The organism is Prochlorococcus marinus str. MIT 9302 (assembly GCF_000759975.1).
In the GTDB taxonomy this organism is placed as follows: Bacteria; Cyanobacteriota; Cyanobacteriia; order PCC-6307; family Cyanobiaceae; genus Prochlorococcus_A; species Prochlorococcus_A marinus_M.
Genome location: NZ_JNAM01000006.1, coordinates 1 through 55183 on the forward strand (window position 1 = coordinate 1; position 55183 = coordinate 55183).

General features: G+C 32.5%; 70 protein-coding genes and 4 tRNA genes (1 of these 74 cut by a window edge). 16 read left to right on the forward strand and 58 right to left on the reverse strand.

Going from position 1 to position 55183, the window contains the following annotated elements; genetic code table 11:
• The 3 genes from EU96_RS0109050 to alr all read right to left on the reverse strand — a co-directional run.
• Nucleotides 1-278, reverse strand: a 278-nt coding sequence (locus tag EU96_RS0109050) for a hypothetical protein (RefSeq protein WP_032526243.1), incomplete at its 3' end; no start/stop codon positions are given.
• Nucleotides 279-595: 317 nt separating this feature from the next.
• Nucleotides 596-684, reverse strand: a tRNA-Ser gene (locus tag EU96_RS06305).
• 61 nt (nt 685-745) lie between these two features.
• On the reverse strand, nt 746-1945 hold the full coding sequence (alr, locus tag EU96_RS06300; protein ID WP_032526245.1) for an alanine racemase: 1200 nt from the start codon (nt 1943-1945) through the stop codon (nt 746-748).
• Between the two features lie 17 nt (nt 1946-1962).
• Between alr and EU96_RS06295 the strand changes: the two genes are divergently transcribed.
• Nucleotides 1963-2520 (forward strand): HNH endonuclease, encoded by a 558-nt coding sequence (locus EU96_RS06295; RefSeq protein WP_032526461.1) that lies wholly within the window; start codon nt 1963-1965, stop codon nt 2518-2520.
• Nucleotides 2521-2533: 13 nt separating this feature from the next.
• Here the strand turns inward: EU96_RS06295 and prfA are convergent, their stop codons facing one another.
• The 30 genes from prfA to rplC all read right to left on the reverse strand — a co-directional run bounded on the left by prfA (nt 2534) and on the right by rplC (nt 18660).
• Nucleotides 2534-3628, reverse strand: a complete 1095-nt coding sequence (prfA, locus tag EU96_RS06290; protein ID WP_032526246.1) for a peptide chain release factor 1 — start codon at nt 3626-3628, stop codon at nt 2534-2536.
• Nucleotides 3629-3658: 30 nt separating this feature from the next.
• Nucleotides 3659-3919: a 50S ribosomal protein L31 gene (gene rpmE / locus EU96_RS06285; RefSeq protein ID WP_032526247.1), complete on the reverse strand. Its 261-nt coding sequence runs from the start codon at nt 3917-3919 to the stop codon at nt 3659-3661.
• 12 nt (nt 3920-3931) lie between these two features.
• Nucleotides 3932-4342 carry a 30S ribosomal protein S9 gene (gene rpsI, locus EU96_RS09930; protein WP_032526249.1) on the reverse strand — a complete coding sequence of 137 codons (411 nt, stop codon included), beginning with the start codon at nt 4340-4342 and terminating at the stop codon, nt 3932-3934.
• A 9-nt stretch (nt 4343-4351) separates the two neighbouring features.
• Entirely contained in the window at nt 4352-4783 is a 432-nt protein-coding gene (gene rplM / locus EU96_RS09935) for a 50S ribosomal protein L13 (protein WP_032526250.1), read from the reverse strand.
• A 115-nt stretch (nt 4784-4898) separates the two neighbouring features.
• Nucleotides 4899-5705: a tRNA pseudouridine(38-40) synthase TruA gene (gene truA / locus EU96_RS06270; RefSeq protein WP_032526252.1), complete on the reverse strand. Its 807-nt coding sequence runs from the start codon at nt 5703-5705 to the stop codon at nt 4899-4901.
• 39 nt (nt 5706-5744) lie between these two features.
• Entirely contained in the window at nt 5745-6095 is a 351-nt protein-coding gene (gene rplQ, locus EU96_RS06265; protein WP_032526253.1) for a 50S ribosomal protein L17, read from the reverse strand.
• Between the two features lie 14 nt (nt 6096-6109).
• Nucleotides 6110-7048 (reverse strand): DNA-directed RNA polymerase subunit alpha, encoded by a 939-nt coding sequence (locus tag EU96_RS06260; protein WP_032526254.1) that lies wholly within the window; start codon nt 7046-7048, stop codon nt 6110-6112.
• A 54-nt stretch (nt 7049-7102) separates the two neighbouring features.
• Nucleotides 7103-7495 carry a 30S ribosomal protein S11 gene (gene rpsK / locus EU96_RS06255; RefSeq protein WP_032526256.1) on the reverse strand — a complete coding sequence of 131 codons (393 nt, stop codon included), beginning with the start codon at nt 7493-7495 and terminating at the stop codon, nt 7103-7105.
• A gap of 44 nt (nt 7496-7539) precedes the next feature.
• Nucleotides 7540-7905 (reverse strand): 30S ribosomal protein S13, encoded by a 366-nt coding sequence (rpsM, locus tag EU96_RS06250; RefSeq protein ID WP_032526257.1) that lies wholly within the window; start codon nt 7903-7905, stop codon nt 7540-7542.
• 41 nt (nt 7906-7946) lie between these two features.
• Nucleotides 7947-8063, reverse strand: a complete 117-nt coding sequence (rpmJ, locus tag EU96_RS09755) for a 50S ribosomal protein L36 (protein ID WP_011377173.1) — start codon at nt 8061-8063, stop codon at nt 7947-7949.
• A gap of 45 nt (nt 8064-8108) precedes the next feature.
• The gene (locus tag EU96_RS06245; protein ID WP_032526258.1) at nt 8109-8657 is read right to left on the reverse strand and encodes an adenylate kinase; all 549 of its coding nucleotides are present in this window, start codon (nt 8655-8657) and stop codon (nt 8109-8111) included.
• Nucleotides 8657-9976: a preprotein translocase subunit SecY gene (gene secY, locus EU96_RS06240; RefSeq protein ID WP_032526259.1), complete on the reverse strand. Its 1320-nt coding sequence runs from the start codon at nt 9974-9976 to the stop codon at nt 8657-8659. Before secY ends, EU96_RS06245 begins: the two co-directional genes overlap by 1 nt.
• Before the next feature lie 30 nt (nt 9977-10006).
• Entirely contained in the window at nt 10007-10465 is a 459-nt protein-coding gene (gene rplO / locus EU96_RS06235) for a 50S ribosomal protein L15 (RefSeq protein WP_032526260.1), read from the reverse strand.
• A 5-nt stretch (nt 10466-10470) separates the two neighbouring features.
• Nucleotides 10471-11094 carry a 30S ribosomal protein S5 gene (gene rpsE, locus EU96_RS06230; protein WP_032526262.1) on the reverse strand — a complete coding sequence of 208 codons (624 nt, stop codon included), beginning with the start codon at nt 11092-11094 and terminating at the stop codon, nt 10471-10473.
• A gap of 15 nt (nt 11095-11109) precedes the next feature.
• A complete protein-coding gene (gene rplR, locus EU96_RS06225; RefSeq protein WP_032526263.1) occupies nt 11110-11478 on the reverse strand; it encodes a 50S ribosomal protein L18 in 369 nt (122 codons plus the stop codon).
• Nucleotides 11479-11492: 14 nt separating this feature from the next.
• On the reverse strand, nt 11493-12032 hold the full coding sequence (gene rplF, locus EU96_RS06220) for a 50S ribosomal protein L6 (protein ID WP_032526264.1): 540 nt from the start codon (nt 12030-12032) through the stop codon (nt 11493-11495).
• A 12-nt stretch (nt 12033-12044) separates the two neighbouring features.
• Nucleotides 12045-12446 (reverse strand): 30S ribosomal protein S8, encoded by a 402-nt coding sequence (rpsH, locus tag EU96_RS09940; RefSeq protein WP_032526265.1) that lies wholly within the window; start codon nt 12444-12446, stop codon nt 12045-12047.
• A gap of 9 nt (nt 12447-12455) precedes the next feature.
• On the reverse strand, nt 12456-12995 hold the full coding sequence (gene rplE / locus EU96_RS09945) for a 50S ribosomal protein L5 (protein ID WP_032526266.1): 540 nt from the start codon (nt 12993-12995) through the stop codon (nt 12456-12458).
• A gap of 74 nt (nt 12996-13069) precedes the next feature.
• Nucleotides 13070-13426, reverse strand: coding sequence for a 50S ribosomal protein L24 (rplX, locus tag EU96_RS06205; RefSeq protein ID WP_011819161.1), 357 nt, complete (start codon nt 13424-13426; stop codon nt 13070-13072).
• Nucleotides 13427-13792: a 50S ribosomal protein L14 gene (gene rplN / locus EU96_RS06200; protein ID WP_002807235.1), complete on the reverse strand. Its 366-nt coding sequence runs from the start codon at nt 13790-13792 to the stop codon at nt 13427-13429.
• The gene (gene rpsQ, locus EU96_RS09950; RefSeq protein WP_032526268.1) at nt 13789-14055 is read right to left on the reverse strand and encodes a 30S ribosomal protein S17; all 267 of its coding nucleotides are present in this window, start codon (nt 14053-14055) and stop codon (nt 13789-13791) included. The genes rplN and rpsQ overlap by 4 nt, the downstream gene beginning before the upstream one ends.
• Nucleotides 14056-14064: 9 nt before the next feature.
• Nucleotides 14065-14283, reverse strand: coding sequence for a 50S ribosomal protein L29 (gene rpmC, locus EU96_RS09955; RefSeq protein WP_032526269.1), 219 nt, complete (start codon nt 14281-14283; stop codon nt 14065-14067).
• Nucleotides 14280-14762 (reverse strand): 50S ribosomal protein L16, encoded by a 483-nt coding sequence (rplP, locus tag EU96_RS06185; protein ID WP_032526270.1) that lies wholly within the window; start codon nt 14760-14762, stop codon nt 14280-14282. The genes rpmC and rplP overlap by 4 nt, the downstream gene beginning before the upstream one ends.
• Before the next feature lie 11 nt (nt 14763-14773).
• Nucleotides 14774-15505: a 30S ribosomal protein S3 gene (gene rpsC, locus EU96_RS06180; RefSeq protein ID WP_032526271.1), complete on the reverse strand. Its 732-nt coding sequence runs from the start codon at nt 15503-15505 to the stop codon at nt 14774-14776.
• Entirely contained in the window at nt 15505-15891 is a 387-nt protein-coding gene (gene rplV / locus EU96_RS06175) for a 50S ribosomal protein L22 (RefSeq protein ID WP_032526273.1), read from the reverse strand. Before rplV ends, rpsC begins: the two co-directional genes overlap by 1 nt.
• Nucleotides 15888-16166, reverse strand: coding sequence for a 30S ribosomal protein S19 (gene rpsS / locus EU96_RS06170; RefSeq protein WP_025915156.1), 279 nt, complete (start codon nt 16164-16166; stop codon nt 15888-15890). Before rpsS ends, rplV begins: the two co-directional genes overlap by 4 nt.
• Before the next feature lie 37 nt (nt 16167-16203).
• A complete protein-coding gene (gene rplB / locus EU96_RS06165; protein ID WP_002807290.1) occupies nt 16204-17067 on the reverse strand; it encodes a 50S ribosomal protein L2 in 864 nt (287 codons plus the stop codon).
• An 11-nt stretch (nt 17068-17078) separates the two neighbouring features.
• Nucleotides 17079-17381, reverse strand: a complete 303-nt coding sequence (locus tag EU96_RS06160) for a 50S ribosomal protein L23 (protein WP_011377190.1) — start codon at nt 17379-17381, stop codon at nt 17079-17081.
• A complete protein-coding gene (gene rplD / locus EU96_RS06155) occupies nt 17378-18010 on the reverse strand; it encodes a 50S ribosomal protein L4 (protein ID WP_032526275.1) in 633 nt (210 codons plus the stop codon). The genes EU96_RS06160 and rplD overlap by 4 nt, the downstream gene beginning before the upstream one ends.
• Nucleotides 18007-18660, reverse strand: coding sequence for a 50S ribosomal protein L3 (rplC, locus tag EU96_RS06150; protein WP_032526276.1), 654 nt, complete (start codon nt 18658-18660; stop codon nt 18007-18009). Before rplC ends, rplD begins: the two co-directional genes overlap by 4 nt.
• A gap of 280 nt (nt 18661-18940) precedes the next feature.
• Between rplC and ndhN the strand changes: the two genes are divergently transcribed.
• From ndhN to recA, 5 genes are all read left to right on the forward strand, one after another.
• Nucleotides 18941-19417, forward strand: a complete 477-nt coding sequence (gene ndhN, locus EU96_RS06145; protein WP_032526277.1) for an NAD(P)H-quinone oxidoreductase subunit N — start codon at nt 18941-18943, stop codon at nt 19415-19417.
• 5 nt (nt 19418-19422) lie between these two features.
• Complete coding sequence (locus EU96_RS06140) at nt 19423-20421, forward strand: Light dependent period protein LdpA domain-containing protein (protein WP_032526279.1); 999 nt, start codon at nt 19423-19425, stop codon at nt 20419-20421.
• Nucleotides 20422-20524: 103 nt separating this feature from the next.
• A tRNA-Gln gene (locus EU96_RS06135) sits at nt 20525-20596 on the forward strand.
• 16 nt (nt 20597-20612) lie between these two features.
• Nucleotides 20613-21389, forward strand: a complete 777-nt coding sequence (locus EU96_RS06130) for an HAD family hydrolase (RefSeq protein ID WP_032526280.1) — start codon at nt 20613-20615, stop codon at nt 21387-21389.
• 112 nt (nt 21390-21501) lie between these two features.
• Entirely contained in the window at nt 21502-22599 is a 1098-nt protein-coding gene (gene recA, locus EU96_RS06125) for a recombinase RecA (protein WP_025915163.1), read from the forward strand.
• Between the two features lie 2 nt (nt 22600-22601).
• Here recA and EU96_RS06120 read toward each other — a convergent pair whose 3' ends face one another.
• Entirely contained in the window at nt 22602-22847 is a 246-nt protein-coding gene (locus EU96_RS06120) for a DUF2839 domain-containing protein (protein WP_032526281.1), read from the reverse strand.
• A gap of 29 nt (nt 22848-22876) precedes the next feature.
• Complete coding sequence (locus EU96_RS06115; protein WP_032526282.1) at nt 22877-24325, reverse strand: DNA helicase; 1449 nt, start codon at nt 24323-24325, stop codon at nt 22877-22879.
• A 96-nt stretch (nt 24326-24421) separates the two neighbouring features.
• On the opposite strand from EU96_RS06115, the gene EU96_RS06110 reads away from it, so the two are divergent.
• Nucleotides 24422-25261, forward strand: coding sequence for a prephenate/arogenate dehydrogenase (locus tag EU96_RS06110; RefSeq protein ID WP_032526283.1), 840 nt, complete (start codon nt 24422-24424; stop codon nt 25259-25261).
• Here the strand turns inward: EU96_RS06110 and crtD are convergent.
• On the reverse strand, nt 25251-26756 hold the full coding sequence (gene crtD, locus EU96_RS06105; RefSeq protein ID WP_032526284.1) for a C-3',4' desaturase CrtD: 1506 nt from the start codon (nt 26754-26756) through the stop codon (nt 25251-25253). The genes EU96_RS06110 and crtD overlap by 11 nt on opposite strands.
• A 5-nt stretch (nt 26757-26761) precedes the next feature.
• On the opposite strand from crtD, the gene EU96_RS06100 reads away from it, so the two are divergent.
• A complete protein-coding gene (locus tag EU96_RS06100) occupies nt 26762-27640 on the forward strand; it encodes a fructosamine kinase family protein (RefSeq protein ID WP_032526285.1) in 879 nt (292 codons plus the stop codon).
• 6 nt (nt 27641-27646) lie between these two features.
• On the opposite strand, the gene EU96_RS06095 is transcribed toward EU96_RS06100, so the two are convergent.
• Complete coding sequence (locus tag EU96_RS06095; RefSeq protein ID WP_032526286.1) at nt 27647-28012, reverse strand: CAAD domain-containing protein; 366 nt, start codon at nt 28010-28012, stop codon at nt 27647-27649.
• A 284-nt stretch (nt 28013-28296) separates the two neighbouring features.
• Here EU96_RS06095 and EU96_RS06090 point away from each other — a divergent pair, with 284 nt between their 5' ends.
• Nucleotides 28297-29448, forward strand: a complete 1152-nt coding sequence (locus tag EU96_RS06090) for a ThiF family adenylyltransferase (protein WP_032526287.1) — start codon at nt 28297-28299, stop codon at nt 29446-29448.
• Between the two features lie 15 nt (nt 29449-29463).
• Here the strand turns inward: EU96_RS06090 and EU96_RS06085 are convergent, their stop codons facing one another.
• The gene (locus tag EU96_RS06085; RefSeq protein ID WP_032526288.1) at nt 29464-30624 is read right to left on the reverse strand and encodes a cob(I)yrinic acid a,c-diamide adenosyltransferase; all 1161 of its coding nucleotides are present in this window, start codon (nt 30622-30624) and stop codon (nt 29464-29466) included.
• Nucleotides 30625-30732: 108 nt separating this feature from the next.
• On the opposite strand from EU96_RS06085, the gene larE reads away from it, so the two are divergent.
• Complete coding sequence (larE, locus tag EU96_RS06080; RefSeq protein WP_032526291.1) at nt 30733-31560, forward strand: ATP-dependent sacrificial sulfur transferase LarE; 828 nt, start codon at nt 30733-30735, stop codon at nt 31558-31560.
• On the opposite strand, the gene speD is transcribed toward larE, so the two are convergent.
• Both speD and recF read right to left on the reverse strand, forming a co-directional pair.
• Nucleotides 31557-31991: an adenosylmethionine decarboxylase gene (gene speD, locus EU96_RS06075; RefSeq protein WP_032526293.1), complete on the reverse strand. Its 435-nt coding sequence runs from the start codon at nt 31989-31991 to the stop codon at nt 31557-31559. The two genes, larE and speD, sit on opposite strands and share 4 nt — an antisense overlap.
• A gap of 51 nt (nt 31992-32042) precedes the next feature.
• Nucleotides 32043-33185 (reverse strand): DNA replication/repair protein RecF, encoded by a 1143-nt coding sequence (gene recF / locus EU96_RS06070; protein ID WP_342666112.1) that lies wholly within the window; start codon nt 33183-33185, stop codon nt 32043-32045.
• A 26-nt stretch (nt 33186-33211) separates the two neighbouring features.
• Between recF and EU96_RS06065 the strand changes: the two genes are divergently transcribed.
• Nucleotides 33212-33285: transfer RNA gene (locus tag EU96_RS06065), tRNA-Arg, on the forward strand.
• Between the two features lie 11 nt (nt 33286-33296).
• Here the strand turns inward: EU96_RS06065 and EU96_RS06060 are convergent.
• From EU96_RS06060 to EU96_RS06025, 8 genes are all read right to left on the reverse strand, one after another.
• Nucleotides 33297-33743, reverse strand: coding sequence for a hypothetical protein (locus EU96_RS06060; protein ID WP_032526295.1), 447 nt, complete (start codon nt 33741-33743; stop codon nt 33297-33299).
• Between the two features lie 3 nt (nt 33744-33746).
• Complete coding sequence (gene ppc / locus EU96_RS06055) at nt 33747-36716, reverse strand: phosphoenolpyruvate carboxylase (RefSeq protein WP_032526296.1); 2970 nt, start codon at nt 36714-36716, stop codon at nt 33747-33749.
• Between the two features lie 53 nt (nt 36717-36769).
• Nucleotides 36770-37888 carry a glutamate--cysteine ligase gene (gene gshA, locus EU96_RS06050; protein WP_032526297.1) on the reverse strand — a complete coding sequence of 373 codons (1119 nt, stop codon included), beginning with the start codon at nt 37886-37888 and terminating at the stop codon, nt 36770-36772.
• The gene (locus EU96_RS06045) at nt 37889-39409 is read right to left on the reverse strand and encodes an anthranilate synthase component I family protein (protein ID WP_032526298.1); all 1521 of its coding nucleotides are present in this window, start codon (nt 39407-39409) and stop codon (nt 37889-37891) included.
• A gap of 59 nt (nt 39410-39468) precedes the next feature.
• Nucleotides 39469-39891, reverse strand: a complete 423-nt coding sequence (locus EU96_RS06040) for a photosystem I reaction center subunit II PsaD (protein WP_032526300.1) — start codon at nt 39889-39891, stop codon at nt 39469-39471.
• A 111-nt stretch (nt 39892-40002) separates the two neighbouring features.
• Nucleotides 40003-41367: a sensor histidine kinase gene (locus tag EU96_RS06035; RefSeq protein WP_032526302.1), complete on the reverse strand. Its 1365-nt coding sequence runs from the start codon at nt 41365-41367 to the stop codon at nt 40003-40005.
• A complete protein-coding gene (gene rodA / locus EU96_RS06030; RefSeq protein ID WP_032526303.1) occupies nt 41367-42635 on the reverse strand; it encodes a rod shape-determining protein RodA in 1269 nt (422 codons plus the stop codon). Before rodA ends, EU96_RS06035 begins: the two co-directional genes overlap by 1 nt.
• A 3-nt stretch (nt 42636-42638) precedes the next feature.
• Nucleotides 42639-43709: an Mrp/NBP35 family ATP-binding protein gene (locus EU96_RS06025; protein WP_032526304.1), complete on the reverse strand. Its 1071-nt coding sequence runs from the start codon at nt 43707-43709 to the stop codon at nt 42639-42641.
• A 157-nt stretch (nt 43710-43866) separates the two neighbouring features.
• Between EU96_RS06025 and hemF the strand changes: the two genes are divergently transcribed.
• Complete coding sequence (gene hemF, locus EU96_RS06020; protein WP_032526305.1) at nt 43867-44895, forward strand: oxygen-dependent coproporphyrinogen oxidase; 1029 nt, start codon at nt 43867-43869, stop codon at nt 44893-44895.
• 28 nt (nt 44896-44923) lie between these two features.
• On the opposite strand, the gene EU96_RS06015 is transcribed toward hemF, so the two are convergent.
• Nucleotides 44924-45481 carry a cofactor assembly of complex C subunit B gene (locus EU96_RS06015; RefSeq protein WP_032526306.1) on the reverse strand — a complete coding sequence of 186 codons (558 nt, stop codon included), beginning with the start codon at nt 45479-45481 and terminating at the stop codon, nt 44924-44926.
• Between the two features lie 165 nt (nt 45482-45646).
• On the opposite strand from EU96_RS06015, the gene EU96_RS06010 reads away from it, so the two are divergent.
• Nucleotides 45647-46282 carry a ribonuclease D gene (locus tag EU96_RS06010; protein ID WP_032526308.1) on the forward strand — a complete coding sequence of 212 codons (636 nt, stop codon included), beginning with the start codon at nt 45647-45649 and terminating at the stop codon, nt 46280-46282.
• Between the two features lie 3 nt (nt 46283-46285).
• On the opposite strand, the gene EU96_RS06005 is transcribed toward EU96_RS06010, so the two are convergent.
• Complete coding sequence (locus EU96_RS06005) at nt 46286-46552, reverse strand: hypothetical protein (RefSeq protein ID WP_032526309.1); 267 nt, start codon at nt 46550-46552, stop codon at nt 46286-46288.
• Nucleotides 46553-46581: 29 nt separating this feature from the next.
• A complete protein-coding gene (locus EU96_RS09770) occupies nt 46582-47811 on the reverse strand; it encodes a lipid-A-disaccharide synthase-related protein (protein ID WP_241434561.1) in 1230 nt (409 codons plus the stop codon).
• A 42-nt stretch (nt 47812-47853) separates the two neighbouring features.
• Here EU96_RS09770 and EU96_RS06000 point away from each other — a divergent pair.
• A tRNA-Cys gene (locus EU96_RS06000) sits at nt 47854-47924 on the forward strand.
• 340 nt (nt 47925-48264) lie between these two features.
• On the forward strand, nt 48265-48828 hold the full coding sequence (locus tag EU96_RS05995) for a hypothetical protein (protein WP_032526313.1): 564 nt from the start codon (nt 48265-48267) through the stop codon (nt 48826-48828).
• Between the two features lie 412 nt (nt 48829-49240).
• Here the strand turns inward: EU96_RS05995 and EU96_RS10205 are convergent, their stop codons facing one another.
• The 3 genes from EU96_RS10205 to purM form a co-directional block, all read right to left on the reverse strand.
• On the reverse strand, nt 49241-49408 hold the full coding sequence (locus EU96_RS10205; protein WP_193741308.1) for a hypothetical protein: 168 nt from the start codon (nt 49406-49408) through the stop codon (nt 49241-49243).
• Nucleotides 49395-50039, reverse strand: coding sequence for a hypothetical protein (locus tag EU96_RS05990; RefSeq protein ID WP_032526314.1), 645 nt, complete (start codon nt 50037-50039; stop codon nt 49395-49397). Before EU96_RS05990 ends, EU96_RS10205 begins: the two co-directional genes overlap by 14 nt.
• A gap of 134 nt (nt 50040-50173) precedes the next feature.
• On the reverse strand, nt 50174-51217 hold the full coding sequence (gene purM, locus EU96_RS05985; RefSeq protein ID WP_032526315.1) for a phosphoribosylformylglycinamidine cyclo-ligase: 1044 nt from the start codon (nt 51215-51217) through the stop codon (nt 50174-50176).
• A gap of 97 nt (nt 51218-51314) precedes the next feature.
• Here purM and EU96_RS05980 point away from each other — a divergent pair, with 97 nt between their 5' ends.
• Entirely contained in the window at nt 51315-52847 is a 1533-nt protein-coding gene (locus tag EU96_RS05980; RefSeq protein ID WP_032526316.1) for a bifunctional pantoate--beta-alanine ligase/(d)CMP kinase, read from the forward strand.
• A 2-nt stretch (nt 52848-52849) separates the two neighbouring features.
• Here EU96_RS05980 and EU96_RS05975 read toward each other — a convergent pair whose 3' ends face one another.
• The 4 genes in view from EU96_RS05975 to EU96_RS05960 are tightly spaced (at most 32 nt apart) and all read right to left on the reverse strand, a layout consistent with a single transcriptional unit that may run on beyond the window.
• The gene (locus EU96_RS05975; RefSeq protein WP_032526317.1) at nt 52850-53323 is read right to left on the reverse strand and encodes a low molecular weight protein-tyrosine-phosphatase; all 474 of its coding nucleotides are present in this window, start codon (nt 53321-53323) and stop codon (nt 52850-52852) included.
• Between the two features lie 32 nt (nt 53324-53355).
• A complete protein-coding gene (locus tag EU96_RS05970) occupies nt 53356-54117 on the reverse strand; it encodes a phycoerythrobilin:ferredoxin oxidoreductase (RefSeq protein WP_032526318.1) in 762 nt (253 codons plus the stop codon).
• Nucleotides 54118-54828, reverse strand: coding sequence for a 15,16-dihydrobiliverdin:ferredoxin oxidoreductase (locus EU96_RS05965; RefSeq protein WP_032526319.1), 711 nt, complete (start codon nt 54826-54828; stop codon nt 54118-54120).
• A gap of 5 nt (nt 54829-54833) precedes the next feature.
• Nucleotides 54834-55183: the 3' end of a heme oxygenase (biliverdin-producing) gene (locus EU96_RS05960; RefSeq protein ID WP_032526321.1), read on the reverse strand. Its footprint extends 361 nt past the window's final position; only the last 350 of its 711 coding nucleotides appear in the window; its start codon lies beyond the right edge, outside the window; it ends in the stop codon at nt 54834-54836.

Below are 55183 nucleotides of genomic sequence, written 5' to 3' on the forward strand. Positions count from 1 at the left end.
TTGAGTTCCTTTTGATATGCCTCTTTGCTTGAGAGTATGAAATCATTAATCGAGAATTTATTAAATAACGACTTTCCTATTTGTGAACCCACACCTTTGTTATTGAGTTCCTTTTGATATGCCTCTTTGCTTGAGAGTATGAAATCATTAATCGAGAATTTATTAAATAACGACTTTCCTATTTGTGAACCCACACCTTTGTTATTGAGTTCCTTTTGATATGCCTCTTTGCTTGAGAGTATGATATCTTTAATCGAGAATTGATTTAACAATGACATTCTTATTTGTGAAAATTGATTTGTAGATGATCACTTAAGTTCTCAATTCTTTTATAACGCATAGCAATTTGCACTTCAACTGTGTGAGATCTTTTTTGGAAATTTACATATCAAACTTTCTTAATTAAATCTGGACACCCTACTACTGCTTCTATAGTAGGGTTTTTTGTGCAAATTTTTTTCCTACAACATTTCCGACAAAAAAATTTGGGTTTGGATTAAAAATCTAACCATAACAAATAACTCATAAGTTTCTCTAATTCTTTTAACTGCAATTATTTTGACCCTTTCTGACGTTATCTGACAATAATAAAATACGGAGAGGGAGGGATTCGAACCCTCGACAAAAGTTACCTCCTGTAACTCCTTAGCAGGGAGCCGCTTTCAACCACTCAGCCACCTCTCCAGTTCTTATACATTATCAATTTTTTTGCAAACATTCAAAATTTTTTATTTAATCGAAATGTCTAATCAACTTGAACTCTCGGTAATCTATTTTTAAAAGAACAAAGAATTTCCCAAGGAATAGTATTAGATTCTCTTGCCCAATCAAGAGGAGAAATTGTTTTATCTCCATCAGATCCAAGTAATATCATCGTACTACCAATCTGAATTTCATTTGAATCTGTTATGTCCACCATCATTTGGTCCATAGTTATAGATCCAACTTGGGGATAAAATTTATTATTATGAATAACATTTATCTTGCCTGAAAGATTTCTTGGGACGCCATCTGCATAACCAATGCTTAATACAGCTAACTTAGTTTTTCTACTACTTAAAAATTTTCCTCCATAACTTACACTCACACCTTGATCGATAATTCTTATAAAAGCTACTTTGGCCTTCAAAAATAAAGCTGGTTTAAGCGACAAATTTTTATCTATTTTTGCTAGAGGACTATATCCATACATTGATAGCCCAACACGTACCATATGAAAATGGAAATTTTGATTGAGAAGCATGCCTGCAGAATTAGCTAAATGAATCTTAATATTTTGATTTCTATTAACCTTAATTTGTTCTAATAATTCCTGAAACTTTTGCCTCTGTAATTGTGTAGTGCTTTTAGGATCTAACGAATTGAATTCATCTGCAGATGCTAAATGACTGTATATTCCTTCTATAGAAATATTTTCAAAAGATTTGATTTTTTCAAATTGATGCAAAAATTTATTACATTCAAATCCTAATCTTGACATTCCAGTATCAACTTTAAGATGTAAAGAAAATTTCAATCCAAAGTGCTTACCAATATTATTGCAAATTAAACATTCTCTGATACTACTAATAGTTGGCATAAGATCATTTTTAAAAGATATTATTAAATCCCTTCTTGTATAAAGATTTCCGAGGATAAGAATTGGTTTTTTAACTCCAGAAGAACGAAGCTTAATCCCCTCTTTTAATGTGGCAACGCCTAATTGTGAAGCTCCACCTTTGATAGCATATTCAGATACTACTTTTGCATCATGTCCATATCCATCAGCTTTAACAACTGCCATAAATTGACAATTTTTACTTAATTTTGATTTTAAATGCCTTACATTTGTTTCTAATTCTTTACCTCTAACTTCAATCCATGCTCTTTGTTTTGGATCTATATCTTTTTCTAAAGTTGGATATTTGTCAAAATTAAATACCTTATTTGTTTGAGGAATTTGCATTAATTTTGCGCAATTATATGCGTATATTGAAATATACAGTTAGCATGACATGTAAATTGTATTTTGGCATGGGCCAGACTCTAGTTTTAAATGCATCTTATGAACCTTTAAACATCACTTCTTGGCGAAGAGCCGTTATTTTGATGATAAAAGGTAAGGCAGAAAGCTTGGAGGAAGATAAATCTTATTCAATACATTTAGGCAGAAAATTACCTACAGTTATAAGACTTCGTTACTACGTTAAGGTACCCTTTAGGGAGGTTTCGTTGACAAGAAAAAATATTCTTCTAAGAGATAATAATGCTTGTCAATACTGTAATTATAGGGGTGGTGATTTATCAATAGATCATGTTTTACCGAGAAGCAGGGGAGGAACTGATAATTGGGAGAACGTTACTACAGCATGTCTTACATGTAATGTACAAAAAGGTAACCGTACCCCAGAAGAGGCAAACATGCCTTTAAAACGGAAGCCCTACCGTCCACTAAGTAATCTCAATTTTGAGGCTACAAGACAAATCGACTCTGGCAGGCATAAAGAATGGGGTAAATATGTAATAGGGTTAGCAATCTAATAAATATAAAAACTTAATTTACTTCGTTATTAAAATCTTCCATCATTCTCTTCTGTTCTTGCGCAATGCATGCATCAATGACTTCATCCAATTGACCCGCGAGAATTGGTTCTAGTGAGAAATTAGAGCCTAATCTATGGTCAGTTGTCCTATTATCTTTAAAATTATAAGTTCTAATTTTTTCACTCCTATCGCCTGTTCCAACCTGCGAAAGCCTTTGTGATCTCTCTTTGGCATTAGCTTCTTTTAATTGAATTTCATATAATTTAGCTCTTAAAATTTCCATTGCCCGTTCACGATTTTGCAACTGTGATCTTTCTTGAGTACAAAAAACTCTTATCCCTGTGGGCTTATGGAGAAGATCAATAGCAGTCTCTACCTTGTTAACATTTTGTCCCCCTGCACCCCCTGATCTTGCTGTGCCAACCTCTAAATCGGTTGGATCAATCTTCACCTCAACAGGATCAGCCTCAGGCATAACGGCAACTGTAGCTGTAGAAGTGTGAACTCTACCTTGAGATTCAGTAGCTGGAACTCTTTGAACTCTATGAACACCAGCCTCAAATTTAAGTTGACTATATACAGAATCTCCCTTAACAGAGATAACCAACTCTTTGAATCCTCCCATATCCGACTCAGAGGCAGTAACAGGTTTTACAGACCATCCAATTTTTTGCCCATATCTTTCATACATTCTTGCCAAATCACCCGCCCATATACAAGCCTCATTGCCTCCAGCACCTGCTCTGATTTCTAACATTACACTTCTTTCATCTCTTGGATCTTTCGGTAACAAGGCGATTGTAGTTTTTTGAATAAGTTTATCCTTAAATTCCTCTAGATTAGTTATCTCTTCAGTAATTAAAGTCTCCATCTCTTTGTCATTTCTATTCTCTTTAAGTAGATTTTTTGAATCTTCAATTTCCCTATCAGTCTCAAGTAACTTTTTAAAATCAATTACTAAAGGTTCCAATTTTGACCTTTCTCTTGCTATTGATTCCAATTTTTTAGGATCATTTGCTATGTCAGGATCTGCGAGCTGCACTTCTAAATTTTCAAAACTTTCTGAAGCAGTTTTCAACCTTGCAATTAATGTTGAGTATTCCAATTGAAATTATGCTTAAAAATTATGAAAATTCTATTTCTTAGAATCTTTTTCTTCTTTTTGCTTTTTTGATGTCGCTGAATTAGCTGAACCCATTCCATATTTTTTCATAAACCTATCAACTCTTCCTTCTGTATCAAGAATTTTTTGAGTTCCTGTAAAGAAGGGATGATTACCACTCCATACATCTACATGTAGTTCAGGCTGAGTTGAGCCAGTGGTCATTACAACTTCTCCATTACAAATAACTTTTGCATCTGGATACCATTTTGGGTGGATTTCTGATTTTGGCATAATTAAATTCCTTTAACGTTTGGAGAATTGTGGTGCTTTTCTTGCTTTTTTAAGACCATATTTTCTTCTTTCCTTTGCTCTAGGATCTCTGCTGAGATGGCCTTCAGTTTTTAGTGGTTTCCTGTTGTCAGGAGATAATTCGCAAAGAGCTCTTGCTGCACCTTGCTTAATAGCATCTGCCTGACCTGTCAATCCACCACCAAAAACATTTACCAAAATATCATAAGAGTTTTCTAGGCCTAATGTTTGCAAGGGAGCTTTTACCGAATTTAAATGCAGTGGATTAAAGTTTAAGTAATCATCTCCTGAACGGCCATTAATTTTAATTTGTCCATTTCCAGGAATCAAACGAACTCTAGCAACTGAAGTTTTTCTTCTTCCAGTTCCCCAATAAACAGCTTTGTTTTTTATTTGACTATTCATTTTTATAACTTAATTATTCAATAATACAGGATTCTGTGCAGCATGAGGATGATCAGCACCTTTATAAACTTTTAATTTTTTAAATTGCTGTCTTCCCAAAGAGTTATGGGGCAGCATACCCTTAACAGCTTGCTCGATGATTCTTTCAGGAATTCTTTCTTGAAGAGACTCAAATTTTTCAATTTTCATTCCTCCTGGTCTGCCAGAATGTCTTCTATATAACTTTTGTGATGCTTTTTTACCAGTTACCTCAACTTTTTCGGCATTTACAACAATGACAAAATCACCTGTGTCTAAATGAGGAGTAAATGTTGGTTTATTTTTTCCTCTTAAAACAGTTGCAATTTCTGTAGCAAGTCTACCAAGTGTCTTATCTTTTGCGTCAACTAAAAACCAAGTTCTTTCAATAGTTTCTAATGACGGAGTAATCGTTTTATTCATTTACCAAATTTATGCAAATAAATTTAAATTTAGTTCTAAATTCTACCTTATTGGAGGAGTATTAAACAATTATTTTGGATTATTTACACAAATAACTTCCTTTAAACAAATATACTTAAGAAAAACCTTTAATTAAAAATACTGGGAAAAAATCTTTTTTATTGATTTTTTTAAAAACATTTTCTTCATAAACAGCATTCACCAAACATAACCCCTTAGCTGGAGCAGATTCTTTAACCTCATTTTTCTTTTTATTTACCCATCTATCCGTAAAAATTTCTGGCGATATTTTTTTCTCTCCAACTAACACTAGTTGACCAACAATCAAACGAACCATTCCATAGAGAAAACCAGTAGCTTTAATATCAACTAAAATCAAATCCTCTACTCTTTGAATAGATATATTTTTTATTTTTGTAATAGAAGTTGACCTATTGCTTCCACTTTTCTGAAAAGCAAAAAAATCATGCTCTCCTTCCATTTCCTTTGATGCATTTGACATTGAAACTTCATCTAGCACTTTTTGGTACCTATGCCATGTCCAATTATTAATAAACAAGTTAGGAAACTTACTATTATTAATGACATATCGATAATGTCTATACATTGTTGAGTAGCATGCATGCCAACTACATTTAACCTCAACCGATTCCAAGATTCTAATTGTTAAGGGTAAAAGACTATTTAATACATCTGAATAACTATTGCCAGGAATAACACAATCAACATCAAAGTGAACTACTTGGCCCGATGCATGAACCCCTGCGTCTGTTCTTCCGGCAGCAAAAGTCTTTACTACATGATGTGTAATTTTAAAAAGTGCTCTCTCTAGAATTTCCTGAACTGTATTTGCATTTTTTTGTCTTTGCCAGCCTGAATAATTAGATCCATCATATTGAATTAGTAAAGCTACCCTTTTCAAAAGTTTTGTTTTCTATTAAAAGACTATTTATTGGCAAACTTAAACAAGTTCGATAATAGCCATCTGAGCGTTATCACCCTTTCTAGAGACGGTTCTGACTATTCGTGTATAACCACCTTTTCTTTCTCCATATCTTTCCTTTGCTTTCTCAAATAACGAATGAACTAATTTCTTATCATAGATATATCCAATAGCCCTTCTCCTAGAAGCCAAACTACCATCTTTAGCAAGAGAAATCATCCTTTCAGCTTCGTTTCTTAAAGCTTTTGCTCTAGCTTTTGTTGTTGTAACTCTACCTTCCCTAATTAATTGTGTAGTCAAACCTCTTAAAAGTGCTTTCCTCTGGTCAGCAGGTTTACTCAATAATGGAATTCTAAGTTGGTGTCTCATAATCTTAAAAATTGTTAAACGGAGGTTCTGCTTTGTGGAATAGAAATCCCTATGCGCTCAAGAGCTTCAATAACCTCATCTGCAGATTTTGAGCCAAAGTTCTTAATTTCAAGAAGATCTTCATAGCTAAAGCCCATTAAATCTGAAACTGAGTTAACTTGCGCTCTTTTTAAACAATTATAAGCTCTAACGGACAAATTTAGTTCCTCCAGAGGAATTTGAGCTTCAGGAGATGGTTCTGGTTCTTCAGGGATTTCCTCAACCATTGTGACAGTAGCAAGAGTTTGAAAAAGTTCTATTAATTGGTTTGCAGCTTCAGCAATAGCATCATCAGGACTTGTTGAGCCATCTGTTACTACTTCCATTGTTAATCTTTCTCTACCTGTACCACCCTCTGCTACAGCTGTTTCATCAATCGTAAAATTAACTCTCTTCACTGGCATAAATACAGCATCTATTTGAAGTAAATCAATAGCAGTTGTCTCTTCATTCTTACGATCAACGGGTCTATATCCCACCCCCCTTTCTACATGTATTTCCAACTCTAAGTTATGGCCCTCCTGAATAGTTGCAATAGGTTTTTCACCATCAACAATTTCAACTTGAGAGGAGAATTGAATATCATTCGCCTTGACTTCCATTGGACCACTAACTACTAACCTACCGATTTCAAGTTCTGGATTAGAACTATTAATTGATAGTTGTTTACAATTGAGAAGAATATCTAAAACGTCTTCTCTAACTCCTGGAATAGTTGCATATTCGTGGTTAATTCCTGCTATTCTGACTGCAGTTACTGCACTTCCTTCAAGTCCTCCCATCAGGACTCTTCTAAGCGAATTACCCAAAGTTGTAGCTTGTCCTCTTTCTAAAGGGCCAATTAAAAAAGTTCCTGTTTGGGAGCGATCATCTGCTATTTGATGGTTGATTCTGTCAATCTGGTATTGCAACACGGAAAAAAATGTGGTTAAAGTTTTTTTAGGGGGGGGTTCGAGAATGGTTAAGACCTAAACGCGTCTCCGTTTAGGTCTTCTACATCCATTATGAGGTAATGGAGTTACATCTCTTATTAGAGTTATTTCTAAACCGGCCACTTGTAAAGCTCTTATGGCCGTTTCCCTACCTGAACCTGGTCCTCTAACTAATACTTCTATTTGTCTCATGCCTTGATCAAGTGCTCTTCTAGCGGCAGCTTCCGCAGCAGTTTGAGCAGCAAATGGAGTACCTTTCCTGGCGCCTTTAAATCCACTGGCTCCAGCAGATGACCAAGAAATTACCTGGCCAGAAGTATCTGAAATTGAGACGATAGTATTATTAAATGTGCTTTGAATATGTACCACACCATTAGGTACATTACGTTTGGATTTTTTTGAACCTGTTTTTTTTACTGTAGCTGCCATGATTTTTTAATTTAATACTGGAATTTGTGAATAGATTTAGTTAATTATTTTTTTCTTCCAGCAACTGTTTTTCTTGAACCTCTTCTTGTTCTTGCATTAGTTCTAGTTCTTTGGCCTCTTACTGGAAGACTCATTCTATGCCTTCTTCCTCTTACACAACCGATATCTTGTAAACGTTTTAAGGCCATTCCCTCTTTTCTTCTCAAATCCCCTTCTAAGGTAAATTCCTCTGTAGCACCTCTAAGTTTTTGAATATCAGAATCTGAAAGATCTTTGACACGAATATCTGGGTTTACACCAGTATTAGCAAGAATTAGCTTTGATCTTGTTAAACCAATTCCATAGACGTATGTAAGTGCAATTTCAACTCGCTTTTCGCGAGGTATGTCAATTCCTGCAATCCTGGCCACGTGTTTTAAGTAAGTAAAAGTTTGAATTAAAGGGTTGAAATTTAACCCTGACGCTGTTTATTGCGAGGTCTTTTCTTGTTAATAACATAGATTTTACCTCTTCTCCTCACGATCTGATCGTCAGGACTAATTTTTTTGACTGAAGATCTGACCTTCATAGGGGTTTTACAAATAAAACGTTAATACTCTATTCTACATCATCATCAAGCCATTTTTTGTTTGATATCAGAGGAAATAGTTTTTAAATCTCTATCAGCATCAATATATTCTAGCAATGAAAGATCTTTAAAATATTGAATCAATGGTTCTGTAGTTTTTTTATAAATGTCAATTCTTGTTCTAATAGTCTCTTCAGTATCATCTTTTCTTCCTCTTAAAAGCAAACGCTTAATTAGAACTTCTTCAGGAATATCTAAGTAAAAAACTACATCTAAAGGTTGATTTATTTCAATTAAGACCTCATTCAATGAATTTGCTTGCGATAAATTTCTTGGGTAGCCATCTAGAATCCAACCTTTATTATCTTTATCTAAATTTTGCCTTACTATTTTTAATACAAGTTCGTCATTAACAAGTTCTCCCCGGTTAATAATATCCCTTACCTGTTTACCAAGGATAGAATTCATTTCAATTTCTTTTCTTAATAATTCGCCAGTGGAAAGGTGTAAGTAAGAATTGTTTTTACTTAATAATTCTGCCTGAGTCCCTTTACCTGCTCCAGGGGCTCCTAAAAATAGTAAATGTTTTTTCATTAATTGTTAATTAGTCCCTCATACCTTTGAGAAATAACATAAGTTTGGATTTGCTTAGCAGTATCTATAGCAACACCCACGAGGATCAGTAATGAAGTTGCTCCTAAACCTTGAAAAGTCTGGACATTTGTTGCCCTTTCTACTGCGGCTGGGATTATAGCTACTGATCCCAGAAATAATCCTCCTAATAATGTCAACCTATTTTGTATACCTGATAAGTAGTTTGCTGTATTACTTCCAGGTCTAACTCCTGGTATTGCTACTCCTCCTTTCTTAAGATTTGATGCCACATCCACTGGATTAATCGTAAGGGATGCATAAAAAAAGGAGAATCCCAAAATCAAGGCGAAGAATGTAAGAGCATATGGCCATGGATTTGAAGATCCAGGATTTAAACTACTAGCTAATTTTATTAAGACTGGATTACCAGTTACATTTGCAATAGTTATTGGTAAAAAAATTAAAGCAGATGCAAAGATAATAGGCATGACTCCTCCTGCATTTAATTTGAGAGGTAAATAACTTTGCCTTGTAGGAAGTAATGTTCCATTGCCTATTTGTCTTTTTGCACTAACAATAGGGATACGTCTCGCTCCCTCCTGTACAAAAATTATCCCAACAATTGTCAGCAAAAAGACTCCAAGTAACACTGCTATGCCTAGAACATCTCCTCTGTCTCCAGTTTGAGCTTTTTCAATAGTTGAGCTTAGAGCCTTTGGCAAAGTCGAAACAATATTCAGAAAAATTACCAATGAAGCGCCTTGTCCTATTCCTTTCTCTGTAATAATTTCACTGAACCACATCACTAACATTGAGCCTGTAACTAATGCTATGGAGGTTTGCAAGACAAATGTAGTTTCACTTATCCCCGGAATTGCATATTGTCTAAGAATTAAAGAAAAAATAATACTCTGCAAAAAACCCCAACCTAAAGAAACATATCTCGTTATTTGAGCAATTTTTCTTCTACCCGCTTCTCCTTCATTTTTTTGTAAATCTTCAAGAACAGGTAATGAAGCTGTGAGAAGCTGAATAATAATTGATGCGTTAATAAATGGAAGTATGCCTAATGCGAAAATTCCTAGGGTAGAAATTCCTCCGCCAGTGAATATATCTAAGAAACCTATTAATTGGCCTCCTTGATCTATAAAACTTTTAAAAGCAACCCTATCAATACCAGGCATGGGGATATATATACCAAGTCTTACTAAAAGAAGAAGACCTAAAGTTGTTAAAACTCTACTCCTTAGCTCTTTATTTAAAAATAATTGGGAGAGTATTTCAGAAGCGCTAGGATTTCTACTTTTGTTGACAAACATTTTGAAGCTTACCTAAATTTTTTAGTAAATTTATTTATTATTTATAAGCTCGCAAGATCCACCTGCATCCTCAATTTTTTGTTTTGCAACTTTTGTGAATGCATGAGCTTGAACTTTTAACTTTACATTAACTTTTCCGTTACCAAGAATCTTTAAAGGAAATTTTGGCTTAAAAATCAATCCTTTCTTAACTAGTGAGTCTAAATTAACAGTTTCATTATCTTTAAAATCATTTAATTTATCTAAATTTATTATAGAAAAGTTTTTTTGATTAATTATTTCAAAGTGCTTTAATTTTGGAACTCTTCTATATAAAGGCATTTGGCCACCTTCAAAACCTGGACGTGTGGGTCTTCCAGAACGTGACTTTTGCCCTCTCATTCCAAAACCGCATGAAGCACCCTGACCGGCAGCAATACCCCTACCCTTTCTTAATTTTTTCTTTCTAGAGCCAGAGTTTGATTTAAGTGTATTTAATGTTGAAGTCATAATTTTCAGGAATAGAGCTGTTCAAGTGAGATCCCTCTCTCCCTTGAAGCAGATTTGTGTGTTCTTAATTGAGAAAGGGCTACCATAGCAGCTCTTGCATTATTCAAAGGTGTTTTACTACCCAATCTTTTTGCTAAGACATTTTTTATACCCGCTAATTCTAAAACTGTTCTAATTGAACCACCAGCAATTACACCTGTACCTGGAGCGGCTGGCCTAATAAGTACATTAGCAGCACCGTCTCTACCTTTAGATAAAGTTGGTATTGAATTATTTGGAGTTAAAGGAACCCTAACAAGATTCTTTTTCCCATCTGAAACTCCCTTTCGAACCGCACCAATAACATCTCCAGCTTTTCCAACTCCAACGCCAACTTGACCTTTCTCATTACCGACAACAACGATTGCTCTAAAACTCATTTTTTTTCCACCTTTAACAGTTTTAGATACTCGTCTTATTTGAACAACTCTTTCTTGCCAATCAGAATCTCTTTCTAGATTTTTCGAATCACCTCTTCTATTTCTTTTTCGATCGTTATTACGATTATTCTTTTTTTGTTCGCCAGGCATAGCTCCAGGAACGTCACCATTTTTGGATTGAATTTCTTGTTTTGTTGGAGTGTCAGTCATAGTAAAAATTAAAAGTTAGAATTCTAGGCCAGCTTCACGAGCAGCGTCCGCAAGTGCCTTAACTCTCCCGTGATATAAATTACCTCCACGGTCAAAAATTACTTGCTTAATACCTTTTTTTATCGCTCTATTTGCTAATAATTTTCCAACAATAGAAGAAGAATTACAATCAGATGGTAATTTCTCTGATTTTTCTCTAAGTTCTTTATCAACAGTTGAAGCTGAACAAATAGTTTTTTGAGCATTATCATCTATAACCTGTGCATAAATATGGTTATTAGAGCGAAAAACAGACAATCTTGGACGCGTTGCATCTCCAATCAAGAATCTTCTTAATCTTCTATGTCTTTTTTGGGTTTGTAATTTCCTGGAAAGTTTGGTCATTTTTTTAAGTTGAATTATTTTTTGCCAGATTTACCAGCTTTTCTGAGAATTGTCTCATCATGGTATTTAATTCCTTTCCCTTTATATGGCTCTGGAGGTCTAATTGATCTGATTTTTGCTGCTTCATTACCAACAATTTCCTTATCAATTCCAGATACGGTAACGTTTGTATTACTCTCAACTTTGTATGTTATACCATCAGGGGGGATCATTTCTACAGGGTGACTATATCCTGCACTTACAATTAGATTTTTACCTTTAACTTGTGCCCTGGATCCAACGCCAACAATTTCAAGTTTCTTTGAAAAACCTTGACTAACTCCTTCAACCATATTTGCAATCAAGGCTCTACATAAACCATGTCTTTGCCTAGAATGTATTTTGGTTGTAGTAGGGGTTACCACCACAGTATTATCTTTTTTATCAAAACTAACTCCCTCAGGCATCAGACGTTTTAACTCACCCTTAGGGCCTTTAACTATCACTGTTAATCCATCAAAATCAACTGTAACTTTTTCTGGAATAAGTACTGGTGTTTTTCCGATTCTTGACATAATTAATTCTCCTTAATAAACATAGCAAAGGACTTCGCCGCCAATACCTTGCTTCCTAGCATCGCGATCACTCATGACTCCTTTAGAAGTTGAGATGATGGCGACTCCAAGACCTCCAAGAACTTTTGGTAAGCCTCTAGTATTTTTATAAATTCTCAAACCAGGTTTACTAACTCTTTGCATAGATCGAATAGTAGGGAATTTATTTTTACCACTATATTTGAGACCGAGTATTATTTGTGATTTATAACCTTCACCTTCCTCATTAATATCAGAAATGAAACCCTCTTTTTGAAGCACTTTAGCAATACTTAAGGACATTTTTGAACCTGGGATTGATGTAGTTGTATGCTTTTTCTGACTCGCATTTCTAATTCGAGTAAGCATATCTGAAATAGGATCGTGATTTGACATAGTTTTAATTTAATTCTTACTAAAAGGGATTCCTAACTCTTTCAAAAGAGCTTTACCTTCTTGATCTGATCTTGCACTAGTGACAATAGTTATATCCATACCTCTTATTGAATCTATTTTATCAAAAGAGATTTCAGGAAAAATCAATTGCTCTTTAACTCCAACGGTGTAATTCCCTCTCCCATCAAAACTTTTTGGATTAACTCCTCTGAAGTCTCTTATTCTTGGTAAAGCAAGATTTATAAATCTCTCCAAAAAGGAATACATCCTATCCCCTCTCAAAGTTACAGTACAACCAATCGGCATACCTTCACGAATTTTAAAACCCGCGATAGCTTTTTTAGCCCTAGTTACTAAGGCCTTTTGTCCTGTAATTGTTGCCATTTCGTTTAAAGAGGCTTCAAGAGCTTTTGAATTAGAAGCTGCTTCACCAAGGCCTCTATTAACGTTGACTTTGACAACTTTAGGTACTTGATGAATATTTTTAAGACCAAGATCCTTTAAAAGTTTTGGTCTAATTGATTCTTTGTAGCGATTTTTTAGAGTCATAATTTTTTGTTAATTCTGGTCTTTGTCAGAATTGATAAATTAGAAAAAGTTGAAATCTGTTTTCTGATGAAAAATTAATCAATTACTTCACCAGTTTTCTTCAATCTTCTTTTCTTAACTCCCTCTTTATCAATAAAGTATTCAATCTTACTTGTAAGATTTTTATCCTTTGAAAAAAACATTACATTTGATGCATGTAAAGATGCTTCTTCAGTAAGTATTCTTCCAGTTTCTCCTTCCTGAGTTGGTTTTACATGTTTAGTCCTAAGGTTAATTCCCTTAACCACTACTCTATTTTCAAGAGGGATAGTTTTTAAAACCTCACCAGTTTTCCCTTTGTCCTTGCCATTAATAACTTTTACCAAATCTCCAGTTTTGATTCTCATTTTTATTCTTTGGAAGTTTTTCTTTTGTTTTAATGAATCCAACATTTAAATCACCTCCGGAGCAAGAGAAACAATCTTAGTGTAATTTTTGTCCCGTAGTTCTCTTGCTACAGGACCAAAAACTCTAGTACCTTTTGGATTCTTATCTTCATTAATCAAAACGGCAGCATTATCATCAAATCTGATTGAATTACCAGTATTTCTTCTTAATGTTGCTTTCGTTCTAACGATAACGGCTTTTACAACTTCAGATTTCTTAACTCCCATATTTGGAAGAGCATCTTTAACAGTTGCTACAATGACATCCCCAACATGTGCATACCTTCTATTAGATCCTAAAACCCTAATACATTGGAGTCTTTTTGCACCACTGTTATCTGCAACTGTTAAATAAGTTTCTTGTTGAATCATTTTTTGACCTCCTCTGACTTAATTGTTTTGTTGAGGATCTCTTCTATTGCCCATCTTTTATGAGCACTAAGTGGTCTAGTTTCTCTAATCTTAACTCGATCACCTAAAACACATGTATTTTCAGGATCATGCGCCTTGTATCTCGTAGTTTTACTTACAATTTTTTTATAAGTGGGATGTGGATATCTGTTAATAACAGCAACAACAACTGTTTTATCCATCTTGTCGCTGACAACAGTACCAATTCTTTCTTTAAGTGCCATAACTAATAATTAATCTGAAGTTGTTTGAGAAGCAGATTGACTCTTACTAATAGTAAGTAATTGCGCAACTTGTTTCTTTATTGTTTTAAATTTATGCGTTTCATTGAGCTGTCTAGTAGCTTGCTTGAATCTCAAATCAAAAAGATCTTTTCGCAGTTGCTCAATTTTTTCAGTAATTTGAGCAGAATTTAATTTTTGAAATTCTTTAAGAGACTCTGAGTTTTTCATTGTTTAACCTCCTCTTGAGATTGTTTATTATTTTTTTTCTTTTCTTGTGAGGGAGCTTCTAGATTTTTATCAATCGAAATGAATTTTGTTTTTACAGGAAGTTTGTATTGAGCTAGACGCATAGCTTCTTTTGCAGTTTCCTCAGTGATATCCTCACCGCCCATTTCAAAAAGTATTCTTCCAGGTTTTACAACCGCAACCCAAAACTCTGGATTACCTTTACCAGAACCCATTCGAGTTTCGGCAGGTCTCATGGTTACAGGTTTATCAGGAAAAATTCTTATCCAGATTTGGCCTCCACGTTTGATATATCTTGTCATAGCTCTTCTACTTGCCTCAATCTGGCGTGCAGTGACCCATCCACAGTCTTGAGCTTGGAGAGCAAATTGACCGAAAGCAATGGTATTACCTTTAGAGGCCACCCCCCTCATTCTGCCTCTATGTTGTTTACGAAATTTTGTGCGTTTTGGACTAAGCATTTTTATACCTCCTATGAATTCTCATTTGAACGGTCCTCAAATTGTTGAGGTCTTCTACTAGCTTTCCTCTTAGGGTTTGCACCCACGGGGATTGTTTGTTCTTCTTTAGGAAGAACTTCTCCTTTGAAAACCCACACTTTAATACCTAAAACACCGTAAGTAGTATTAGCTTCACGGATTGCATAGTCAATTTCAGCTCTCAAAGTATGTAAAGGAACTCTACCTTCTCTGGTCCATTCTGTTCTAGCAATTTCAGCACCGTTCAACCTTCCCCCAACTTGTATTTTAAGACCTAGGACTCCAGCCCTTTGAGCCCTCTGCAATGCCATTCTTATAGTTCTTCTAAAGGCGACTCTTTTTTCCAGTTGTTGCGCAATATATTCAGCCAGTAAAAAAGCATCTGCATCAACGCGCTCAACTTCAACAACATTTATTCTGACTTGCCTTGTTCTATCACCAATAGTTTTTTGAATTCCAGATCTTAATTCTTCAATACCACTTCCTTGTCTTCCAACTATCACTCCTGGTCTTGCTGTTTTTAATTCAAGTTCCAGTTGATCAGCTTTCCTTGCTATCAGCACATCGCTAATTCCTGCTGCACCATATTTTTTCTGTATAAAAGTACGAATTTTAAAATCTTCTTGAAGAAGAATTGGATATGTCTTTGAAGTAGCAAACCATTTTGAGCGATGCTCTTGTGTAATTCCTAACCTTAGCCCAGAAGGATGTATTTTATGTCCCATTAGTTTTGTACCTCCGCATTAGTTTGAGTAGGAGCAGGTTCAACAGAAATACTGATATGGCAAGTCTGTTTTTTGATAGAAAAAGCTCTCCCTTGAGCTCTCGGCCTATACCTTTTCATTACAGGACCATTATTAGCCCATGCAGAGGAAATAACTAAGGTAGATGGATCCATTCCAAGGTTATGTTCTGCATTAGCAACTGCAGATCTTAGTACTTTAGTGATTGGATCAGTAGATCTGTAAGGCATAAATTCCAACATGATTAATGCATCTCTATATGACCGACCCCTTATTTGGTCCAAAACTCTTCTAACTTTAGAGGCTGATCCGCGAACATAGTTTCCATGAGCAATAGCCGTTTTTGTTGTTTCAGGTGTTTTTGTCATGATTTTGCTCCTTTCTTATCTCTTATGTGACCGCGGTAAGTGCGAGTAGGAGCAAATTCTCCGAGTTTATGACCGATCATTTGTTCGGTTATAAATACAGGAATATGGGTCTTGCCATTATGGACAGCGATTGTATGGCCGATCATTACAGGTAAAATGGTAGAGGCTCTAGACCAAGTTTTGATAACAGACTTGTCATTATCAGTATTTTGTTTTTCTACCTTTTTGAGCAAGCTATCTGCTATGAAAGGTCCTTTTTTTAGTGATCGTCCCATGTTTATAAAATAGAAATTAAAGTCATAAATGAAGTAATCAAGAGTCTCTTCCTCCTCTACTCCTCTTAGAAACGCGACGACGTCTTCGAACTACTAATTTATTACTTGGTTTGTTCTTTTTACGCGTCTTTAACCCAAGAGCTGGTTTACCCCATGGAGTAACAGGGCCTGCTCTACCAATTGGTGCTTTTCCCTCTCCTCCTCCATGTGGATGATCACATGGGTTCATTACACTTCCTCTTACTTGTGGCCTTCGTCCAAGCCATCTTCTTCTTCCTGCTTTGCCTAAGCTAGTATTTCTTATTTCTGAATTACCAACTTCTCCAAGAGTTGCGTAGCATTCTTTTCTAACAAGTCTTACCTCGGTAGATGGGAGTTTTAAGGCAACATAATCTCCCTCTTTTGCCATAACTTGTGCACTAGCTCCAGCGGATCTAACCATCTGAGCACCTCTTCCTGCATATAACTCAACACAATGAACACTAGATCCTAATGGCATAACAGAAAGTGGCATTGCATTTCCATCTTCAATTGGAACACTTTCTCCAGATATGACATTTTGGCCAACTTTTACTCCAGCTGGAGCGATAATGTATCTTTTCTCTCCATCTTCATAAAATAAAAGTGCTAGCCTCGCATTTCTGTGAGGATCGTAGTGGATAGCTGCAACTTTAGCATTAATATTTCTCTTATCTCTTCTAAAATCGACCAATCTATATTGCCTTTTGTGACCACCTCCACGATGACGGCAAGTAATAACTCCACGATTATTCCTACCTTTAACTCTATGTTTTGAAACTATTAGTGATCTCTCAGGTTTTGCACTTGTTATTTCACTAAAATCAGTAACTACTCTCTGTCTAGTGCCAGGAGTATAAGGTTTAAATTTACGAATTGCCATGATTAAACTCCTTAAGATTCTGGAAATAGTTGGATTTTGTCTCCTTCAGCAAGACGTACAATTGCTTTCTTGACCTGAGAACGTTTACCGGAAAATTTTCCGACTCTTCTTGTTCTCCTAGGAGGATTCATAGTGTTAACTCCTATGACTTTAACACTGAACAAGGCTTCAATAGCTGCCTTTATTTGTGGCTTTGCCGCTCTATGGTCTACTTCAAAAGTATATTGATTAAGATCTAGTGCGTTTGTAGCTTTCTCAGTAATAACTGGCTTTCTTATTACATCGGCTAAACGAGAATCGAATAATTTACTCATGATGCATAAACCTCCTGAATTTTATTTATTGCTGATTGACCTATTACCAACTTATTAGCATTGAGAATATCAAATACATTTAATTGATCGGCGGAGATTAATTTTACCTTTTCAATATTATTAATGGATTTTTTTATTACATCGGAAGGACTATCAAGAATAATCAAAACTTTTTCAGTTTTTTCTATGCCTAATCGAGCGAGGCCATTGATGATGTCACTTGTTTTAGGTTGCTTTAAGTTAGAACCAAAATCTTCAACAGCCTTTATATCAGATACTCTGGACATAAGTGCTGTTCTGAGAGCTAATCTACGTTCCTTACGATTCATATCAAGATTGTAAGAACGTGGCTTCGGTCCAAAAATAATTCCACCACCAGGTCTTAAGGGTGTTCTTATTGATCCTTGACGAGCTCTTCCTGTGCCTTTCTGTTTGTATGGCTTTCTACCACCACCTCGTACTTCAGATCTTGTCAAAGTTGATGCAGTCCCTTGTCTTTTGTTTGCAAGTTGCCTAAGCACTGCTCTATGGATTAAGTCTGCCGAAGAAGTTTCCTTAGCAACTGCTAAATCAAGAGTAACTTTCCCGGATTTTTTACCATCCCACTTAAGAGTTTCGAGTGTTGTCATGATTTTTCACCTCCTTTATTTCCTACAACATTATTTGGCTTAATATTAACTATTGAGCCAGGCTTCCCTGGGACAGAACCTTTTACTACAAGCAAATTTTTCTGGTCATCAATTTTGAGAACCAACAAACCTTTCGTAGTTATCTGTTTCCCTCCGTATCTACCTGCCATTCTTTTCCCAGGATAAATTCTACCTGGGGTTGTTCCTGCTCCTGTAGAACCTGGAGCTCTATGATTTTTTGAACCATGACTCATAGGGCCTCTACTAAATCCATGTCTTTTCTGGTAACCAGCAAAACCTCTACCCATAGATTTGCCACTGATATCAACTTTTTGGCCAACCTCAAAGTTTTTTACAGTTATTTGATTTCCAATTTCATAAGACGAAGTTTCTTCAACCCTATATTCTTTTAAATGCTTTAAAAGGTCTTCACCTGATTTCAGTAAATGTCCCTTTTCAGGTTTACTAATATGCTTCTCTTTGGACAAGCCATAGCCTATCTGAACGGCAGTGTAACCATCCAAAGCGGTAGTTTTCAATTGCGTGACACGGCATGGGCCAGCCTCAATAAGAGTAACTGGTACAGCATTACCTTTGTCGTCAAAAAGTTGGGACATGCCCAATTTCTTTCCTAAAATTCCTATAGACATAAGACTAAATTAGGCTAGCTCGTAATGATTTTTTAATTATCTAAAGCCTTACATTTAAAAGGTGTAAGTTAATAAAAAACAATTAATAAGGTTGAGACTTATCTAAAAACATAGATAGTTTCTCAAGGGATAATCCCACCTGATTTTTTTAACGAAACGCTAAAAAATGTGAAATTTCGTAGAGGCTCGGCTAGCTTGCGAGCTTAAAAATTCACTAAATTATAATTGTACATGATCAAGTACCATAAATTAAAATAAAATAAAAATAAAGGAATTTTTTATGCCATTACTTCTCACAGGGAAAAAGTTTCATAACGATCTAAAAACTAACAAATGTCTTGCAATCTTTGCTCCTCTTGAAGGTGGCTATGAAACTCGTCTTTTGAGAAGAATGAGAGCCAAGGGCTTTAAAACTTTTATTACCTCAGCAAGAGGGCTTGGAGATCCAGAAGTCTTTTTGCTCAAATTGCATGGCATTAGGCCACCTCACCTAGGTCATCAAAGCGTAGGAAAAAATGGAGCGCTCGGTGAAGTTCAACAAGTAATCCCAATGGCTTCTGAGTTATTTAATGAAAATGATAAAAATAAATTACTTTGGTTATTAGAAGGTCAAGTGTTGTCTCAATCTGAGTTAGTGAGCTTAATAGAGATTTGTACTAAAGACAATAAACTAACAATTGTTGTTGAAATGGGGGGTTCAAGAAAACTTGAATGGAAACCATTAAATGATTATATTTTGGATGAATTTGCCAGTTAAATTGTTTGAATAAAACCAAGAAGAAAAAAGATAAATGGATTAAGTTGATTTGTGGCGCGAGTAATGAAGATATTGTTGCTATCGAAGATTTATGTGCAATTTATACTGCTGCTGGTGTCGACTACATAGATGTTGCTGCTGAAGAATCTATAGTTCATGCAGCAAAAAAAGGAATCGAGTGGGCTAAAAAAATCTTTAAAAACTCCCCTGGATTAATGATAAGCATCAGTGATGGTAATGATATCCATTTTCGTAAAGCAAAATTTGATCCATTAAGATGTCCCCCTAATTGTTCAAGACCGTGCGAAAAAGTATGCCCCACCTTTGCCATTGATAATTCTGGGATCAAAGAGAGTAAATGTTATGGATGTGGAAGGTGTATAAATAGTTGTCCCCTAAATCTAATTAGTGAATATGAATATAATTTGTCAAAATATGATTTAGCGTCAACGCTCAAAAAAACAAAGCCTAATGCAGTAGAAATTCATACCGAAATCAATCGCTTAGATTCTTTTACAAAAGTTGTAAATATCCTTAAAAGTTCTGAAATTAAATTGGATAAGATATCTATAAGTTGTGGATTAAATCAATCTTTCAAAAAATCACATGAGCCCGAAGATCTTTTGAAAGCTCTTTGGAAAAGATATGATATTCTCAAAGAACTTAATATTCCCCTTATTTGGCAGCTAGATGGAAGGCCAATGTCTGGTGATCTTGCTCCAACAACAAGTAGAGATACAGTCAAGTTATTTGAAAAAATCGGTTCAGATCTTCCTCCAGGATTAATTCAATTAGCAGGAGGAACAAATGAAAAAACTCATGAATTTTTGAATTCAAACAATCTTCCAGACGGAATAGCATTTGGAAGTGCTGCAAGAAAAATTATGCAGCCCCTTATTGAATTTGCACACAAGAATAATAAAAGACTCTATGAGTATCCTGAAAGAATGGCTCTAGCAATCAAAAAAGCTCAGAAATTTCTAGAGCCATGGAAATCGAGATAATTCAAATAATATTTTTATTTTTTAAAACCTTCGCCGTGTATATAAAAACTTTGTATTTTTTTGATAGAAAAAAATCTTTTGATGTATTAAACTAGAAGTTCAATGGGCCGTCGCCAAGTGGTAAGGCATCGGGTTTTGGTCTCGACATTCCTAGGTTCGAATCCTAGCGGCCCAGTTCTAATATTTAAGTGGTGTCTTCTCAAAAAATATTTCTATTAGATTTTGATGGAGTTATAGTCGATGGAATGCATGAATATTGGCATAGTTCTTTGCTAGCCTGTGAAAAATATTTAAATTCACCGTACATCTCTTGTGATCAAAAACTTTATAAAAGAGTACCAAATACTTTTAAAGAAATTAGGCCTTGGGTTAAATATGGTTGGGAAATGGTTCTAATTGTTCACGAAATTATTAAAAAAGAAAATCCAATAAAAAATCACAATAAAGATGATTTCATTAATAATTATCATCAAAATTGCCAGAGGATATTAAAAGATAATTCTTGGATTGCAGAAGATTTACAAAAAATACTAGATAAGTCTCGCGAGTACCAAATTGATAAAGATTTTAAAGCGTGGGTGAATTTACACAATCCATTTTTTGAAGTTATAAATTTCTTGAAAGAATTAAGGAAGAGAGAAATAAAAACGGGAATAATAACAACAAAAGGAAGAGTATTTGCAGAAAAGATACTTAAACAATTAAATATTTTTCCAGATTTTATTTTTGGATATGAATCCGGAACAAAAATCAAAATAGCTGAAAAACTTACAAAAACACATAAAATACTAGGTTTTATAGAAGATAGAAAAAAAACTCTAATTGATATAAAAAACAATTCAGGAACTTCTCATATTCCATGCTTCCTAGCTGATTGGGGATATTTAAAAGAGTCAGATAGATATAACTTAAGTAATGAAATCATAATAATAAAATTAGATAATCTTGAGGAATTAGTTGCAATTTAAAGATAATCAGCTAGAGTACAGATGTACTATAGTTTGTATTTATGAAGTTTGGTTTAAATAAAAAATTCCAAATTTAGAATAATTACAAGAACTTTAACCGATAAATCAAACAATGAGTCTTGAAGAAAAGAAAAAAACTGAATCAAAAGAGAAAGACAAGGCATTAAGTCTCGTCTTAGGTCAAATAGAAAGAAATTTTGGACGAGGGTCAATAATGAGACTTGGTGACGCCTCAAGAATGAAAGTAGAAACAATATCTACTGGAGCACTCACCTTAGATTTAGCATTAGGAGGAGGCTATCCAAAAGGAAGAGTAGTAGAAGTTTACGGACCAGAAAGTTCAGGAAAAACTACATTAACGCTTCACGCGATTGCGGAAGTCCAAAAAAATGGAGGAGTAGCTGCATTTGTTGATGCTGAGCATGCACTCGATCCAGTGTATGCAGCCTCTTTAGGCGTTGATGTTGAAAATTTGTTAGTTTCACAACCGGATACTGGTGAAATGGCTCTAGAAATAGTTGACCAACTCATAAGATCGAGTGCAGTAGATCTTGTTGTTGTTGACTCGGTAGCAGCACTCACTCCAAGAGCCGAGATAGAAGGAGAGATGGGAGATCACGTAATTGGAAGCCAAGCAAGGCTAATGAGTCAAGCAATGAGAAAAATAACAGGAAATATTGGAAAATCTGGATGTACGGTAATATTCCTGAATCAATTACGCCTAAAGATTGGCGTCACGTACGGCAATCCAGAAACAACCACAGGAGGAAATGCATTAAAATTTTATGCCTCAGTGAGACTTGATATCAGAAGAATTCAAACTCTTAAAAGAGGTACTGAAGAATACGGCATAAGAGCAAAAGTAAAAGTAGCAAAAAACAAAGTTGCACCACCATTTAGAATTGCAGAGTTTGATATTCTCTTCGGAAAAGGTATTAGTACAACAGGATGTTTATTAGATTTAGCAGAAGAAACTAATATCATAATAAGGAGAGGCGCTTGGTATAGTTATGAAGGAGAAAATATTGGACAAGGAAGAGATAATACAATTATTTGGCTTGATCAAAACTTAGAAATTAGGAATAAAGTAGAATCCATTGTTAAAGAGAAATTAACAGAAGGTACTGAAGTCAGTTCTAATTCAATGAAAGCATTAAATAGCAATCCTGCTAATACAATCGCTGTTAATGATATAAAAACAGTAGCTTAGATTTATAAAGAATCAGACAAAGTCCACCACCCAGCAGCAGGGCCTACAAATCTCACTACAACCCATAAGATTACTAACCCTCCGATTCCAAACCAACTGGCCTTAATACTTAATTTAATTAGTTTATCTCTTTGATTGATGGTAAAGGGGATCCATTCAAATAATCTTGGAGACTGATCATATTTAGTCTTAGTATTGCTTTTTTTTGGAGGCAAACCAAATGTTTTTCGTCTTTTTGCTTCTCCCATATTTCTTTCGTTGTTTATAAAATCATAACCTAATCAAAAGGTAACATATAATTAATTTGTTTTGATGGTTGAATGTTTTGCAAAAGTAATCTTCCCCAGTTTCTTTTATTCGCTCTTCCATCTAAAATTATTAACTTACCTGAATTTCTTCTTAAAGGAGAAATAGATCTTTCAAGTTTTATTCTGGCTTGAGGAAGAAGGAAGTCTCTAAACCAATCTTGAGAAAGCTTTTTTTTATGAGAGACTGTAATTGCGTTAATAGGTTCTGACATATTCGGAATCGGAAGTAAAGGTATAATAATTTGTTCTGGAATTTGTATTAAATAAGAATTCATAATCCACCAATCATAACTAGAACAAAGAATTTCATTATTATGAATTGGAATTGTCTCTAGCACCACCCTCTTTCCATACATCGAGGCTAATTCTGTAGCAAGGTTAGTTTTCAAATCAATATCGTCAGACAAAACTAAAGTTAAACCCTTTCTAAAAAGTATTAACTTTTTGCATTTATCCAATATTGAATTGGTAAAAAGAGGATTATTAGGAAGGAACTGTTTAGAGGGTATATATAATGAGATCTTTTTCTCTTCAAAATTACTTTTAAAATTAATGACCAAGTCAATATCTAAACTGTGCCTTTTAAGATAAATTTGAAAAAAATTATCTTTTCTCAAAGCTGATAAAAAAAGAAATTTATTATTTGAAAAAAATTCCTTAATTTGAGAAAGTTCATCTATTGGCTGCAAATACAAATTCCAATCTAAATTTTTATCATTTAATTTTACCCAGCATGCCCAACCTTGAGATAATGCTTTGTAAACGCTTAAAAATTTATCAGAAAAGAAAGAATTTTCATGAAAAAAGTTTACAAAAAAACTAATTTCTTTTTCATCTAAATTGATATAACTATTGCCTAAGACCTTTCTCACAAAGAACTTTTTCTTCAAAGAATCATATACTTTGATGAATTTTTGATTGATTAATTCAAATTCTTTAAAATTTCTTGTCCAGTCCTTTTTAAGTAAAGAAATTCTAAAATGATTTTTTAAATCCTGTTTTATATCCTCAATTCCAGAATAAACTATTCGATGATTTCTAAGATTAAGAAAATTCGGATTTTTAAGTAAATCTTTAATTGTTATCAAGCGAACATGATGATTTGCAAAAATTAGTTGATCATTTTTAAAAATAAAATTTAAACCTAGATTTTTCAATGAATCAATCTGAAATTTTCTTATAAATTGAATTTGTTCTTCAAATAAAATAAAAGTTGAATCTTCTTCCTTTAAAGATAGAGAAATCAAAATTGGAGGGAGCCAATCATGGCTAGAGAAAATCTCTGAATTGATTAGATATGTAGAATCATTCTCAATACACTTAGCAATTATCCTCCCAAAAGAATATATGTGTTCCCAATGAATACTTTGATCTCTCAAAAACTTTTTCAAATATTGATGACTTAAAATTTCAAGCATTTATAATTAATTTAGTTTCAAATACATACAAAAATTTATGAACCTAATATACAAAAAATTGGTATGAATATAAGAAAGTCTTGAATTAATCAATCTATGAAAATTGGAATAGTAGGATTAGGTTTAATTGGTGGTTCTTTAGGATTAAAACTCCAAAGTCTAAACCATACAATTTATGGAATAGCAAATAATGAATTTAATGAGAAAAAAGCAAAGGGAAAAAAGCTTGCAAATTTTGTTAGCTGTGATTTGAGCTTACTAAAAAAATGTGAGCTCATAATTTTGGCTTTGCCTATTAAAGATTTGATCAGTCCATCTCAACGATTAGTAGCATCAATACCTCAAGAAACAATAGTAACTGATGTAGGTTCTGTGAAAGAACCAATTGTAAATGCATGGGAAAATTTACATCCTCTATTTATTGGATCACATCCAATGGCAGGAACAGAAAAAAAAGGAGTTGATTCAGGTTTTGAAAGTCTTTTTGAAAATGCAAAATGGATTATTACCCCCACACAAAATAGTGATTTAAATGCAGTCAGAACTATTTCCGAGCTAATAAAATCAATGGATTGTGAAATCTGTCAGGCTTCGCCAAAAGAGCATGATGAAGCAGTATCTCTGATTTCTCATTTGCCTATATTTTTAGCTTCTACCCTAATTGAAACTGTAGATACAAAAAATAATCAATCTTTATTAGATCTCACACAAAAGCTAGCAGCTACAGGATTTGCTGACACTTCGAGAGTTGGCAGCGGCAATGAAAAACTAGGCTTAGATTTAGCTATTAATAATCAGATTAATGTTTTAAATGCCATTAATAATTTTAAAAAGAAGCTTAATACATTGGAATCTCTTATAAAAGAAAAAAATTGGGAGTTACTTTCTAAGAAACTTGCGGAAGCAAAAGAAATCAGAGAAAAATTTATAAATTAAAATTTTCTATGCCTTTAGAAGCTAAAATTTGCCTTGAGACCATTAATGCCGACTGGCTAACACCTGCAGTTCCCTCCCCTGGATAAATTGAGTCTCCACATAACCATAAACCTTCAAAAGGCGTCCTACTGGGCAATCCAAATAAACCAAAAATATCTGGATTTTGACCAAGTCCGCCTACTATTCCATTAGGTCTATTTGTCCATTTTTGAAATCCCAACGGAGTTGCTAATTCCTTATGTAGCCAATTTTCAGGATGAATATCAAATTGTCTTTCCAATTCAAGCGATATTTTTTTTATAAAATCCTTTTTCTTCTTTAAGTAAATTTTTTTATCTAGCTCAAACCAATCTTTTGTCTTAGTAAAAATACTCGCTATTAAAGTAACTTCACCTTTTGGTGCTCTTCCATCACCATCATCACTAATTGACACAAATAAAGAACCAAATTCATTCGAAACAAATTGATAATGATTGGAGGAAGTGTTTTTAATATGTTCTTTTTTTAATGCTGAGTAAAAAACTAAAGCCCCACTTGGATCAGGCAAATTATTAAGTCGATTTTTATAACTTTGTTTTCTTTTTAAAGGATCTTTCAAATGCCTGAGCAGAGATTGAGGAGGCGCGGTATAAATCAAATCTTTTGCTTGGTAAATAAAAGTATTTCTTTTTGAATTAGCAGATACGTTCCAACACATATTTACGTCATCAAAATTTATAGAATTAACTCTTTGCCCAAAAATTATTTTAACTCCAGTTTTACTCAATGAACTTTCTAATGCTTCGCTTAAAGACTGCATTGATTTTTTAAGATGCCACAGACCATGTGGCTCTTGACACATCTGAAGAACAGTAGATCCATATAATGCTGCAGTATTATAAACGTCCTCTTGAGAGTAAAGTTTTAGTTGAAGATTTAAGAATTTTATCAAGCGCTCATTCTTGGATAATCCGCAAATCCGCAATAAATCAAAAATAGTAGATTTAAGTAAGATACCTGTGACAAGATTTGACGGTACTAGTGCTTTAAGAAGTTGAGAAAAATCCCAAAAATTACTTATTGGTAATACAGGATTATTATTAGCAAATATCCAATTACTTTGATGTATGAGGGTACAAAGTTTCCAAAATCTGCGACTCCCAGGAAACTGCATTTCTTGTTCAGCAATCCATTTACTTTTTTCATACCAAATAGGGATGGGCTTACCACCATCATTTAAATCAACAATGCAAGCAGGGTCTAAAATTATGGCTTCGGGAGATGGAATATCTAAAAAATCAAAAATTCTAGAATGTATTCCTCCTTTCTCTAAACCTGCAACCTGAGTTGCACCAACATCAAAAATATAATTCTTTCTTTTAAAAGTACCTGCACATCCTCCTGATTGAGTATGGGATTCGATTAAAGTTACTGATAAACCTTGTTTTGATAAAATTGCTGCAGAAGTTAGTCCTGCTATACCAGCGCCAACAACAACAATTTCGGACTTTCTCATTGAAAATGCAAAAATTATCCCCTATTGAAGTTAACGAAATTTGTACTGAATTAGGTGAAACCTATCCAAAAAGTATTGAACCAGTACATGGGGGTGATATACATAGTGCCTGGAAAATAGAATTCTCAAACAAAAAATTATTCCTTAAAAGAAATGATAGAACCAAAAAATTTCTTGAATTTGAAAAATATTGTCTTGAGAATTTGAGCAAGTATATTAATCAAGAAAACTTAGTTGTTCCTAAAGTTATTGCATATAAAAATATAAAAAATATAGAAATTCTTTTAATTGAATGGATAGATATGAAAAACTTTGACCAAAAAAAGCTTGGCAAAGGTTTAGGAGAAATGCACTTAAATTCAACTGAATCCAATCCAAAAATATTTGGTTATCCAATTGAGGGTTTTATCGGAATAAGTGATCAGAAGAAGGGCTGGGAAGATAATTGGATAGATTGTTTTTTAAACTTACGAATAATACCTCAATTATCAATACTTAAATCAAATGTTCTAGACGAAGAAACTATAAATAAAGTTAAAGAAAAAATTAAATCAGAATTACTTATTCATCAACCAAAAAATACACTCGTGCATGGAGATTTATGGTCAGGAAATGTAGGAGTAGACAAAAGTCGTAAGGGAGTTATATTTGACCCTGCATCTTGGTGGGCAGATAATGAGGTGGATATAGCTATGACAAGATTGTTTGGAGGTTTCAGTAAAGAATTTTATGAAGAGTATCATAAAATTTTTCCTTTAAAAGAGGGATTCGAAAAGAGAATTACTATATATAATTTTTATCACATAATAAATCATGCCAATATATTTGGCGGATCATATTTCAATCAAGTCAAAGACTACGCAAAAGAGATAGTAAATTTTTAATTTTTACTATCCTAAGTATGTCTTTTTAAGATTTTGTACTTTATCTAAAACAGCTTCACGAGTTTCACTAGTACGAAGATTCTGCCAGCTCCATTGACCAACAACAATTACACCCAGTAGTTCTAGTAAACCTGGGAGAATCGGGAAAAAATTAATCGTGTCAATAATAACTTTAATTATTATCTGAGCTATTACGACAACAGCAATTATGCCTGCCGCTTTGCCATACTTCCCCATTTGAGTCCAATCAACCTTACCAAGGGTTTCATTGACTTTCCCCATGACATCAGAGTACTTGTCTGAAAAGCTTTTAGTTTCTGAGCTTGTAGCGGAGCCGGAGTCTTGATTTGACTCTGGTGTATTATCACTCATGAAATCAGTAATCTCAATATATTGACCAGACAATAACGGAAAAAACTTCTATGTGCTACCTTTTTTTCATGTGTAATTCCGAACCGACACATTTTGTATTTTTTTGATGAACCAACATATTTAAATATTGACGATTTTTTGAAAAAATTTTATTTATAAATAATTTTCAGTATTATTTTGTTCTAACAAAACCTTAATAAATCTCATAAATATCAAACCTTTAAAAGGTTAAATTTTTTATTTTAATTATCATATCTTCATAAGATTATTTTGCGAAATTAAAAATGACAGTCTCAAAAGATATCAAATTTAATTTCTTAAACAAAGATGAACAAGAAAGATATCAAAAACATTTAACTCTCAAAGAGATAGGTTATGAGGGTCAACTAGATCTTAAAAACAGTTCAGTATTATGTATTGGAGCAGGTGGGCTTGGCTCTTCTGTTTTGCTTTATCTGACAGCAACAGGAATTGGAAAAATTGGAATAGTAGATAATGATCACGTTGAGAAGTCTAATCTCCAAAGACAGATAATTCATGAAACAAAAACTATTGGCAATCTTAAAATTGATTCTGCACGAGAAAGAATTGAAAAATTGAATCCTAATTCCAAATTAGTAACCTTTGCGGAGAGAGTGAATCCTACAAATGTCCTCAAAATAATTCGAGAATTTGATGTGATTTGTGATTGCTCAGATAACTTTGGCACTAGATATTTGATAAACGATGCGTGTCTGATACTAAATAAACCTCTAGTATTTGGCAGTGTACAAGGATTTGAAGGTCAAGTGAGTGTTTTCAATTTAAATGAAAAGAGTCCTAATTTAAGAGACTTACTGCCAGAATCACCGTCAAAAAATGCTATACCGAGTTGTGCAGAATATGGGGTCGTGGGAGTCTCAACAGGTTTAATAGGAATTCTCCAAGTGAATGAAATTATCAAAATCATTTTAAAAAAAGGTGAAATTTTAGATGGGAAAATATTGATTTTTGATCTCTTGAATATGAATATGAAAAAATTACATCTAAAAAGTGATCAAATAAATAAAAAAATAAAAAATCTTTCTCAGTTTGTAGAATTTTATAGTGACGATGAATGTTCTGGGGAAAATAATGAAATTAACCGAATTAATGCTAAAGATTTTAATAGCTTATACACAGCAAAACCCAACAAAATACTTTTAATAGATGTTAGGGAAAATGAAGAATTTTCAACTTCTGCAATAGAGGGCTCTATATCAATCCCTCTAAGTCATTTGAACCGAGAATCTGACTTAGACTTTATAAAAAAAGAAAGTTTAATTAAGGAAGTTTTTACCATATGCCAATCGGGCAAAAGATCTGACAAAGCGTCAAAAATCTTGTCTAAATTCAAAATTCAATCAAGATCTATCGAGGGTGGTATTGAAAAGGTGAAAAATACATTACGCAATTAATATTTTTAAGAATATTTAGTAATCTACTCCTCTTTTTAAATCAACTCCAACATTTGCATAATGTTTGTGGCAGACCATTTCAGAGTAAACATCAGCTAGTTCAAAATACGAAGGTTCATTTTTACATCTCCCAGTGATAACAATTTCTGTATCTGCTGGTTTTTTCAAGAGCGTTTGATGTATTGACTCCACAGGTAGAAGTTCTAAATCAACTGTTGGATTTAATTCATCCAAAATAATTGTTTTATATAAACCACTCAAAATAGCAGCTTTAGCAATTTCCCATGCTCTTTCAGCCTCAACGTAATCTATGGGTTGTTGCTGACCTCTCCATACAATCGCATCTCTGCCTGATCGCAAATGATCTACCAAATGGGGGTAACTTTCTCTCAAAGCTTCTATAGCAGCATCTTCGGTATAGCCATTACCACCTTTTAACCACTGTAAAATCAAAACTCTATGACTTTTATCTTGAGATATTCCTTTACCAATTGCTTGAAGAGCCTTGCCAAGTGCACTTGTGGATTTTCCTTTCCCTTCACCTGTATAAATCTCAATTCCACCAGTAAATCTGATTTTTTCTGGTTCTTTTGATAAGTCTCTCCTTAGATGCGGTCTCATTTCTGAATGGAGTTGCGATATTCTTACTAAAGAAGGGGGGGCTGCCCTTCCTGTGATAATTATTTCGAGTCCTTCAGGACGACTTCGAAGAGAATCAACTACTTCCTTGATATTAAGCATTCCTAAATCAAGAACTGGATTTAACTCATCTAAAACAACTACAGAATAGAGAGAACTAGCAATTGCTCCTTTAGCAATATTCCAACCTCTCTCAGCCTCACCAATATCAAACTTTGTAACCTGGTCAGCATTAAAAAATTCCGATCTTCCTGTCCTTACGTGGTCAATTAAGTGTGGGAATCCTCTTTGCAAGGCCTCTATAGCAGAATCCTCATCATATGGCCTTTCAGGACCTTTTAAAAATCTTAGAAGTAGAACTCTTGACTGTCTTTTTTCGCATATTCCTAAACCTATCGTCCTTAGTACAACACCTAAAGCAGCCTGACTTTTACCCTTACCTTCACCATCATAAATATGTAATTGCCCCTTTAATCTCTCCTGACTATCACTAGCCGTGACAATTCCAATACCTCTATTTCTACTTGTATTAGTCAATTTAACAAGGTGAATAACTTTAATCTAAGATATAGTTAAGAATATTATTAAAAATTTAATAATAAATTCAACCTATTCATAGGTAATTTGAATTTTAAAGTAATTAGCATGTTCAATCAACTAGAAATTCTCTCTGATGAACAAAGTGAAAAGCTTTATACCATTAGAAGATACATTAAGAATCTTGATAGTGTTTGTATTGCATATTCAGGAGGAGTTGACAGTACATTGGTAGCATCATTAGCGTTCGAGCAATTAGGTAGCAAAGCTATTGCAATTACTGGGATTTCTCCCGCATTAGCTAACACACTTCGTGAAGAAGCAAAAAGTCAAGCAAAATGGATTGGAGTAAAACATTTAGAAATTAAAACATCAGAATTAGAACAATCAAGTTATAGTAAAAATCCCACAGATAGATGCTTTGCATGCAAAAAAGAGCTTCACAAACACACAACCTATTTTTCTAAAAAATTGAATTATAAGATTGTTTTAGATGGAGTTAATCTTGATGATCTTAAAGATCATAGGCCAGGAATACAAGCAGCAAAAAAAGCAGGAGTTATTTCTCCGCTTGCAAAGTTTAAATTTTCAAAACAAGATATTAGGGATATATCCAGAGCATTAGGTTTCCCCTGGTGGGATAAACCTGCTCAACCTTGCTTGTCATCAAGATTTCCTTATGGCAATGAAATAACTAGTGAGAGGCTAAAAATGGTTGAGAAAGCAGAAGAATACCTCAAAAAGGGTGGTTTATCTGAAGTTAGAGTTAGATGCCAAGGCTTAACTGCAAGAATAGAAATCCCCAAAGATGAATTAAAGAATTTTTTTAAAAAATATAATCTTAATGATCTAGTGCAATATTTTTCCGATTTAGGATTTAATTGCACAAGTTTAGATCTGGAAGGCTTAATAAGCGGAAAATTAAATAAAAGCTAAACAACCGTTCTAATCTCTTTGAGAACTGCAGCAGGTGGATTTCTTTCAATAACACGCAAGAAATGTTCTTCAGCCTTCAAAGCTTCAATTAAATATTGACTAGCAACTTCTGGCATCATATATTGACCACATGTAAAGATATCGACGGCAGAATAATTAGATTCCGGCCAAGTATGTATTGAAATATGAGATTCAGCCAGTAATGCGATTGCTGTAACTCCTTGAGGGTCAAATTTATTACTTATCAAATTAAGAACTGATGCCTTTGCTAATTTTGCAGCCCTGTTAAGGGTACAACGTAAAAAAGATTCATCATTTAATTTTTCATAATCACATCTATAAAGTTCTAACAAAAGGTGTTTACTTTGATGGATTAATTTTTCATCATTACTAAACGAACTTAAAATTTGATTGTTTTTGGGGACTTCCATTAAATAAATTTATACAAGAATAAGATTAGCTAAAAATAGTAATATTAGGAATTATAAGTAAATCATTTGTGAAGACCCTAAGAAAGATTGATTAAATTTATCTAGATGTGTCGCACTTATAAAGCATTGACTATCTTTACCAACAGAATTTAGTAACAAATTTTGTCTAGTTATATCTAGTTCCGCTAAGACATCATCCAATATTAGTATTGGTGGAACATTTAATATTTTACTTAATAAATCTAGTTCAGCCATCTTTAAAGCCAAGATAAAAGTTCTTTGCTGACCCGATGAACCATATTTCCTAACTGAAATATTATTAATCAGAAACTCAATATCATCACGATGAGGTCCAAAATTACATTTACCAGTCAATGCTTCCATTGAACGCTGATTTAATAGTTGTTCTGCTATTTTCTTACTTATAACTTCTTCTTCTTCTTCTTCTGGACTAAGATTTTGTATTCCAGAAAGATAATTTATGCCTATTTGCTCTTTAGATTTACTTAAGTGATTATGCCAATATTCAACATATGGTTTTATTTTTAATAAAGCCCTTCTTCTTCGCCTAAAAATTCTTGTACTGATTATTGACATTTGAATATCAAAACTTTCAAGAATTTCCGAGTACTGGTTATTTAGGACGCTTTCTGAACGCCAAAAATGATTTCTTTGTTTTAAAAGCCTGTTAAATCTACTTATTAGGTCTAAATATACTGGTTCAAGTTGAGAAACGACTTTATCAATCCATGTTCTTCGATAACTAGGTTCACCTTTAACAATATCTATATCATTAGAACAGAAACATACGCTCTGAATATAATTCTTTATTTCACTCTGCTTTTTCAAGATTGATTCATTAACATAAATTCTTTTAGGGCCTTTTCGGAATAAATTTAACTTTAAATCATCTTTAAAATCTATTTGTCCTATGACCACAGCCATATCACTTTCATTTTCTATTAAATCTTTATCACTTAATGCTCTATTAGATTTTAATTGACTTAAAAATTCAACCGATTCAAGTAAATTTGACTTTCCAACACCATTACAACCAAGAACAATTGCTCTTTGCTCTTTTAGGTCAATTTCAAAACTTTTATGGTTCCGAAAATTTTTAATTTTTAATTTATTTAAAAAAATTTTTTTTCTGCATTCATTAATTAAATTAGCTAAGTTTAAAATATTTAGAATTTCTTTAAAGAAATTGAAAAATTAAAGGGCATGTAGCTCAGTTGGATAGAGCATCAGATTCCGGTTCTGAGAGTCGGGGGTTCGAATCCCTCCATGCTCGTAATATAATTTTTAAAGTTTATATCCCATTACTCTTATTCCATTTGGATTAAGTATGAATCCACTTTCTTCTAAACTTTTGAACGAAGACACCGGAGCTTGTACAGAAATACTGCATCCAGGCATTTCTCTATTTATTTTATCAAGAGTTACTTGCAACAATATTGAATAATAAAGTTGCTGATTATTATCTGAAGCTGCACTTAAATTCCATAAGTTAGCATTCAATCCCCTGTCGGATGTAACCCTTACAAAGCCATATAATTTATTTTTTAATTGATTCTGTATGGTAAAAAAGAAATTACTTTTTTGAATAGCTTCAGAAAGCGGCTTTATTGGAAATGTATCGCAACCACAATTAGCTAAAAGTTTGTTTACTTCTTTAGCTAATGGGATCTGAGAAGAGTTAACAAAATAACCTTCTGGAAGAATAAGTTTTTTTTTAGGAAAATATTGCAATTATCAACCTGTATTTCTCATACCTGCTGCTATTCCGTTAATAGTTAGAAGAGCCCCTCTCAATAATTCACTTCTACTATAGGCTCTTCTAGATTCATCTTTATCAATAAGAAATTCGCTAATTGGAGGTTGCCTTGTTTGATCTCTAAGTCTTCTTAAAAGTGAAACCTGCAAAAATCCCAAAGGAATGATTGTCTTATTTCTTAAGCTTACTGAAGATTTTAAGTCTCTATCAGCTTCTAGAAGCTTATTTTTACCAGTAATTTCAAGTATTAAAGATTTTGTAAGACTATATTCTTTAGAAATTACTTCAAAAATAATATCAAAAGAATCTTTATTTTCTTTACTGCCAAGAGTATCAACATAATATCTAGCAACTTCCAAATCCACCTTAGATAATGTCATTTCTACCTTAGATATGAGCATCCTAAAAAATGGCCATCTTTGATGCAAAACTCTTAATAATTCAATTTGTTGTGGGTCTGAATTTAATTCAGATGATAATGCAGTTCCTACTCCAAACCAACTTGGCAAAAGAAATCTACTTTGTGTCCAACCAAATACCCATGGAATAGCTCTTAAACTTGACAAATCTTTTGCACCTTTTTTTCTTCTAGCAGGCCTACTAGATATCTGTAATTTGCTTATTTCTTCTATTGGCGTGACCTCTTGAAAGAAATTTAACAAATCAGGATTCTCATACACTAATTTTCTGTAGTGAGACCTTGATGTTTCTGCCAGCCTAGACATTAATTGATTCCATTCTGGAGTAGCGTCAAGTCTATTATTTACCAAACTATTTTGAATAACAGCTGTAGTAACAGTTTCAAGATTATACAAAGCCAGTTCAGGAAGACTATATTTAGAAGCTAAAACTTCACCTTGTTCTGTTATTTTAATTCGCCCTTTTAAAGTACCACTTGGTTGAGCCAATATTGCCTGATAGGCTGGTCCTCCCCCTCTACCTACAGAACCGCCTCTTCCATGAAAAAGTCTTAGTAATATATTGTTTCTTTTTGCAAGATTTTGAAGAGCTATTTGGGCTCTATGAATTTCCCAATTACTAGAAACAAATCCTGAATCTTTATTACTATCAGAATATCCAAGCATTAATTCTTGAAGAGGTTTAAAAGATTCTCCAACTTTTGGCAATAATGATCTATAAAAATCTAATTTAAACAACTTTTCCATTACATCTGGGGCTCTTTTAAGGTCTTCAACAGTTTCAAAAAGAGGAACGACTAATAATTTTGACTTTTGTGAGTTCTGATCAAGGAGTCCCATTTCTTTTGCCAGTAAGAGAACTTCAAGCAAATCAGATGCACTATGACTCATTGAAATTACATAAGAATGACAAATACGACTCCCAAATTCTTGCTGCAGTCTCTTAACCATTTTAAAAACTGAAAAAGTTTCTACTGTAGTTTTTTTCCAGTTGACGTCAGAAGGAATTAAAGGCCTTTTTGTATTTAATTCGTCTATAAGCCATTTGATTTTCTCATCCTCAGACATTTGGTCATATTGCACAGATAAATCAAGATATTTTGTAAGCTCTTGTATGGCATCACTATGCCTTGTACTTTCTTGACGAATATCTAAACTTGCTAAAGAAAATCCAAAAATATGGACCTGAGTAAGTAATGTGTTTACCGCCTCACAAGTCAAATCTGTGCTAATAAGGCTATTTTTAATTAGTTCGAGATCATACGTAAATTCGTTTACTGATTTGTAATATAAGTTTTCAACTTTATCTATATTTTTGGTATCCATTTCTCCCTCTAAGTCAAATTTCCAGCCACTATCAGCTAATAAATTATTCCTTTTTTGTGTTAACCTCAATTTTTCTAGCATATAACTTAATTTCAATCTATAAGGTTCTGATCTGTATCTTGTCGCTCTAGCTTCATAGATTTCTGGAAACTTAACCCTATCTGTCTCTAATGACTCCAATAGAGCAGAACTTACTTGACTCCATTGCATTGAGACACTTAATTGATCTCTAAGATTAGATGTTGCAGTAATATATCTTTCCAACATCAACTGCCTTTGGTAGCAAGCAGTTCTCCATGTTATGTCCGGAGTGACCGATGGATTACCATCCCTATCGGAACCAACCCAAGAACCGAAGTTACAAAAAGATTCAGAGGGCATTTGAACATCTGGATAATTTTCGGCTAGTGCTTCAGCGATTCTGCCTCTCAATTGAGGCATTGCATTAAATAAAACTTGCTGAAAATAATGCAAGGCATAATCTACTTCGTCTAAAACTGAGGGTTTGAATTGATGCAATTCATCTGTTCTCCACCAAAGTCTTACCTCCTCTTTTAATTGGATTTTTAGAGAATTTTTTTCTTCTTTTGTTAAAAATTGTTCAACCTGTATTTTTTTTAACAAATTGGCGACTCTGGTCTGCTTATGTCTAATCGTATGTCTTACTATCTCGGTAGGATGGGCAGTAAAAACTAACCGAATATCCATTTCCTGCAATAAAGCCTCTAATTTTCCAGGTGGTACATTTAATTTCCTAAGCCTATAAAATAATTCCCTAAAAGTTACTGGAGCATTTTGTCTAGCCAATGCTGGGGCAAAAGGATCAAGATTGTCTGGCGATTTTTGAACATTCTTATTGGTAAAGCTTTGAATATATCTATCTTCCTCCACTCTTTGTTCCAAAATATTCACAAGTTGAAAATATAATGAAAATGCCCTTGCTGCTGCAATGGATTCTGCCAAATCCATAGAATTGACAATATCAACTATTTCTTTTTTAAAAGTTTTTGAACTATCACCTTCAATTTGTTTTGAATAACTTAATTCTTTAAGCTGTATCAATCTCTCTGCTTGATCATCTGGGCATTCTTCTCTGAGTACTGATTCCCATAGATCCTCTATTAAAAGACGATTTTTATCAAGTGAATCATTATTACTTATAAGATCCACATTATTATTTTTTATCTGTTGAAAGGATTCCATATAATCATTATGTCACAAGTGAAAATGTTCAGATCAAAAGTTTATTTAAATAATCAAATATTCTCGTTTTCACTCTTGATCATATCTTCGATAGAAATTTTCATTATCTGTTCAATAGAAAGACCTTTTTCATATTGCTTAATCCATTTCATAGATTGATTACCTTCCTCAAGGACTTTATAGATAGGTTTCAAAAGATGTTTCATATTAAATTTTTCTGCGGTGGATGATAAATCTGATAATAAGTCTTGAATCCATTCTCTACAAATAACTTTACTGCCATTTTGCCAGTGAATTAACTCTGAATTCAGACTATCTTTAGCAGCATTAATTTCATTGCTATCACATATTTCTGATAATTCATCAATAGAAAAAATACTTGCAGTCAAAGGATCTAAAGTATTTAGATTGTCAAAAAGATGTAAAATCCTTAGTTCTAGCATAGCCGTTATCCCTAGTAGCAAATTAATATCATGAACAAAATCACAAATTCTTAATTCTAAACGATCAAGAATTAAAGGCCTTTGAGGACCATTTGGTCGGATTGAGGACCAAAAATGCCTGATATTTTGCATATTCTTATTATCTATATTTTCCTCGATCCAATCTACATAGCTATTATGATCCACGAAAAAAGGTACGTTACTTGGTGTTTTGGGAAACTGGATCCATCTCTGAGAGTGATTATCTGTAATTTTATTATTTAAAAAAGGTGAGCTAGCACTTATTGATAGATATAAAGCTGCCTCTGATCTTATCAATCTTATAGCAGCAAAGAGCTTATCTAAGTCATCTATTCCTATATTTATGTGCACACTTGAAGTTGCAATAGAGATTCCATAATTATCTTGTATAAATTGATGATAAACATTTTCAATATCTGATCTTTGCAATTGAATATCATGTTTAAAACAAAGAGTGGATGAAGGAATTATTGTTAACCCTTTGTTGCTAAGCCATAGTCTTAAATTTTTTCTTGGAGTTATTAATTCCTCGTATAAAAACTTATAGTCTTTTTCAGGTGTTGTGATGTATTCAACATTCCTTTTATCTGGCTCTTTCACAAAATTAGAAAAATTTTTCTCAATATCAGCTGAAATACCAATATGAGAATTTAAAGAACCTGTAAAAAGTTCCACTTCAAAACCCTTATATAGATTATTTTTACTCATTTAATTATCCAAACAGGCTAATGATTTTAGAATTCCCTTAGCTTTATTTATTGTCTCTTGATATTCATTTTCAGGTGATGAATCCGCAACTATTCCAGCGCCTGCCTGCACTGACACATTATAGTTTCCATCTTCTGAGGGTTTAACTATCATAGTTCTTATTGTAATTGCCGTATTTAATGCACCGTTAATATCAATCGATCCATAAACACCCGCATAAGGTCCTCTAGCATCTTTTTCAAAATGTTTAATCAATTGCATTGCTCTTATTTTTGGCGCGCCAGTTACTGTCCCTGCGGGGAAACATGCCTTTAGCAAATCCCATACATCAGTGTTATTTTTTAAGATTCCCTCAACTTCACTAACTATATGCATAACATGTGAATATTTCTCAATAACCATTAAATCTTTGACCTCCACAGTACCAACTTCACAAACCCTCCCAAGATCATTTCTTCCAAGATCTATTAGCATTACATGCTCAGCTATCTCTTTTGGATCTTTTAATAAATCTTTTTCAAATTCTAGATCTTGTTTATTATCAATACCTCTAGGTCTTGTACCAGCTATTGGTCTTAAGCTTGCAACAATCTGACTATTTTTATTTTTTTCAGCTTTTACCATTACTTCAGGACTTGAACCTATCAGATACCATGATCCAAAATCAAAAAATGACATGTATGGAGAGGGATTCACCATCCTCAAACTTCTATATAAATTAAAAGGAACATTATTAACTTGAGTTTGAAATCTCTGACTTATAACAATTTGGAAGATATCTCCTTTTCTTATATATTCTTTTGCAGAGAGAACTGCATCCTCAAAATCTTTTTTCTTCCAATTACTTTTAAGATCTAAATTCAAATTCTCATTTTCATTCCAATCTAAAAACTCGTATTCTTTTAGAGGAACTTTCATTAAATTTCTAGTTTTCTGAATTTTAGAAATTGATTCTAGATAAACTTCTTCAACAGAAGAATCTTTTAAAGAAGTTGTATCTGAGTAAACTACTGCGGTTATACATCTTTTGATTTGATCGAAAATAACTATCTGATCAAAAAACATCCAGGAACCATAAGGTATATTGTTTTCTTGTATTTCATTTATTGGAACGCTTGGTTCTATCCGATTAATTAATTCATAACCCCAAGACCCATATAATTGTCCAATTGATGGTAAGTCATTAAGCATTAATGATTTATATTCCTTTGTCCAAGTTCTTAAAATATTAAAGGGATCCCCTTTATGAATTTCAGTTTTTCCATTATTCCACGTTTTAACTATTTCTTTTCCATAACAAACCGCTTCCCAAAGGGGTTTGGTTGCTATAACACTCCACCTACCCAAAGTCTCCCCACCTTCAACAGACTCAAGAAAAACACCATGTGAATCCTTTTCTGACAATTTTAACCATGTCGATAATGGAGTCTCTAAATCTGCTGGCCAAGTTTGAGTAATAGGTATAAAATTCTTACCTTCCTTGTGAGCCTTAAAAAAATTATCTTTATTTGAGCTGATCATACTAATAATGTCAACCCAAATTATAATTACATTCTTCTTTTATATCAACTTTGAGTAACTTAATCAAAAGTATTCTTAGTTGTAAATTTCAACCCAGCTGGATTAGGATTCTCACCTATTCGCCTTGGGTTATGACCAACTTTTTCCCTACCCTCATTAACTTTCTCAGGGAAAACACCATCTTTTGGATGTAAGAATTCCATATCACCACCAGGGAAAATTCTGTAAATTTTGAAGTCTTCAATTCTTGGCTTGAAAGCTCGTAATTGTGTACCTAGTGCAAGACATTGTTCTTTTCTTGCAAAGTACATTAAATTATCACCTTCATGCATAATAGCGGCACCACCGGTAGGTAATTCAAATGCTTGTTCTTTTGAACTATTCCATACAATTGCATATTTTTCTTCGGTTTCTGCTGAGTTTAATAAACCCCCAGTACTTCCTATATGCTTTGGAAATTGACCAACTAAAGTTTCCGTCATCCTAGATTTTGAGTTATTTATAATAAGAAATTAGCATTCATATTTTACAAAATTCAAAATTTACAAGAAAGTTTCTACATTATTTAATAAATGTAGAACTTATTTCTTATTTCATTTTGAATCAGAAATCGGGAAAAATACTGTCAAACCTGTATCACGCCTTTGTGTAACATGCCCTCCTAAACTAGCTAACAACTTTTGAGTAGCATTTTGACTTAGTTGTAAACTTCCTGTTTGAGGGTTCCAATTCAAAACAGGTCCAATATCAGAACCATTTTCTTTTTTTAGTATTTCGTTACTGTTACAATCTAATTTTTGTAATTTTAGTTGAAGTTTGAGTTTTTGGCCAGCTGGTCTTAATTCTAAAATCAATGTACTGCCCTCTTTCAATCCTCTAGTATTTTTATCAATTAATCCCCTTAACATTAATTCTAATTTTTCAGAATCACTCAAAATTTGCGGAAGTTGACTTGGGATGTCTAACTTTAAAGAAATCCCACGTCGATTTAATTGTTTATCCCATACAGGAGAAAGTTTTTTGAAAATTTCAGCTAAATTAATTTTTGCCAAGTTATTGAACGAGGGGACTTCATTACTTACTAATTCTGCAGCATTAAAAATTAAACCGAACCTATCAATTTGTTCATTACATTCATTATCTATTTGAATCAAACGATTTCTCATTGATTCATCCATATTATATTTTTTTAAAGTAGAACTTATTAGGGTTCTTATAGTGGCTAAGGGAGTTCTGACTTCATGAGAAATTGCACTTAACAATTTTGCTTCAGTTATTTGTACATTTTTTTTATCGTTTTTCTCAGAATTCTGGATATTATGGTTTGGACTCAACTTTGCTAATTTTGCCGATAATATTGGCCAAAAAATTTTTTCAAATTGATTATTAAAATTAAGATTACCTAAATTATTGATTGCATTACGAAATTTAACTCCTTCCTCATAATTTTCTTGATTTAACTTCGTATGCATTAATTCAATTGAAATTTTTAAGCTGGCTTCATCACATTTCATTATTAGGATTTTCTCATCTTTTTTACCAGCAATTGATAATATACATTGAAAATTTGGGGTAATTATCATCAAAAAAGGTTCATAACCATCTTTCTGACTTAGATTTAAGACTTTATAATTACTAAAGAAATCACAATCCTTTTTTATCTTAGCTGAATGATCGGCTGGCAAAAAACCTGCATTATCTTTTTGAAAGTATGGAAACCCCTCAGGTGACCATAACCAACCTTGAAGTTTATTAAAAAATTTTTTATCATTAAGAGCTGGCAAAGGAGAGGCAACCCAAAGACCTCCCTGTTGGTAATTCTGAGAAAGGAACTCTTTTTGAATAACTTCTAAAGAAGCCCACCACATTCTTCTAGAGGTATCATCATCTACATTTATAGTTTCAAATCCCTTAATTAAAAGATCTTGAATCTTTTTTATAGTAATTTGTGATTTCATCAATTTCTTAATGATCTAGAGCGTTTTAATATAGATAAAACAAATCCAATAGATATAAAATTAATCACCAAAGACGTTCTACCATAACTCATAAAAGGAAGGGGAATTCCAGTGACTGGTCCTAATCCAATAGTCATAAATAAGTTAATAATTATTTGGAATAAAAAAGTTGAAGCGATTCCAATAACGATTAGAGATTCAAAGTCAGTCCTAGCAATTGTTGCAGTATTAATAAGTTTTTTGATCAAAAAAAAGAACAACAATAAAACTATTATGCATCCCACAAAACCCAACTCTTCGCCTAAAGCACTGAATATAAAATCAGTATGTTGTTCTGGTATAAATTGCAAATTTGTCAGCTTACCTTGCAACAAACCAGTTCCAAAAAACCCTCCAGAACCAATTGCAATTTGACTCTGTATCAAATGATATCCACCACCTAAAGGATCTGAATTTGGATCTAAAAATAAAACTAATCTATCTTTTTGATATTCTTTTAAGCCATGTTGCCACAAAATTGGTGTCAATTTTGCCACCAATAAATGAAATAAAATAGCGATAGCAGAAAAAATAATTTTCTTTTTCGAAGATCTATAAGCAAGATATCCTATAAATGGAATCCAGAAAATAAGAAGAGTTGGTAAGGTTAAATATAATATAGAAGTATTAATACAAAAAACTAATATCAAAATCCACTCTACGGGCATTTGCGACCAATAGAGCATCACGCCTGTCAAAACTAATAAAACTAAAGAGGTACCTAAGTCTGGTTGAAAAAAGATTAATAACCAAGGAATAATCACTACTAATAAGGGCAATAATAAATCTCTAATAGTTGAAATTATTTTTTTTTCTAGGACTAAAGCAAGAGTTAATACAGTGCTTAATTTAGCGACTTCTGAAGGCTGAAAAGAAAAGATGCCCAAGTTTATCCATCTTTGAGCTCCTGAAACTGAGATCCCAAAAAAATAAATTAGAAATAAGGATATTAAAGTACACAAATAGAATGGAATTAAATACTTTCTGATTCTCTCTAACGGTATATAAGAAATAAAAAATGCCAAAAAATAACCTAAAAAACCAGTTAAGATATGACTTAAATAATTCGATACTAAAAAATCACGCTGAATACTTTTAATTAAGAAACCTGAAATAATTACTAAAAACAGGGGAATTAAAAGAAGTGGGGAAAATAAAAATCCTCTACTAAAGTTGTCTTTTTTTTGTAAAAATCCTCCCTTATTTAACAAAGAAATTCTCCTTAACATCAATTATTTATTAAGAAATTGATTTTTAATTAATTGAGCTAAATTACAAAATTGAATAGAACTTTCCTTATTTGGCTGGCTTATTGAGATTGGTACTCCTTTATTGCTTTCATCAACAAGAGGAATTTCAATAGGAATTTGGGCTAATAATGGTAAATCATTTTCTTTAGCTAATGTTTGTCCACCACCTTTACCAAAAATTTCATATTTTTTACTTGGCATATCTGGCGGAATAAATACTGACATATTTTCTACAATTCCCAATAAAGGTACGTGAAGTTGTTTGAACATTGCTAATCCCCTCCTTGCATCTTGCAAAGATACTTGTTGTGGGGTAGTAACTACAATAGCTCCAGAAATAGGTACAGATTGAGAAAGGGAAATTTGAGCATCACCTGTTCCTGGAGGTAAGTCAATAACCAAAAAATCAAGATTATTCCATTCGACTTGGTAAAGAAATTGACGGATAATACTATTTAGCATTGGTCCTCTCCAAATAACTGGCTGACCTTCTTCTATGAGGAAACCCATTGATACTAATGAAATTCCATATTTATTTATTGGTATTAACCTTTGATCATTACCACTACCTTCTGTAACCTTTGGATTCTGTTCGGCAACTCCCATCATTGAGGGAGTATTAGGCCCATAGATATCCGCATCAAGCAAACCAGTTTTTAAGCCTAATTTAGCTAAAGAACAAGCAAGATTCACTGCAATCGTACTTTTACCAACTCCACCTTTACCACTACTAACAGCGATGATATGTCGAATCCCATCAATCTGCTGCAACTCAGGACCATTACTTTCAGTTTTAGATTCTGTTTTAGAAAGATTATTATCTATCTCTATTTGAACATCATCAATATCTTCAAAATCCAGTAGTATTTTGCGAACCTCTTGAACAATTCTATCTCTCTGAGAATTTGCGAATGAAGGTAATGATAGTGTTACGATAACTCTTGGTATAGTTACTCTTACGTTTTTAATCCAAGCTAATTCAATTACATTTTTCTTTGATCCAGCATCTAGAACCTTTTGTAAAGCAAAATTCGCATCTTCTATTGTGGTCATTAAATTTTTAAATATTTTGACAAGGTAGTCGACTGTTTAAAAGATTAAGAACTATGTCGAACTATCAAATAATAGGAAATAAGGTCCCCCTAAAAGAAATTATAAAGGGAAACTTATAATTAACAAAAAACTTTTTTCTTAAAGATTTACTAAATACATGTTCAAAGAACCTCCTAAAAACTCGAGAGAAAAAACTAAAAATCTCTTATTAACTTTACAAGACAAAATTTGTTCAGGCCTTGAAAATGTAGATGGCAAAGGGAAATTCATTGAAGAATCCTGGCTAAGAGACGAAGGTGGTGGTGGAAGATCAAGAGTATTGAAAAACGGTTCTATTTTTGAGCAAGCAGGAGTAAATTTCTCTGAAGTACAGGGTAAAGAATTACCTCAATCAATAATCTCTCAGAGGCCCGAAGCAAAAGGTCATGAATGGTTTGCGACAGGAACTTCTATGGTGTTACATCCTAAGAATCCATATATTCCTACCGTTCATCTGAATTATAGGTATTTCGAAGCTGGTCCTGTTTGGTGGTTTGGCGGAGGTGCAGACTTAACTCCTTTTTACCCTTATCTTTCTGATGTTAGAAATTTTCATAGAGAGCATAAAAAAGCTTGTGAGAAAGTTGATAAAGATTTACATAAAGTATTCAAACCATGGTGTGATGAATATTTCTTCTTGAAGCACAGAAATGAATCTAGAGGCATAGGTGGTATTTTTTATGATTATCAAGATGGTTCAGGCAATACATATAGAGGAAATAATCTAAACGGAGAGGCAGCAAAAGCTTCACAAAATATTGGCAAATCTGATTTAAAGTGGGATAGTTTATTTTCTTTAGCGGAAAACTGTGGGCAGGCATTCCTCCCTTCATATTTGCCCATTATTGAAAACAGAGCTTCTCAAACATATACATCAAAAGAAAGAGAATTCCAGCTATATCGAAGAGGTAGATATGTCGAATTCAATTTAGTTTGGGATAGAGGGACAATTTTTGGATTACAAACAAATGGTAGAACCGAATCAATATTAATGTCATTACCGCCTTTAGCAAGATGGGAGTATGGATATAAAGCTAAAAAGGGTTCTAGAGAAGAATTTCTCACATCAATTTTTACAAAACCCCAAGATTGGTTAAATGATAAAGATTTAGAAAAATTCTGTATAGAGAATAATATCTTTGATTAAAAATTATCGAATTACTTTTTAACTTATCTTAAATAGGAGTTTTAAATAAAGAACCGTCGCTTTTCAATTGAAGTTTTTCTCCAAGTTCATTTTCTAAAGAGATTAATTCATCCCTATGCGCTCTTAATCTCATTACAGTTGAATCAATATCATTTTCGTTGATCAATCTTAATTCAAATTTCTCCTCTCTTGCTGATTTTTTAAAATAAACAATCCCAGACATAGGACCACCAATTAATCCTAAAAGAATAGGCCACCAACCTAATTCAGGATATATTTGAATAATTACTAATCCCAAAGCGCAAGATCCAAAACCGCCAAGAAAACCTAAAAAAATTGCTAAAAATTTACTAGAAACGACTTGCCCCTTAAATATTAAAATTCTTTGTTCAAAATCTCCTCCAGTTTGCTTCCAACCCCTTAAATTAAGCCATTCACATAAACTATTTAAAACCTTAATTGGCTGCTGAGAAGATGAAATCTCAACAATGGTAGTTCTATCTTTACTTGAAGCTCTAAGAAAAAAAAATAATCCTATAGCGAGAAGAATTGTCAGCAATAATGTTGAATTTAAGGAATAGGACATTAAATTAATTTTTTCTAGTAACTCGAGAATAAAAATTAAAGTTACACCATATTATAATTTTTTTGATTTATTCTGTAAAATAAGTCTATATAGATAAAAATTCTCAATTAAATAAAAACCTACGTTATATCACAAATCTTAAATGACTCTAAATATTTATTAAATATGAATTTTGAAAATAAAAATATTGATCTTCTTTATAGTGATTTAACCGCAGATTTATATAATCTTTATAAAAAATCATCCTACTTAGCTATTGATACTGAAGCAATGGGGTTAATTCATGGAAGAGATAGATTGTGTTTAGTACAAATATGTAATGAATTCAAAAAAACATCCTGTATAAAAATCGAACTTAATACATCATCTTCTCCTCATTTAAAAGCACTTCTAGAAGATGAAAAAATTACTAAAATCTTTCATTATGCGAGATTTGATCTAGCAGCGCTAAAATGCAACCTTGGAATTAATTCAAAAAATATTTTTTGTACAAAAATTGCTAGTAAATTGGCAAGAACATATACAAATAAGCACGGTTTAAAAGATTTAATTAATGAATTGTTAGGGATAGAATTAGACAAAAGCTCACAAAGCAGTGATTGGGGTAGTAACGAAGATTTAACAAAAGATCAATTAGAATATGCAGCAAATGATGTTAGATATTTAATTGAAGCGATGCAGAAATTAAAAATTATCTTAGAGAGAGAAAATAGATATGAGTTGGCTCAAAAATGTTTCAAAGCAATTGCTGTGCATGCTGATTTAGACATACTTAAATTTTCAAATATATTTGAACATTAAAAATCAATCTTCAGTTAAAAAATTATCTTCATCATTCATAGTTTCCATAAGCTTATCGAGTATTCTTGAAGAGCTTAATTTTTCACCTTCATTTTCTTCACAAATTTCTAATAGATTTTGAGCAACTTGTATTTTTTCTTGAATAGTTTTAGAGCCTTCTTTTGCAATTTGAATTTCTACTTTCTTCTTAGCAGAAGATAAGCTTATACTCATAATCTTTGCAATCTCTGCGCAAATTTTTAGATATTGCCGATCATTTATTGGATACATAAAAAAATTTAAAACGCTCGTGTCATTTACTAAGATAACAAATGAGTGTTCATGGAATCTACAATTTTCTTGCTTGCGCCAGAATGACCCATTCTTTTTTTTCCAATTTTCGCTTGCTCTAACCTATACATTTTTTCTCTCAAAAGTAAACTTAAACGTTTTAAAAGTATTTCTTTATTCTTGCAAACTAAAACGCTTCCTCCTAATAATCTTGATTGTCTTTTTGCAAATGATTTTGTAAATTGTGGTCCTGATCCTGGAAGAGATAGTGATGGAATTCCAAGGCCAGCAATTTGCTCTGTAGCTGTTCCGGCATTAGACAACCCAACTTCTGCCATACTGGCCCATAAATTAAATTTTCCTTTTCCAATCACTACATATTGATCTTTCTTTTTCCATACTGAATCTTCATCAATCAAGAATTCAAATTTACTCTGTTTTAAAAAACCATATTTAATTAAATAACTTTGAATTTTAATCACATTTGCATTAATGCTCAAAGGTAAAAGTATTAGCAAATCCTTAGGTGTATAAAAATCTTGCAAACACTCAAGAAAATTATCAAGATTTTTTAATGCTTCTGGATACCTACTTCCAACCAATAAAATTATCCTTTTGAAAGAAATAATATTTGATATTTTGTCATTTTTTGCATTAACAAAATCCATCATTGGATTACCCAAGTATTTTGCATGAATATTTTTTCTCTTCAAATTTTTAGCTGTAATTTTATCTCTCATAATTAAATTTTTACATCTTGGAGATGACATTAAAAACATTTCCCATGGGTCCCATTCAGAACCTTTCAATTTATGATATGAATCGCTTAAATCCCAACCGGGTCCACTACTCCAAGTATGGTCACTTTTTGGAGTTCCAATAAAACTGAATTCGCATTGTGAACTCCATGCGTAAAGTAATGGTAGAAAGTCTCCCACTGCAATAATCTTGCAATTTTGTTTTGACTTTTGTTTTACAATTAAAAAATTTCTTAAATTATCAATTAAAAATCCTGCAAACAAATCAAGCAAAAATCCCTTCAGGCTTTGATTACTAAAACCTCCACTAGGCAACTCTTTTAAATATCCTATTTTACGAAAATTCTTTGATTTTATTGAATTAAATACATCTCCATTGCCTACTAAAGGCAAAACTTCAATATTTTTATTTTTTATTTTTTTTAATAATCTTTTTATTATTTCTGATGCGATTACATCCTCTCCATGGCCATTGCATATAAATAATAGAGAATGAGTCACCTTACTGTTAAGATCATAAAAAGATTCAATTGAATCTTTTTCGGCGGCATGGCCAAGTGGTAAGGCAGAGGATTGCAAATCCTTTATCCCCAGTTCGAATCTGGGTGCCGCCTTCTTTATATTAGTAAAAATATTCGTTGCAATCCCTTCCAATACCTTGAGTTTCGAGTATCTATTCTTAAATTTCAAAGCGTTATGAATGGTAGGAAAGTGGTAGGAAAGTCAAGACAAAACTTTCTTTAACCCACATGAAACTATTATCGCAAAATAAAAAGCAAGGAACAAATTATTAAATAACTTTAAATTGATTACAATCCCACTCCTTTAATTAAAAAATCTTCCTTCATAAAGGACACATTATTGAAATGTAAAGCAAAAATGTGAAGCAGGCATTAAGATTTTCAATAAATTTAATTTTTTACATAAAAATAGTAAAAATTACTTAACGACTTAGTGAACAATAGTATTCCTAGATCTTGCCCTAAATGCAAATCAGTAAATTTAATTTCTAATAATACTTCTTTTTTAAGGTGCAAAGATTGCAATTATTCATGGTTTATTGATAGAAAAAGAAAAACAACACAAAATGTTTTTGATATTGATCTAATAACTTATAAATTTAGAAAAAATAAAAAAGTTATTTATATACTAATGGGAACAATTTTTCTCTTTTTTATATTAAATAAGTATGGATTTAATTTTGAGGATTTAGAGGTAATTTTCACATATTTAATTGCATTCCTTATAGTAGCGGGGACTATCTTTTTAGGAGGAAAATTAACTAAAGGATTGAGAGAGAGGGGAGCAAAATTACATGCTGATAGGGAATATGAAGCATCTAAATGTTCGAAATGCGGAACACCTAATAGTACCGAACATATAAATCAAGAATGGCATGGAACATATTGGATTGGACAAGGATTAAATCGTGAAACAAGAAATGTCTATAAAAATACCTATAGATGTTCAAATTGTGGTCATCAATATTGGACAACAAATCGAAGTTGGTTTAACTAAAAAAATTATTTAATTAATCAAATAAATTGATTCTAAAAGTAATTTAATTTCCTACCTTAAAAATAAATAAATAGATTGAAAGTAAATATTCAACACTTCTAATGGTAGGAAAGTGGTAGGAAAGTTTAAATTTTGATCTCAAAAACTTTAGATATAGATTAATTTTTACAATACAAAACCTAGTTCGAATCTGGGTGCCGCCTTCTTTAATTTTTTTACGAATTTAATTATGAAGTATTCGAGGAACTTCAATTTCAAGTAAAAGGTAAAAAGTTTCAATTACTTATTGATATGTAGAAAAATAATCTTTTATGTATTTGATAAATATTAACTTATATATTTATTGATAAATGACATTACTTGGATTTATTAATTATTTTCATCAGATTACTTTATGTATATTGGAATTATTCTAGTAATCATTATCTGCTACACACATTCCTAAACATCTAACACCATTTGAGGCTGTCCTTTTGCAATGATTACATAAAACAGACTCTTTCTTGGAAGGAAGACTAATTTTTGAATTATTATGAACCTTTAAACTTTTTAACTCTTGTTTTGAATCAAATAGAGCCATTCTTGGAGTCATTACTTGGGTCGATACTAACAATAAGCGAAGCATTTGTGTTGGAAGAGGGTATATCCATTATTTTTACAGTTTCTTTTGGCTCATCAATAATTTGATTTTCTTCAGTAGTCTCATCAACTGCGCATGCTTCAAGAGCCTCTCGAAGTAGTGAATCAAATGTTGCTCCAGGCAATCTATGTCTGGCAACCTCAAGAAAAGTTCTCGGTAACGATTCAGAAGCAGCATCTCTTAATGCAGGATTATTCTTTCTATGTTCTTGTTCTTCTTCTATGGATTTAATAAACCTCAGTGTGACATCTCTTTTGGTAGATGCTTTTATCAGAGTATCATTTTCAGGATTACTAATATTAGGCTCATTTTCAAGATCACTAAGCCTTTTTTCCAAACTATTTAAAACTTCATTAGCTTCTTTACTAATATGAGCTAATTGACCATCGGACAAATTAGGTAAATCAGCGACAAAAACTTTCCCATGATCCCTTAGTGTTAAAAAAGTAGGCCTTGGACCTTGAGCCTGTCTACCACTAAATTCAGAATTATTACCTATTGGTCTTTTTGGAGGTGTAGGACCAGCTGAACTACGTCTACGTGTAATTCTTTGATTATTTGCAAAAGGCATTGAATTAAAGGTTAAATCTTAATACTTAAACTTCCGATATAATTCGGCTGTAATTTTATTATATTACACCCAACTTTTTCATTTGTGTATAAAAAAAAATTTTTAAAATTCATTTAAATTAGCGTCACCAAAATTTAAGTTAAAATTTCAGGCAAAAATTTACTAATTGTTGAATCTTTCTTTCTAACTATCTTTCCAATCTCCCAACCATCGATGTCATGATCTTTACAGATATTTAATATTGCGTTCTTAAATTGTTTATCAATAATTAAACAAAATCCGACTCCAAGGTTGAATGTATTCCAAAAATCTTTTTCAGGAATTGTTCCTTTCTCTTTTAGGAATTTAAATAAAATAGGTATTTCCCAAGAATTGGTATTTATATAAGGAATAAAGTCAGAGGGGATACATCTTGGCAGATTCTCTGGAATTCCTCCACCAGTAATATGCGCCATTGCTTTTATTTCTATTTTTTCAAATAACATTTGGTTAATCACATTATTGTAAATTTTTGTAGGTTTCAATAACTCATCATAAAAATTTAAGTGAGAAACTTTTTCAAATTCTTTATCTATTTGATTATTGTTTTGAATTATTTTTCTTACTAAACTAAAGCCGTTACTATGGACTCCATTACTTTTCAGAGCAATTATTAAGTCATTTTCAGATACTTTTTTACCATTAATAAGCTTATCCTCATCAACTATTCCTACACAAAATCCTGCCAGATCATACTTATTTTTTGAATAAAATCCTGGCATTTCAGCAGTTTCTCCACCGAGTAATGAACAGTCATTTTCTCCACAGCCATGTGAAATGCCCTGAACAACCTGCAATAATTGTTTCTTATCAAGCTTACCAGTAGCAATATAATCTAGAAAAAATAAAGGTTTGGCGCCGCTAGTAATAATATCATTCATGCACATGGCAACTAGATCAATACCAACCTCAAAGTGATAATTTTTACTTTGGGCTAATTCTAATTTTGTTCCAACACCATCAGTTCCTGAAACTAAAACTGGTTTTTTAAAACTATCGATAGGAATTCTAAACAAACCTCCGAACCCACCAATACCCTCAATCACATTAGATGTATGCGTTCTTTCAACTGCATTTTTAATTTTGGAAACAAATTCTCGACCAGCTTCTATATCAACACCTGATGTTTTGTAATCCATGAAATAAAAATGATAGACTTTCCTATATAGATATTCCTCCGAAGATTGCTTTTGTCCAGTAATTATTTATCAAATAGATTTATTTTTTAAAAACAAAGTGAAGAAAGTAATCATAAGGAAAACTGAAGAAATTGAAAATTGGAAGAGAAATATCAATAGTGAAATTAACTTCATTCCAACAATGGGTAATCTTCATAATGGACATATCAAACTAATATCAACAGCAAAAAATGATAATTCTAATTTTAATTTAGTCAGTATTTTTGTTAATCCACTTCAATTTGATAACAAGTCAGATTTGGAGAATTACCCTAAAACAATTGACAATGATATTAAAATCTCCTTTGCAAATGGAGCAGATGCCATCTTCATCCCAAGTACTGAAGATATATATCCACCGAATAATAAAAATATTAAATTGCTGAAAGCTTCAACAGAATTATCTTCTGCATTATGTGGATTAAATCGAATTGGACATTTTGATGGCGTTTGTACAGTAGTTTATAGATTACTAAATCTCATCAAGCCAAAAAATCTTTACTTAGGAGAAAAAGATTGGCAACAACTTTTAATATTAAAAAATCTTGTCCTAACACATAAATTAAATGTTGCTATTAAATCTATTCCTACACAAAGAGATTTTGATGGAATTCCTTTAAGTTCTCGTAATGTACATTTATCAAAAAACGAAAGAAAATTAATTAGATTTTTTTCAAATGAGTTATTAGTAGCAAAAACAAAATTTCAACAAGAAAAAAAGATCAGTTTAAAAGAAATAATTAAAAAGCTGTCAGCAGAAAAAATTTCGATTGAATATTTAGAACATTTACACCCTCATACCCTCCAACAATCAAGATTTGAGGATAATATTTCGATACTGGCTGGTGCGATAAGATGTGGAGAGACAAGATTAATTGATCACGTTTTTCTAATGAAAAGAAGGCCGATTATTGCAATTGATGGCCCTGCAGGGTCAGGTAAAAGTACTGTAACAAAGTTAATAGCGAAGAAACTTAAACTTTTATATTTGGATACTGGTGCAATGTATAGGGCATTGAGTTGGCTCTTAAAAAAAGAAAATATTGATTATAAAAAAGAAAAAATATTGCAGAATATCCTTAAAGATATTTCTATTGTGTTCAAGTCAAATGAAAATTCACATCAGGATGTTTTTATTAATAACTACTGTGTTACTGAAGAAATTAGGTCGCAAGAGATAAGTTCCATCGTGTCTAAAATTTCCTCAATTAAAGAAGTCAGAAAATTCTTAGTAGAAGAACAAAGAAAAATTGGCGCATCAGGTGGACTTGTGGCTGAGGGAAGAGATATAGGAACTACTGTTTTTCCTGATGCAGAACTTAAAATATTTTTAACTGCAAGCATCGATGAAAGAGCAAAAAGAAGAAAGTCTGATAAAAAAAGTAAAGATTCACAAGAAATAGACCTTCATACATTAAAGGAACTTATCAAGAAAAGAGATTTTGAAGATTCTAATAGGGAAATTTCACCTCTCATAAAAGCGAATGATGCAATCGAAATTATTACGGATGGATTTTCAATTAATGAGGTAGTAGATAAAATTATTGATCTTTATAATGACAAGATTCCTAAAGAGACTCAAATCCAATAAATTCAAGAAATACTTTCCAAGAAGCCACTTACAGAGTCTTCTAAAATATCAAGGACATAATCAAAACCCTCATCACCTCCAAAATATGGGTCAGGAACTTCTTGCTCATTAAAAACTGACCTAAAATTTTGTATTTTTTTTATTGAGGCAAAATCAATTGAAGATGTTCTATTTTTAAGATCTTTAATATTTCTAAAATTTGAGTCGTCCATAGCAAGAATATAGTTAAATTCTTCAAAATCTTTACTAGTAATTTGACGAGCCGTGCTTAAGATATTTATATCTCTTCTTTCAGCCGCAATTCTCATTCTATAGTCAGCTTTTTTGCCGATATGCCAACTCCCAGTTCCAGCAGAATCTACAATAAATCCATCGCTTAATCCCTTCTTTTCAAGCAGACTTATAAAAATAGCTTCTGCAGCAGGAGACCTACAAATATTTCCCAAACATACAAAAAGAACTGAAATTTTTTTCATATGATTTCAAATTTAGATAAATTATAAGCCTTTTAAGTAGTAAATAAAACTTCTTTAATTAAAGATTCAGTAAATTCCTTACCAAATAAACTTGATAACATTGGCCTTGCTGGATCGTTATCTTCTCTATATTTCAAATAATTATTTTGACCATTTAATAATTTTTTTTGCAGATCTATATTGGCTTCCTTGGTTTCGAAAAGAATTTCCAAATACAAATTTAGATATTCCTTAAATGACGTATAAAGCTGATTAGCAATTAAAAAATCACTACTTTCTTCTTTTGGTAATTTTGACCAAATTACTCCTGGAGAAAAAAATCTAGCTACATCTGCAGACATTTCTTCAGCTAATGGAAGTGATGAATGACAACTAGTTTTGAGTTTTATTAGTTTTTCTAATAACTCACTACTATATTGATTTTGTATTTTTAATGAAGGCTGGAAATCTAATACTAATAAATGACTATTAGGTAGAGAAACAAAATCTACCCCAAAAAATGGGACGTTATAACTAGTATTTGGAATTATTAAAAAATTTAAAACAGCATAATTTGGACTGTTAATACAAACTGCTCTTGCAAATTGAATTCTTTTTTTATGCGTTACACCCCAAGTAAAAAGATTAACATTTTTTTTTGATTTTCTTGAACCATAATTTGAATCTTTATAAGAAAATTCAGAGGGTATTATTTTTTCTAAACAGTTATATTTAATCAAATTATTAATTAAATATTTTAGAAATTTATGCCATCTCCAATCTGGTCTATAGAAAATAGTATCTTGTATTAACATTCAATGAATAATCTCATTATTTAATGTAAAAAGAAATTTATTAATAAATTTTTTTGTCCATTTTTCTCCAAAAAAAGATTTAAATAATTTTTCTGCTGGGTCTTTTTCAAAACTGTACTTATCATATTTAATTTGATTAATCTTTATTTCTTCTGCATTTAAAAATTGATTAACAGGATTCAATTTATAAATGTTCAAATAATTATTTACAAATGAATAGAATATATTATTTAAATCTCTATCAAGGTTTAATTTATTTCCTCTACATATAATTACCCATGGGGAAAAATACTTTTTTGAATCGTAGATATTCTTCATTTTATTATTATCAAATGCATAATATTTGCTCTTAATACTCCCTAAACTTGAACAATATTTTTCAAGATACTTGTCTTCTTGAATTAAAGGTTGATAATCAAGAATTGCTAATAACTTTTGAGAAGTTCCAAACCATAAAATATCAACTCCTAGAATAGGCACTTCACTATCAAAATTTGGATATGCAACTGTATTAAATACTTGAAGTTTTTTGCCACCATCTAATCTGGTTATTCGCCACTTTCTATATTCGGGAGATGAAAAAAGCCAATTTTTGATAATATATTTCGAGTCCTCATTATGATGTTCTTTGAATTCGCTAGATATTTGGACTTCATGACCTTTTAATTCATCAATATTGGTTTTAAGGAAATCAACTAATGAATCAAACATAACTACTAGGTCTCGGTGCTTCCTTTCCTAACTTTTTTTGTAATGTAATTGAATACAATCTTTCCTAAAACAGCAATCAAGTTACCTTCAAGCTCCTTAAACATTTTCATATTGTAAGTAAAAGCTTGATTAGCTTCATCAATAATTTGATCAGCAGTTTTTTGATTTATTGGAAGTTGATTCAAAGTAAGGGAATATTCTTCCTTGAATTTCTTTTCGTCTGCAATTAATTCAAATTCATAAAAATTTAAACCATCGTTTCCCTGCAAATTTAATGCTTTTTTGGCGATCCTTTTAAGAATTTGACCACCTGATAAATCTCCTATATAGCGTGTGTAGTGGTGACCAACTAATA

What these genes read in the sequence shown, in the direction of transcription:
- alr (WP_032526245.1), bottom strand. Translation starts at nt 1,945, where the DNA reads ATGCAAATTCCTCAAACAAATAAGGTATTTAATTTTGACAAATATCCA.
- EU96_RS06295 (WP_032526461.1), top strand. Translation starts at nt 1,963, where the DNA reads ATGCGTATATTGAAATATACAGTTAGCATGACATGTAAATTGTATTTT.
- rpmE (WP_032526247.1), bottom strand. Translation starts at nt 3,919, where the DNA reads ATGCCAAAATCAGAAATCCACCCAAAATGGTATCCAGATGCAAAAGTT.
- rpsI (WP_032526249.1), bottom strand. Translation starts at nt 4,342, where the DNA reads ATGAATAGTCAAATAAAAAACAAAGCTGTTTATTGGGGAACTGGAAGA.
- rplM (WP_032526250.1), bottom strand. Translation starts at nt 4,783, where the DNA reads ATGAATAAAACGATTACTCCGTCATTAGAAACTATTGAAAGAACTTGG.
- rplQ (WP_032526253.1), bottom strand. Translation starts at nt 6,095, where the DNA reads ATGAGACACCAACTTAGAATTCCATTATTGAGTAAACCTGCTGACCAG.
- rpsK (WP_032526256.1), bottom strand. Translation starts at nt 7,495, where the DNA reads ATGGCAGCTACAGTAAAAAAAACAGGTTCAAAAAAATCCAAACGTAAT.
- rpmJ (WP_011377173.1), bottom strand. Translation starts at nt 8,063, where the DNA reads ATGAAGGTCAGATCTTCAGTCAAAAAAATTAGTCCTGACGATCAGATC.
- EU96_RS06245 (WP_032526258.1), bottom strand. Translation starts at nt 8,657, where the DNA reads ATGAAAAAACATTTACTATTTTTAGGAGCCCCTGGAGCAGGTAAAGGG.
- secY (WP_032526259.1), bottom strand. Translation starts at nt 9,976, where the DNA reads ATGTTTGTCAACAAAAGTAGAAATCCTAGCGCTTCTGAAATACTCTCC.
- rplO (WP_032526260.1), bottom strand. Translation starts at nt 10,465, where the DNA reads ATGACTTCAACATTAAATACACTTAAATCAAACTCTGGCTCTAGAAAG.
- rpsE (WP_032526262.1), bottom strand. Translation starts at nt 11,094, where the DNA reads ATGACTGACACTCCAACAAAACAAGAAATTCAATCCAAAAATGGTGAC.
- rplR (WP_032526263.1), bottom strand. Translation starts at nt 11,478, where the DNA reads ATGACCAAACTTTCCAGGAAATTACAAACCCAAAAAAGACATAGAAGA.
- rplF (WP_032526264.1), bottom strand. Translation starts at nt 12,032, where the DNA reads ATGTCAAGAATCGGAAAAACACCAGTACTTATTCCAGAAAAAGTTACA.
- rpsH (WP_032526265.1), bottom strand. Translation starts at nt 12,446, where the DNA reads ATGTCAAATCACGATCCTATTTCAGATATGCTTACTCGAATTAGAAAT.
- rplE (WP_032526266.1), bottom strand. Translation starts at nt 12,995, where the DNA reads ATGACTCTAAAAAATCGCTACAAAGAATCAATTAGACCAAAACTTTTA.
- rplX (WP_011819161.1), bottom strand. Translation starts at nt 13,426, where the DNA reads ATGTTGGATTCATTAAAACAAAAGAAAAACTTCCAAAGAATAAAAATG.
- rplN (WP_002807235.1), bottom strand. Translation starts at nt 13,792, where the DNA reads ATGATTCAACAAGAAACTTATTTAACAGTTGCAGATAACAGTGGTGCA.
- rpsQ (WP_032526268.1), bottom strand. Translation starts at nt 14,055, where the DNA reads ATGGCACTTAAAGAAAGAATTGGTACTGTTGTCAGCGACAAGATGGAT.
- rpmC (WP_032526269.1), bottom strand. Translation starts at nt 14,283, where the DNA reads ATGAAAAACTCAGAGTCTCTTAAAGAATTTCAAAAATTAAATTCTGCT.
- rplP (WP_032526270.1), bottom strand. Translation starts at nt 14,762, where the DNA reads ATGCTTAGTCCAAAACGCACAAAATTTCGTAAACAACATAGAGGCAGA.
- rpsC (WP_032526271.1), bottom strand. Translation starts at nt 15,505, where the DNA reads ATGGGACATAAAATACATCCTTCTGGGCTAAGGTTAGGAATTACACAA.
- rplV (WP_032526273.1), bottom strand. Translation starts at nt 15,891, where the DNA reads ATGACAAAAACACCTGAAACAACAAAAACGGCTATTGCTCATGGAAAC.
- rpsS (WP_025915156.1), bottom strand. Translation starts at nt 16,166, where the DNA reads ATGGGACGATCACTAAAAAAAGGACCTTTCATAGCAGATAGCTTGCTC.
- rplB (WP_002807290.1), bottom strand. Translation starts at nt 17,067, where the DNA reads ATGGCAATTCGTAAATTTAAACCTTATACTCCTGGCACTAGACAGAGA.
- EU96_RS06160 (WP_011377190.1), bottom strand. Translation starts at nt 17,381, where the DNA reads ATGAGTAAATTATTCGATTCTCGTTTAGCCGATGTAATAAGAAAGCCA.
- rplD (WP_032526275.1), bottom strand. Translation starts at nt 18,010, where the DNA reads ATGACAACACTCGAAACTCTTAAGTGGGATGGTAAAAAATCCGGGAAA.
- rplC (WP_032526276.1), bottom strand. Translation starts at nt 18,660, where the DNA reads ATGTCTATAGGAATTTTAGGAAAGAAATTGGGCATGTCCCAACTTTTT.
- ndhN (WP_032526277.1), top strand. Translation starts at nt 18,941, where the DNA reads ATGCCATTACTTCTCACAGGGAAAAAGTTTCATAACGATCTAAAAACT.
- recA (WP_025915163.1), top strand. Translation starts at nt 21,502, where the DNA reads ATGAGTCTTGAAGAAAAGAAAAAAACTGAATCAAAAGAGAAAGACAAG.
- EU96_RS06120 (WP_032526281.1), bottom strand. Translation starts at nt 22,847, where the DNA reads ATGGGAGAAGCAAAAAGACGAAAAACATTTGGTTTGCCTCCAAAAAAA.
- EU96_RS06115 (WP_032526282.1), bottom strand. Translation starts at nt 24,325, where the DNA reads ATGCTTGAAATTTTAAGTCATCAATATTTGAAAAAGTTTTTGAGAGAT.
- EU96_RS06110 (WP_032526283.1), top strand. Translation starts at nt 24,422, where the DNA reads ATGAAAATTGGAATAGTAGGATTAGGTTTAATTGGTGGTTCTTTAGGA.
- crtD (WP_032526284.1), bottom strand. Translation starts at nt 26,756, where the DNA reads ATGAGAAAGTCCGAAATTGTTGTTGTTGGCGCTGGTATAGCAGGACTA.
- EU96_RS06100 (WP_032526285.1), top strand. Translation starts at nt 26,762, where the DNA reads ATGCAAAAATTATCCCCTATTGAAGTTAACGAAATTTGTACTGAATTA.
- EU96_RS06095 (WP_032526286.1), bottom strand. Translation starts at nt 28,012, where the DNA reads ATGAGTGATAATACACCAGAGTCAAATCAAGACTCCGGCTCCGCTACA.
- EU96_RS06090 (WP_032526287.1), top strand. Translation starts at nt 28,297, where the DNA reads ATGACAGTCTCAAAAGATATCAAATTTAATTTCTTAAACAAAGATGAA.
- larE (WP_032526291.1), top strand. Translation starts at nt 30,733, where the DNA reads ATGTTCAATCAACTAGAAATTCTCTCTGATGAACAAAGTGAAAAGCTT.
- speD (WP_032526293.1), bottom strand. Translation starts at nt 31,991, where the DNA reads ATGGAAGTCCCCAAAAACAATCAAATTTTAAGTTCGTTTAGTAATGAT.
- ppc (WP_032526296.1), bottom strand. Translation starts at nt 36,716, where the DNA reads ATGGAATCCTTTCAACAGATAAAAAATAATAATGTGGATCTTATAAGT.
- gshA (WP_032526297.1), bottom strand. Translation starts at nt 37,888, where the DNA reads ATGAGTAAAAATAATCTATATAAGGGTTTTGAAGTGGAACTTTTTACA.
- EU96_RS06045 (WP_032526298.1), bottom strand. Translation starts at nt 39,409, where the DNA reads ATGATCAGCTCAAATAAAGATAATTTTTTTAAGGCTCACAAGGAAGGT.
- EU96_RS06040 (WP_032526300.1), bottom strand. Translation starts at nt 39,891, where the DNA reads ATGACGGAAACTTTAGTTGGTCAATTTCCAAAGCATATAGGAAGTACT.
- EU96_RS06035 (WP_032526302.1), bottom strand. Translation starts at nt 41,367, where the DNA reads ATGAAATCACAAATTACTATAAAAAAGATTCAAGATCTTTTAATTAAG.
- rodA (WP_032526303.1), bottom strand. Translation starts at nt 42,635, where the DNA reads ATGTTAAGGAGAATTTCTTTGTTAAATAAGGGAGGATTTTTACAAAAA.
- EU96_RS06025 (WP_032526304.1), bottom strand. Translation starts at nt 43,709, where the DNA reads ATGACCACAATAGAAGATGCGAATTTTGCTTTACAAAAGGTTCTAGAT.
- hemF (WP_032526305.1), top strand. Translation starts at nt 43,867, where the DNA reads ATGTTCAAAGAACCTCCTAAAAACTCGAGAGAAAAAACTAAAAATCTC.
- EU96_RS06015 (WP_032526306.1), bottom strand. Translation starts at nt 45,481, where the DNA reads ATGTCCTATTCCTTAAATTCAACATTATTGCTGACAATTCTTCTCGCT.
- EU96_RS06010 (WP_032526308.1), top strand. Translation starts at nt 45,647, where the DNA reads ATGAATTTTGAAAATAAAAATATTGATCTTCTTTATAGTGATTTAACC.
- EU96_RS06005 (WP_032526309.1), bottom strand. Translation starts at nt 46,552, where the DNA reads ATGTATCCAATAAATGATCGGCAATATCTAAAAATTTGCGCAGAGATT.
- EU96_RS10205 (WP_193741308.1), bottom strand. Translation starts at nt 49,408, where the DNA reads ATGGCTCTATTTGATTCAAAACAAGAGTTAAAAAGTTTAAAGGTTCAT.
- EU96_RS05990 (WP_032526314.1), bottom strand. Translation starts at nt 50,039, where the DNA reads ATGCCTTTTGCAAATAATCAAAGAATTACACGTAGACGTAGTTCAGCT.
- purM (WP_032526315.1), bottom strand. Translation starts at nt 51,217, where the DNA reads ATGGATTACAAAACATCAGGTGTTGATATAGAAGCTGGTCGAGAATTT.
- EU96_RS05975 (WP_032526317.1), bottom strand. Translation starts at nt 53,323, where the DNA reads ATGAAAAAAATTTCAGTTCTTTTTGTATGTTTGGGAAATATTTGTAGG.
- EU96_RS05970 (WP_032526318.1), bottom strand. Translation starts at nt 54,117, where the DNA reads ATGTTAATACAAGATACTATTTTCTATAGACCAGATTGGAGATGGCAT.
- EU96_RS05965 (WP_032526319.1), bottom strand. Translation starts at nt 54,828, where the DNA reads ATGTTTGATTCATTAGTTGATTTCCTTAAAACCAATATTGATGAATTA.